52 protein-coding genes (2 of these 52 cut by a window edge) are annotated in these 57,448 nt (G+C 64.4%); 24 read left to right on the forward strand and 28 right to left on the reverse strand.

From position 1 onward, the window contains the following. A protein-coding gene (gene guaB, locus MFF62_RS13635) for an IMP dehydrogenase (RefSeq protein WP_238263667.1) crosses the window boundary here: on the reverse strand, window positions 1–1,424 show its 5' portion. The gene continues 40 nt to the left of window position 1, outside the view; the window shows 1,424 of its 1,464 coding nt (coding positions 1–1,424); the start codon lies at window positions 1,422–1,424; its stop codon lies off the left edge, out of view. 114 nt (window positions 1,425–1,538) lie between these two features. Here guaB and MFF62_RS13640 point away from each other — a divergent pair, with 114 nt between their 5' ends. Together MFF62_RS13640 and MFF62_RS13645 are read left to right on the forward strand one after the other, a co-directional pair. Then, the gene (locus tag MFF62_RS13640) at window positions 1,539–2,501 is read left to right on the forward strand and encodes a DMT family transporter (RefSeq protein ID WP_238263668.1); all 963 of its coding nucleotides are present in this window, start codon (window positions 1,539–1,541) and stop codon (window positions 2,499–2,501) included. Between the two features lie 92 nt (window positions 2,502–2,593). Continuing rightward, window positions 2,594–3,157 (forward strand): DUF4124 domain-containing protein, encoded by a 564-nt coding sequence (locus MFF62_RS13645; RefSeq protein ID WP_238263669.1) that lies wholly within the window; start codon window positions 2,594–2,596, stop codon window positions 3,155–3,157. Window positions 3,158–3,206: 49 nt separating this feature from the next. Here MFF62_RS13645 and MFF62_RS13650 read toward each other — a convergent pair whose 3' ends face one another. Both MFF62_RS13650 and MFF62_RS13655 read right to left on the reverse strand, forming a co-directional pair. Further along, a complete protein-coding gene (locus tag MFF62_RS13650) occupies window positions 3,207–3,563 on the reverse strand; it encodes an RnfH family protein (RefSeq protein ID WP_238263670.1) in 357 nt (118 codons plus the stop codon). Then, window positions 3,547–3,987 (reverse strand): type II toxin-antitoxin system RatA family toxin, encoded by a 441-nt coding sequence (locus MFF62_RS13655; protein WP_238263671.1) that lies wholly within the window; start codon window positions 3,985–3,987, stop codon window positions 3,547–3,549. Before MFF62_RS13655 ends, MFF62_RS13650 begins: the two co-directional genes overlap by 17 nt. Before the next feature lie 187 nt (window positions 3,988–4,174). Here MFF62_RS13655 and smpB point away from each other — a divergent pair, with 187 nt between their 5' ends. Then, window positions 4,175–4,627, forward strand: a complete 453-nt coding sequence (gene smpB / locus MFF62_RS13660; protein WP_238263672.1) for an SsrA-binding protein SmpB — start codon at window positions 4,175–4,177, stop codon at window positions 4,625–4,627. A gap of 70 nt (window positions 4,628–4,697) precedes the next feature. Here smpB and MFF62_RS13665 read toward each other — a convergent pair whose 3' ends face one another. From MFF62_RS13665 to ppsA, 3 genes are all read right to left on the reverse strand, one after another. Beyond that, complete coding sequence (locus MFF62_RS13665) at window positions 4,698–5,636, reverse strand: SPFH domain-containing protein (RefSeq protein ID WP_238263673.1); 939 nt, start codon at window positions 5,634–5,636, stop codon at window positions 4,698–4,700. A 57-nt stretch (window positions 5,637–5,693) separates the two neighbouring features. Beyond that, window positions 5,694–6,119: an NfeD family protein gene (locus MFF62_RS13670; RefSeq protein ID WP_238263674.1), complete on the reverse strand. Its 426-nt coding sequence runs from the start codon at window positions 6,117–6,119 to the stop codon at window positions 5,694–5,696. Between the two features lie 173 nt (window positions 6,120–6,292). Next, window positions 6,293–8,677, reverse strand: coding sequence for a phosphoenolpyruvate synthase (gene ppsA, locus MFF62_RS13675; RefSeq protein WP_238263675.1), 2,385 nt, complete (start codon window positions 8,675–8,677; stop codon window positions 6,293–6,295). Window positions 8,678–9,052: 375 nt separating this feature from the next. On the opposite strand from ppsA, the gene ppsR reads away from it, so the two are divergent. Both ppsR and MFF62_RS13685 read left to right on the forward strand, forming a co-directional pair. Further along, on the forward strand, window positions 9,053–9,865 hold the full coding sequence (ppsR, locus tag MFF62_RS13680; protein WP_404990756.1) for a posphoenolpyruvate synthetase regulatory kinase/phosphorylase PpsR: 813 nt from the start codon (window positions 9,053–9,055) through the stop codon (window positions 9,863–9,865). An 86-nt stretch (window positions 9,866–9,951) separates the two neighbouring features. Further along, a complete protein-coding gene (locus tag MFF62_RS13685) occupies window positions 9,952–10,422 on the forward strand; it encodes a hypothetical protein (protein ID WP_238263677.1) in 471 nt (156 codons plus the stop codon). A gap of 22 nt (window positions 10,423–10,444) precedes the next feature. Here the strand turns inward: MFF62_RS13685 and MFF62_RS13690 are convergent, their stop codons facing one another. From MFF62_RS13690 to rpsB, 16 genes are all read right to left on the reverse strand, one after another. Beyond that, the gene (locus tag MFF62_RS13690) at window positions 10,445–11,227 is read right to left on the reverse strand and encodes a TrmH family RNA methyltransferase (RefSeq protein ID WP_238263678.1); all 783 of its coding nucleotides are present in this window, start codon (window positions 11,225–11,227) and stop codon (window positions 10,445–10,447) included. Window positions 11,228–11,236: 9 nt separating this feature from the next. Next, entirely contained in the window at window positions 11,237–11,908 is a 672-nt protein-coding gene (gene rnhB / locus MFF62_RS13695) for a ribonuclease HII (RefSeq protein ID WP_238263679.1), read from the reverse strand. Next, window positions 11,908–13,101 carry a lipid-A-disaccharide synthase gene (gene lpxB, locus MFF62_RS13700; RefSeq protein WP_404990757.1) on the reverse strand — a complete coding sequence of 398 codons (1,194 nt, stop codon included), beginning with the start codon at window positions 13,099–13,101 and terminating at the stop codon, window positions 11,908–11,910. Before lpxB ends, rnhB begins: the two co-directional genes overlap by 1 nt. 28 nt (window positions 13,102–13,129) lie before the next feature. Further along, window positions 13,130–13,933: an acyl-ACP--UDP-N-acetylglucosamine O-acyltransferase gene (gene lpxA, locus MFF62_RS13705; RefSeq protein WP_238263681.1), complete on the reverse strand. Its 804-nt coding sequence runs from the start codon at window positions 13,931–13,933 to the stop codon at window positions 13,130–13,132. Window positions 13,934–13,975: 42 nt separating this feature from the next. Beyond that, window positions 13,976–14,428 (reverse strand): 3-hydroxyacyl-ACP dehydratase FabZ, encoded by a 453-nt coding sequence (fabZ, locus tag MFF62_RS13710; RefSeq protein WP_061958372.1) that lies wholly within the window; start codon window positions 14,426–14,428, stop codon window positions 13,976–13,978. A gap of 2 nt (window positions 14,429–14,430) precedes the next feature. Next, window positions 14,431–15,531: a UDP-3-O-(3-hydroxymyristoyl)glucosamine N-acyltransferase gene (lpxD, locus tag MFF62_RS13715; protein ID WP_238263682.1), complete on the reverse strand. Its 1,101-nt coding sequence runs from the start codon at window positions 15,529–15,531 to the stop codon at window positions 14,431–14,433. A 48-nt stretch (window positions 15,532–15,579) separates the two neighbouring features. After that, a complete protein-coding gene (locus MFF62_RS13720; RefSeq protein WP_238263683.1) occupies window positions 15,580–16,110 on the reverse strand; it encodes an OmpH/Skp family outer membrane protein in 531 nt (176 codons plus the stop codon). Window positions 16,111–16,132: 22 nt separating this feature from the next. After that, window positions 16,133–18,463, reverse strand: coding sequence for an outer membrane protein assembly factor BamA (bamA, locus tag MFF62_RS13725; RefSeq protein ID WP_404990758.1), 2,331 nt, complete (start codon window positions 18,461–18,463; stop codon window positions 16,133–16,135). A gap of 139 nt (window positions 18,464–18,602) precedes the next feature. Next, window positions 18,603–20,000 carry an RIP metalloprotease RseP gene (gene rseP, locus MFF62_RS13730; RefSeq protein WP_238263685.1) on the reverse strand — a complete coding sequence of 466 codons (1,398 nt, stop codon included), beginning with the start codon at window positions 19,998–20,000 and terminating at the stop codon, window positions 18,603–18,605. A 50-nt stretch (window positions 20,001–20,050) separates the two neighbouring features. Continuing rightward, complete coding sequence (gene ispC, locus MFF62_RS13735; protein ID WP_238263686.1) at window positions 20,051–21,229, reverse strand: 1-deoxy-D-xylulose-5-phosphate reductoisomerase; 1,179 nt, start codon at window positions 21,227–21,229, stop codon at window positions 20,051–20,053. 24 nt (window positions 21,230–21,253) lie between these two features. After that, a complete protein-coding gene (locus MFF62_RS13740) occupies window positions 21,254–22,075 on the reverse strand; it encodes a phosphatidate cytidylyltransferase (RefSeq protein ID WP_238263687.1) in 822 nt (273 codons plus the stop codon). A 41-nt stretch (window positions 22,076–22,116) separates the two neighbouring features. Beyond that, window positions 22,117–22,887: an isoprenyl transferase gene (locus MFF62_RS13745; protein WP_238263688.1), complete on the reverse strand. Its 771-nt coding sequence runs from the start codon at window positions 22,885–22,887 to the stop codon at window positions 22,117–22,119. Window positions 22,888–22,938: 51 nt separating this feature from the next. Continuing rightward, window positions 22,939–23,499, reverse strand: a complete 561-nt coding sequence (frr, locus tag MFF62_RS13750) for a ribosome recycling factor (RefSeq protein WP_238263689.1) — start codon at window positions 23,497–23,499, stop codon at window positions 22,939–22,941. 108 nt (window positions 23,500–23,607) lie between these two features. After that, a complete protein-coding gene (gene pyrH / locus MFF62_RS13755; RefSeq protein WP_238263690.1) occupies window positions 23,608–24,318 on the reverse strand; it encodes a UMP kinase in 711 nt (236 codons plus the stop codon). Window positions 24,319–24,625: 307 nt separating this feature from the next. Then, on the reverse strand, window positions 24,626–25,504 hold the full coding sequence (gene tsf / locus MFF62_RS13760) for a translation elongation factor Ts (protein WP_238263691.1): 879 nt from the start codon (window positions 25,502–25,504) through the stop codon (window positions 24,626–24,628). 166 nt (window positions 25,505–25,670) lie between these two features. Next, window positions 25,671–26,414, reverse strand: a complete 744-nt coding sequence (rpsB, locus tag MFF62_RS13765; RefSeq protein WP_124684147.1) for a 30S ribosomal protein S2 — start codon at window positions 26,412–26,414, stop codon at window positions 25,671–25,673. A 344-nt stretch (window positions 26,415–26,758) separates the two neighbouring features. On the opposite strand from rpsB, the gene map reads away from it, so the two are divergent. The 3 genes from map to MFF62_RS30995 all read left to right on the forward strand — a co-directional run bounded on the left by map (window position 26,759) and on the right by MFF62_RS30995 (window position 32,251). Next, complete coding sequence (map, locus tag MFF62_RS13770; RefSeq protein ID WP_238263692.1) at window positions 26,759–27,577, forward strand: type I methionyl aminopeptidase; 819 nt, start codon at window positions 26,759–26,761, stop codon at window positions 27,575–27,577. Between the two features lie 78 nt (window positions 27,578–27,655). Continuing rightward, window positions 27,656–30,229: a [protein-PII] uridylyltransferase gene (locus tag MFF62_RS13775; protein ID WP_238263693.1), complete on the forward strand. Its 2,574-nt coding sequence runs from the start codon at window positions 27,656–27,658 to the stop codon at window positions 30,227–30,229. 36 nt (window positions 30,230–30,265) lie between these two features. Further along, window positions 30,266–32,251, forward strand: a complete 1,986-nt coding sequence (locus tag MFF62_RS30995) for a pseudouridine synthase (RefSeq protein WP_238263694.1) — start codon at window positions 30,266–30,268, stop codon at window positions 32,249–32,251. Window positions 32,252–32,342: 91 nt separating this feature from the next. On the opposite strand, the gene MFF62_RS13785 is transcribed toward MFF62_RS30995, so the two are convergent. After that, entirely contained in the window at window positions 32,343–33,254 is a 912-nt protein-coding gene (locus MFF62_RS13785; protein WP_238263695.1) for a helix-turn-helix transcriptional regulator, read from the reverse strand. Between the two features lie 114 nt (window positions 33,255–33,368). Here MFF62_RS13785 and MFF62_RS13790 point away from each other — a divergent pair, with 114 nt between their 5' ends. After that, window positions 33,369–34,835, forward strand: a complete 1,467-nt coding sequence (locus tag MFF62_RS13790; RefSeq protein WP_238263696.1) for an MFS transporter — start codon at window positions 33,369–33,371, stop codon at window positions 34,833–34,835. Here MFF62_RS13790 and def read toward each other — a convergent pair. From def to smc, 4 genes are read right to left on the reverse strand one after another with little or no spacing between them, the layout of a single operon-like run. Next, window positions 34,823–35,356 (reverse strand): peptide deformylase, encoded by a 534-nt coding sequence (gene def, locus MFF62_RS13795; RefSeq protein WP_238263697.1) that lies wholly within the window; start codon window positions 35,354–35,356, stop codon window positions 34,823–34,825. The two genes, MFF62_RS13790 and def, sit on opposite strands and share 13 nt — an antisense overlap. 4 nt (window positions 35,357–35,360) lie before the next feature. After that, window positions 35,361–37,532, reverse strand: coding sequence for an NAD-dependent DNA ligase LigA (ligA, locus tag MFF62_RS13800; protein WP_238263698.1), 2,172 nt, complete (start codon window positions 37,530–37,532; stop codon window positions 35,361–35,363). Between the two features lie 14 nt (window positions 37,533–37,546). Further along, window positions 37,547–38,884, reverse strand: coding sequence for a cell division protein ZipA C-terminal FtsZ-binding domain-containing protein (locus MFF62_RS13805; RefSeq protein ID WP_238263699.1), 1,338 nt, complete (start codon window positions 38,882–38,884; stop codon window positions 37,547–37,549). 1 nt (window position 38,885) lies between these two features. After that, a complete protein-coding gene (gene smc / locus MFF62_RS13810; RefSeq protein ID WP_238263700.1) occupies window positions 38,886–42,401 on the reverse strand; it encodes a chromosome segregation protein SMC in 3,516 nt (1,171 codons plus the stop codon). Window positions 42,402–42,859: 458 nt separating this feature from the next. Between smc and MFF62_RS13815 the strand changes: the two genes are divergently transcribed. From MFF62_RS13815 to MFF62_RS13850, 8 genes are all read left to right on the forward strand, one after another. Continuing rightward, window positions 42,860–43,699, forward strand: coding sequence for a ferritin family protein (locus MFF62_RS13815; protein ID WP_238263701.1), 840 nt, complete (start codon window positions 42,860–42,862; stop codon window positions 43,697–43,699). 84 nt (window positions 43,700–43,783) lie between these two features. Continuing rightward, window positions 43,784–44,983, forward strand: a complete 1,200-nt coding sequence (gene dapC / locus MFF62_RS13820; RefSeq protein WP_238263702.1) for a succinyldiaminopimelate transaminase — start codon at window positions 43,784–43,786, stop codon at window positions 44,981–44,983. Window positions 44,984–45,088: 105 nt separating this feature from the next. After that, window positions 45,089–45,916, forward strand: a complete 828-nt coding sequence (gene dapD / locus MFF62_RS13825) for a 2,3,4,5-tetrahydropyridine-2,6-dicarboxylate N-succinyltransferase (RefSeq protein ID WP_238263703.1) — start codon at window positions 45,089–45,091, stop codon at window positions 45,914–45,916. A 78-nt stretch (window positions 45,917–45,994) separates the two neighbouring features. Next, window positions 45,995–46,354 carry a hypothetical protein gene (locus MFF62_RS13830; RefSeq protein ID WP_238263704.1) on the forward strand — a complete coding sequence of 120 codons (360 nt, stop codon included), beginning with the start codon at window positions 45,995–45,997 and terminating at the stop codon, window positions 46,352–46,354. A 44-nt stretch (window positions 46,355–46,398) separates the two neighbouring features. Beyond that, entirely contained in the window at window positions 46,399–46,746 is a 348-nt protein-coding gene (locus MFF62_RS13835) for an arsenate reductase (protein WP_238263705.1), read from the forward strand. A gap of 28 nt (window positions 46,747–46,774) precedes the next feature. Beyond that, window positions 46,775–47,926, forward strand: a complete 1,152-nt coding sequence (gene dapE, locus MFF62_RS13840) for a succinyl-diaminopimelate desuccinylase (protein WP_238263706.1) — start codon at window positions 46,775–46,777, stop codon at window positions 47,924–47,926. 24 nt (window positions 47,927–47,950) lie between these two features. Further along, window positions 47,951–48,844 (forward strand): 50S ribosomal protein L3 N(5)-glutamine methyltransferase, encoded by an 894-nt coding sequence (gene prmB, locus MFF62_RS13845; protein ID WP_238263707.1) that lies wholly within the window; start codon window positions 47,951–47,953, stop codon window positions 48,842–48,844. A gap of 231 nt (window positions 48,845–49,075) precedes the next feature. After that, complete coding sequence (locus tag MFF62_RS13850; protein ID WP_238263708.1) at window positions 49,076–50,596, forward strand: Fic family protein; 1,521 nt, start codon at window positions 49,076–49,078, stop codon at window positions 50,594–50,596. A gap of 34 nt (window positions 50,597–50,630) precedes the next feature. On the opposite strand, the gene MFF62_RS13855 is transcribed toward MFF62_RS13850, so the two are convergent. After that, on the reverse strand, window positions 50,631–50,996 hold the full coding sequence (locus MFF62_RS13855) for an RcnB family protein (RefSeq protein ID WP_238263709.1): 366 nt from the start codon (window positions 50,994–50,996) through the stop codon (window positions 50,631–50,633). Between the two features lie 354 nt (window positions 50,997–51,350). On the opposite strand from MFF62_RS13855, the gene MFF62_RS13860 reads away from it, so the two are divergent. The 7 genes from MFF62_RS13860 to MFF62_RS13890 all read left to right on the forward strand — a co-directional run. After that, a complete protein-coding gene (locus MFF62_RS13860) occupies window positions 51,351–52,085 on the forward strand; it encodes a FadR/GntR family transcriptional regulator (RefSeq protein ID WP_238263710.1) in 735 nt (244 codons plus the stop codon). Continuing rightward, a complete protein-coding gene (locus tag MFF62_RS13865; protein ID WP_238263711.1) occupies window positions 52,085–53,110 on the forward strand; it encodes an L-idonate 5-dehydrogenase in 1,026 nt (341 codons plus the stop codon). Before MFF62_RS13860 ends, MFF62_RS13865 begins: the two co-directional genes overlap by 1 nt. Before the next feature lie 75 nt (window positions 53,111–53,185). Continuing rightward, on the forward strand, window positions 53,186–54,181 hold the full coding sequence (locus MFF62_RS13870; protein ID WP_238263963.1) for a sialic acid TRAP transporter substrate-binding protein SiaP: 996 nt from the start codon (window positions 53,186–53,188) through the stop codon (window positions 54,179–54,181). 78 nt (window positions 54,182–54,259) lie between these two features. Further along, window positions 54,260–54,874, forward strand: coding sequence for a TRAP transporter small permease (locus MFF62_RS13875; protein ID WP_309295906.1), 615 nt, complete (start codon window positions 54,260–54,262; stop codon window positions 54,872–54,874). 12 nt (window positions 54,875–54,886) lie between these two features. After that, window positions 54,887–56,290, forward strand: a complete 1,404-nt coding sequence (locus MFF62_RS13880; protein WP_238263712.1) for a TRAP transporter large permease — start codon at window positions 54,887–54,889, stop codon at window positions 56,288–56,290. Then, complete coding sequence (locus MFF62_RS13885) at window positions 56,287–57,387, forward strand: mandelate racemase/muconate lactonizing enzyme family protein (protein WP_238263713.1); 1,101 nt, start codon at window positions 56,287–56,289, stop codon at window positions 57,385–57,387. Before MFF62_RS13880 ends, MFF62_RS13885 begins: the two co-directional genes overlap by 4 nt. A 32-nt stretch (window positions 57,388–57,419) precedes the next feature. Beyond that, window positions 57,420–57,448, forward strand: partial view of an SDR family oxidoreductase gene (locus MFF62_RS13890; protein WP_238263714.1) — the start only. Its footprint extends 727 nt past the window's final position; the window shows 29 of its 756 coding nt (coding positions 1–29); its start codon is at window positions 57,420–57,422; its stop codon lies off the right edge, out of view.

The following is a 57,448-nucleotide window of genomic DNA, read 5'->3' on the forward strand; positions in this document are numbered from 1 at the left end:
ACATCGTGGACGTGCGATTCGCGCATGCCGGCGGCCGTGATCTGCACGAACTCGGCCGTTTCGTGCCATTGCGGAATCGAGCTGGCACCGCAGTAACCCATCGACGCGCGAATACCGCCAGTCAGCTGGTGGATGATCGCCTGCACCGGACCCTTGTACGCGACGCGGCCTTCGATGCCTTCCGGCACGAGCTTGTCGACGTTGGCCGTGTTGTCTTCCTGGAAGTAGCGATCAGCCGCGCCGTCCTTCATCGCGCCAACCGAACCCATGCCACGGTAGCTCTTGAACGAACGGCCCTGGAACAGGAACACTTCGCCAGGTGCTTCCTCGGTGCCCGAGAACATGCCGCCCATCATCACCGTGTGCGCGCCAGCCGCCAGGGCCTTGGCGACGTCACCGGAATAACGAACGCCACCGTCGGCGATCAGCGGTACGCCAGTGCCCTTCAGGGCTTCCGCCACGTTGGATACGGCAGTGATCTGCGGCACGCCCACACCGGCGACGATACGCGTGGTGCAGATCGAACCGGGGCCGATACCGACCTTGACGCCGTCGGCGCCATGCTCGACCAGCGCCAGCGCGGCGGCGCCGGTGGCGATGTTGCCGCCCACCACTTCCACCTGCGGGAAATTCTGCTTGACCCAGCGAACGCGATCCAGCACGCCCTGGCTGTGGCCGTGCGCGGTATCCACCACGATCACGTCCACGCCGGCCTTGACCAGCAGTTCCACGCGCTCGTCGTTATCCGGGCCCACGCCCACTGCGGCGCCTACGCGCAGTTGGCCGTGTGCGTCCTTGCTGGCCAGCGGGTTGTCCACGGCCTTCTGGATGTCCTTCACCGTGATCAGGCCGCGCAGTTCGAACGCGCTGTTGACCACCAGCACGCGCTCCAGGCGGTGACGGTTCATCAGGCGCTTGGCTTCGTCCAGCGGCGCGCCTTCGGCCACGGTCACGAGCTTTTCGCGCGGGGTCATCTTGGCGCGCACCGGCGCGTCGAGTTCTTCCTCGAAACGCAGGTCACGGTTGGTAATGATGCCGACTACGATCTTGCCTTCCAGCACCGGGAAACCCGAAATGCCGTGTTGTTGCGACAGCGCGATCACATCGCGGATCTTCATGTCCGGCGAAATGGTGATCGGATCACGCAGCACGCCCGATTCGTAGCGCTTAACGCGCGCCACTTCACGGGCCTGGTCGGCGGGCTTCAGGTTCTTGTGAACGATACCGATACCGCCGGCCTGCGCCATGGCAATGGCAAGGCGGGCTTCCGTCACCGTATCCATGGCAGCGGACAGCAGCGGAATGTTGAGTTCGATCGAACGGGTCAGGCGGGTGCGGAGGGAAACATCCCGGGGCAGGACGGCCGAATAGGCCGGGACGAGCAGCACGTCATCGAATGTGAGTGCTTTCTGGACAAGACGCATAGCGAATCCTCTAGGCGCAAAAGCAGATTATACAGGAATGCAGGATTTGCTGATGCGTTGTTGCAAGTGGTTTGCTATTCTCGGCCACCTTTTTCAACCAGGCATCTGTGGACCATGGGAATCGGCGTGTTGTGCGGCCTGCTAGCCGGCGCATTCTGGGGGATGGTGTTTATCGCCCCCAAGCTGCTGCCGGTATTTTCGCCATGGGAACTGGCGATCGGCAGATACCTGGCCTATGGCCTGGTGGCATGCGTGGCGGCGCTGCCGCTGATGCGGCGCATCGCGCGCAAGCTGACCCGCGCCAACTGCGTGGCGCTGCTGCGGCAGGCCTTTACCGGCAACCTGCTCTATTACGTGCTGCTGGCGTTCGGCGTGCAGCTTGCCGGCGTGGGCCCCACCTCGCTGATCATCGGCATCCTGCCCATCTCGGTCACACTGATGGGCAGGCGTGACCACGGTGCCGTGCCGCTGCGCCGGCTCGTGCTGCCGCTGCTGGTAGTAGCTGCCGGCATCGCCTGCATCAATATCGACCTGTTTGGCGGCGGTGGCGCCGCGCACGGGGCCGCGGCGGCGGACGCCACGATCCGGCCGGTGTGGCAGAAGATCGCCGGGGTGGTCTGCGCGGTGGGTGCGCTGATCTGCTGGACGCTGTACGCCGTGGACAACGCGCGTTACCTGCAGCGCCATCCGCATTTCAGTGGCAACGAGTGGTCCGCTCTGTATGGCCTGTCCACCGGACTGGTGTCGCTGGTGCTGGCGGCAATCGGCTGGGCGGCGTTCGGCGACACCCTGACGGCACCCGGCAATGGCCGCGACTGGCAGTGGTTCTGGACAGTCAATGCGGCCGTGGCGCTGGGAGCGTCGCTAATTGGCAACAATCTCTGGAACATTTCCAGCCGCCGGCTGCCACTGACGCTGTCGGGCCAGATGATCGTATTCGAGACGCTGTTCGCGCTGGCATACGGGTTTGTGTTCGATCACCGCTGGCCAAGGCCACTGGAAATGGCGGCCATCGTGTTGCTGATGGTCGGCGTGGCCTGGTCCGTACGCTTGCATGCGACGGACAAGTCTCAGTAGACTAGCGTTCAATGCCGCAGGGGTCACACCGTTGTCAACCCCACTGGCGTCTAATGCCCACGCAACCCGCTCGACCTGTTCACGCCTTCGCCATGAAACGATCGTCCGCGCTGTACCTGCTGATTGCCGCCAGCCTTGCCATTCCCGGCACCGCCTTCTCCCAGTGGCAATGGAAGGACGCCAATGGCCGCACGGTCTACAGCGACGTTCCGCCGCCGCCATCCATCCCCGAACGCGCGATCCTGTCCGCCCCGGGCCGCATGGCAGGCACCTACCGGCCGATCGAGAACGAGACGGCAAAGGGCGACATCAAGGGTGAGATGAAGGGCGATGGCCGCGCGCCCGCGGGTGCACCGCGCATGCAGGCGGTCAGCGCCAAGGGCAAGTCCGACAAGCCGACCGATTCTGACGAGGCGTTCCGCGAGCGCCGCGATGCCCGCATCAAGGCCGATCTGGACGCCGCTACCAAGGAACGTGAACAACTGGCGCGCGACGAACGGTGCCAGCAGATGCGCAACTACGCCACCGGGCTAAGCGCCGGAGTTCGCGCGTCAAGATCGGGCGCCGACGGCACTCCGGAGCGCCTGAACGATGATCAGCGCGCCGCCGAACTGGCTCGCACGAACGATTCCATCAACCAGCATTGCACCAGCTGATGGCCTGAGGCGCCTGGAACCGGACGGCCCGAGCCCCGGATAATCCAGTTCAGGCGCCCTGCCCGCCTCCACCCCGCCACTTCAAGCCCTCGCGCACACCGGTCGCACGGGTCTTCTGCACCCGCTTGCGGCGCGCCGTCTTGGGATCTGCGGTCAGGATCCGGTAGACCTCCACCCGATCACCTTCGCGCACCACGGTATCGAGCGTCTTGAGCTTGCCGTAGATGCCCACGCGCATCGTGGTGGGATCCACTTCGCGGTACTCGTCGGTCAATCCGCTCGACTGGATCGCCGCGACAATGGTCGTGCCGGCCGGAACATCGACGGACTTCAGGAACGCCGCATCCGGGCGCGCATAGCAAACGGAAACACGCACCGTTGGCAGCGTTTCAGCCTTGCTTGGCATAAACCACCTCTGCGCGTTTGACGAACGCATCGACAAACGTATTGGCAATGACGCTGAAGGCCGGGCCGATGATCTTTTCGAGGAGGATGCTCGAAAACTCGTAATGCAGGTGGAATTCGATCTTGCACGCATCGGCGCGCAGCGGCGTGAACCGCCAGGATCCATTGAAGGTCTTGAAAGGACCGTCGGCGAACGTCATATCGATACGAGTCGGCCGCTCCTGGGTATTGCGCGTGTGAAAGTACTGCTTGATGCCGCTGAAGTGGATATGGATCTTGGCATCGAGCAGCGTATCGGTCTGCTCGAAGACTTCCACGCCACCACACCATGGCAGGAACTTGGGATAGTCCTCCACGCGGGTAACCAGGTCATACATCTGTTCGGCCGAGAAACCGAGCAGGACGGATTTATGGACGTCTGCCATGTATAGGGATTGCCGGTGCCCCCGGGGCTGGGCCGGGCCGGGGCGGTTTGCTAAAATCCGAATTTTAGCCGACAGCCGCGAACACGGCACGCCCGGGTACGCAGGGGCGCCGCCATGTTGCCATGCACACGGCCACCGCACCGCCTGTGCGGCCAAGTCGGACCACATTTAGGAACTCACCTCCCGCATGACGATTGCTGACAACAAGAAGGCCTTTTTCGACTACTTCATAGAAGAACGCTATGAAGCCGGAATCGTGCTGGAGGGCTGGGAAGTCAAGGCGATCCGCGCCAACCGCGTGCAGATCAAGGAAGGCTATGTGGTCATCCGCAACGCCGAAATGTTCCTGATCGGCGCGCATATCAGTCCGCTACAGAGCGCTTCCACGCACGTCAATCCCGATCCGGTACGCACGCGCAAGCTGCTGCTCAACGCCGACGAAATCAAGAAACTGATTGGCAAGGTGGAACAACGCGGCTATACGCTGGTGCCGCTGAACCTGCATTACACGCGCGGCCGCGTCAAATGCGAAATTGGCCTCGGCAAGGGCAAGAAGCAGTTCGACAAACGGGAAACCGAGAAGAATCGCGACTGGCAGCGGGAAAAAGCCCGCTTGATGAAGGGCGACTCGAAAGAGTGACGCAAATACAAAACGGAGGCCACGGCCTCCGTTTTTATTGGATCGTATCGTTGGATCGGTCGCTCCGGAATCAGAGCGCCTTTTCTGCCTTCTGCCCTTTCACGATTTGCAGCGCAGACGCGATCATCGAGCTCATTTCGCCGAGGTTGCCCGGAACGATCAGCGTATTGCCCTGCTTGGCCAGGTTGCCGAACGCCGCCACATATTCCTCGGCCACCTTCAGGTTCACCGCCTCCGAACCGCCGTCGGTGCGAATCGCATGGCCGATCTTCTCGATCGCCTGCGCATTGGCCTCGGCCACAGCCAGAATCGCGGTCGCCTCACCCTGGGCCCGGTTGATCGCGGCCTGCTTCTCGCCCTCGGACTTCTGGATGGCCGCCTCGCGGGCGCCCGATGCCAGATTGATCTGTTCCTGCCGCTTGCCCTCGGACGCCGCGATCAGCGCGCGCTTTTCGCGCTCAGCGGTGATCTGGGCCTGCATCGCATGCAGGATTTCCTTGGGCGGCGTCAGATCCTTGATCTCGTAGCGCAACACCTTGACACCCCAGTTGCCCGCGGCTTCGTCCAGGGCGTTAACGATGCTGTGATTGATGAACTCCCGTTCCTCGAAGGTCTTGTCCAGTTCGAGCTTGCCGATCACCGACCGCAACGTGGTTTGCGACAGCTGCGTGATCGCCACGACGAAGTTGCTCGATCCATAGGACGCCTTCATCGGATCGGTCACCTGGAAATACAGCACGCCATCAACCTGAAGTTGCGTGTTGTCCCTGGTGATGCACACCTGGCTTGGCACATCGAGCGGAATTTCCTTGAGGATGTGCTTGTACGCCACGCGATCGACAAACGGCACCACGATCGAAAGACCCGGCGTCAGCGTCGCGTGGTAGCGCCCCAGACGCTCCAGCACCCACGCGTGCTGCTGGGGCACGATTTTGATGGCCTTGGCGATCAAAACGATCGCGGCAATGAGCAGAATCAGCGGAAACAGACCAAGCTGATAGGCAAGCATGTACAACTCCCGTCAAAAAGGTAGAACAACAACAGCACAGCGGAAAAAAGCGGCAGGCTAGCGCGGGGACACAATCAGCGTGGCGCCACGCACCTCGACAATCCGGTAGCGACCGGGCGCTGGATCGGTACCGGGCGCCAGTTCCACCGTCCAGTCGGCGCCGCGATACGGCACACGGGCACGTCGGAAGGTATCCCAGGCCGACACCTCCAGTTCCTGCCCGATATCGGGATTCACATCGGGATCCGTCGCGGCATCGCGCCGGCGCAGACGGCCGAAACGCGAGCGGCGCAATACGATGATGGCCACCAGCGCCACGAGCGCAGCCGTCACCGTCTGCATTGGCACGTCGACACCCAGCATCGCGGCAATCCCACCGGCTGCGACCCCGACCGCAATCATCAGCAGGTAGAAAGTGCCAGTTGCCATCTCCGCAATGACCAGGACCACTGCTGCTGCGAACCAAACGTAATACTGCGTCATCGCATTCCTTTTCGCGTCAAACCGGCCCGAAAAACAAAAACCCCCGCCAAACACCTACGGCGTCTGCGGGGGCAGTTGGAACACCTGACCGCAGGGCCGGGTCCCACGCGGCATGCCGGCCTGACAGACCGGATGCCGCTAATTCGGGTATCGCTATTGTGACGCGGAATGCCTTAGGAAGCCAGCTGTTGCCACGTTTCCACGACGGAATCAGGATTCAGCGAGATCGACTTGATCCCTTCCTGCACCAGCCATGCGGCGAAATCCGGATGGTCCGAAGGACCTTGACCGCAAATGCCGATGTACTTGTCCAGGCGCAGCGCCGTGGAAATGGCGCGTTGCAGCATGAAACGCACGGCCGGATCGCGTTCGTCGAAATCCTTTGCCAGCAGTTCCATGCCCGAATCGCGGTCCAGGCCCAGCGTCAGCTGCGTCAGGTCGTTCGAGCCGATCGAGAAGCCGTCGAAGAATTGCAGGAATTCCTCGGCCAGGATCGCGTTCGACGGCACTTCGCACATCATGATGACGCGCAGGCCGTTTTCGCCGCGCTTCAGGCCATGCTTGGCCAGCAGTTCGATCACGCGCTCGGCCTGGCCCAGCGTGCGCACGAACGGCACCATGATCTCGACGTTGGTCAGGCCCATTTCATCGCGCACGCGCTTCATGGCCTTGCATTCCATCTCGAACGCCTCGGCGAAGTCGTCGGCGATATAGCGCGATGCGCCACGGAAACCCAGCATCGGGTTTTCCTCGTCCGGCTCATAGCGCGAACCGCCGATCAGCTTCTTGTACTCGTTCGACTTGAAGTCCGACAGACGCACGATCACGGGCTTCGGATAGAACGCCGCACCGATCGTGGCAATACCTTCGGCAAGCTTGTCCACGTAGAACGCACGCGGGCTGGCGTGGCCACGGGCCACCGATTCCACGGCCTTCTTCAGGTCGGCATCGACCTGCGGATAGTCGAGGATCGCCTTCGGGTGAACGCCGATATTGTTGTTGATGATGAATTCCAGGCGGGCCAGGCCGACGCCGTGATTCGGGATCTGCGCAAAGTCGAAAGCCAGTTGCGGATTGCCCACGTTCATCATGATCTTGGTCTCGATCTTGGGCATTTCGCCGCGCTGGACCTCGGTCACTTCGGTTTCGAGCAAACCATCATAGATGCGGCCTTCGTCGCCTTCGGCGCACGACACCGTCACCAGCGTGCCGTCCTTGAGCAGGTCGGTTGCGTCACCGCAGCCAACCACTGCCGGGACGCCCAGTTCACGCGCGATGATCGCGGCGTGGCAGGTACGGCCACCACGGTTCGTGACGATCGCCGCGGCGCGCTTCATCACCGGCTCCCAGTTCGGGTCTGTCATGTCGGCCACCAGCACGTCGCCAGGCTGCACGCGTTCCATCTCCGACGGGTCGTTGATCACGCGCACCGGACCGGTACCGATCTTCTGGCCAATCGCACGACCGCTGGTCAGCACGGCCGACGTACCCTTCAGCTTGAAGCGCTGCTCGGCCTTGCCGGCAGCCTGGCTCTTCACGGTTTCCGGACGGGCCTGCAGGATATAGATCTTGCCGTCCTTGCCATCCTTGCCCCACTCGATGTCCATCGGGCGGCCGTAGTGCTTCTCGATGATCATCGCGTAGCGGGACAGTTCGCTCACGTCCTCGTCGCTGATCGAATAGCGGTTGCGCAGTTCGGGCGGCACGTCCACAGTCTTCACGCGGCCGGCTTCACCGGGCTTCGTGAATTCCATCTTGATCAGCTTCGAGCCAATCGAACGGCGGATGATCGGGTACTTGCCAGCTTGCAGTGTCGGCTTGAACACGTAGAACTCGTCCGGGTTCACGGCGCCCTGCACCACCGTCTCGCCCAGGCCGTAGCTCGACGTGATGAACACCACGTCCGGGAAGCCCGATTCCGTATCGATCGTGAACATCACGCCCGACGAGGCCAGGTCCGAACGCACCATGCGCTGCACGCCAGCCGACAGGGCCACGACGTCGTGCGCGAAGCCCTTGTGCACTCGATAGGAAATGGCGCGGTCGTTGTAGAGCGACGCGAAAACCTGCTTGATCTTGTCGAGGATGTCGTCGATGCCGCTGACGTTGAGGTACGACTCCTGCTGGCCGGCGAACGAAGCGTCGGGCAGATCCTCGGCGGTAGCCGACGAGCGCACGGCAAACGATGCCTCGGCGCCTTCGCGCGCGGAAACGCGGGCGTAGTGCTCGCGGATCTCGGCTTCGAGACGCGGCTGGAACGGCGCGGTGGCCACCCAGCTACGGATTTCGGCGCCGGCTTCGGCCAGTGCCTTCACGTCGTCGACGTTCAGCGTCTTCAGGCGCGCCGAAATGCGTGCCGTCAGGTTGTTGTGCTCGAGGAAATCACGGAATGCCAGCGCGGTGGTGGCGAAACCGCCGGGAACGCGGACGCCGGCGCCTGCCAGTTGCGAGATCATCTCGCCAAGCGAGGAGTTCTTGCCGCCGACGGTTTCCACGTCCTGCATGCGCAGCTCTTCAAACGGCAGCACGTAGGCGCCGTTATCTACCTGGTTGGTCATAAAAGCCTCAAAACAAAGTAAGAAATCTTTTGCACCGACCGGTATGTTGTAGATGTTCTGTCCCCGGCGGATCGCTTGGCTGAGCAATTCCACTTGTCATCGGATGCTTCCGATGTTGCGCCGCACATTGTCGACAATCCGGCTGCAGATCGTTGTCTGAGCGTGATTGGCGGAATTGCTTAGCCAAAAGATCGCCGCTATTCTACCGTGCCGCACCGCACTTTCGCTAAGCGGCTGCCCCAAATAAATTGTTCAGACATGTCCCTGCCCGAAGCGCCTGACGCATCGCAATCCGCGCTGGTCCAGACCTCCCAGACCCCCTCTTCCCCGGCCAGCAGCCAGCCCGCGGCCTCGAACGCAGCCGATCGTCCTGCCGTGCGCACGGTCTTCATTGTGTCCGATGGTACGGGTATCACGGCCGAGACCTTCAGCCACTCGATCCTGGCCCAGTTCGAAATGCGCTTTCGCAAGGTGCGCATGCCGTTCGTGGATACGCCGGAAAAGGCACATGTCGCCGTCAGCAAGATCAACGAGGCGTTCTACAACGAGGGCGTGCCGCCCATCGTCTTCACCACGCTGGTCAACCAGGAATCGAACAAGGCGATACGCCGGGCCAAGGCAATGATTCTGGACATGTTCCAGACATTCATCGAGCCACTGGAAAAGGAACTGGGGCTGAAGTCCACCCATGCGATCGGCCGCTTCCACCAGAATGCGGATACGGAAGCCTACAAGAATCGCATCGAGGCCATCAATTTTTCGTTGGCACATGATGACGGCCAGTCACATAAGAACCTGCAGGAAGCCGATGTGATCCTGGTCGGTGTGTCGCGCAGCGGCAAGACGCCAACCAGCCTCTACCTGGCCATGCAGTACGGCCTCAAGGCCGCCAACTATCCGCTGATTCCCGACGACTTCGAGCGCGGCCGCCTGCCTTCGGCGCTGTATGCCTTCAAGCCCAAGATTTTCGGCCTGTCGATCGATCCGCAGCGCCTGACCGAAATCCGCAATGAACGCCGCCCGGGCAGCAAGTACGCAGCGCTGGAAAACTGCCGCTATGAGGTCAACGAGGCGGAAGCGATGATGCGCCGCGAAGGCATCAAGTGGCTGTCGTCCACCCACAAGTCCATCGAGGAGATCGCCACCACGATCCTCCAGGAAATCAAGATGGACCGCGACAACTACTAACGCGCGGACGATTTTGAGAATCGTCCTCTTTGCAGGCGATGGCTGGCGGTGAAAGATGACGTCATCGACGTTTCCTTCCGGGACCCATGACCATCGCCATGACCGCAGACAATTTCCCCCAGCCGCCTGAGCCCCGGCGGCCAGCAGGCATCCGGCGCGCCCTCGACACTTCCAGGCGATATGACTGGCGAAATGCCGCCACCATCTTCGGTGCGGTATTTATCTCGCTGACCGGCGTTTTCGCTGTTGTTGACTATTCGGCGAGCCAGTCCGACCGGACACACGATAACTTCGACTATCGCTTCGATCTCGTGGATCAGCGCTTGGACCTCGTGGACCAGCGATTCAAGATGGTGGATCAACGGTTCGATGCCATCGACAGGAAGTTCGAGGCAGTGGACAGGAAATTTGAAGCCGTGACCCAGCGGCTGGACAAGCTGGACGCGAAGATCGATACAAAATTCGACAAATTGTCCGATCTTCTGCTCACGCTGATCGAGCAGAAGGCGACCACCGATTCCGCTGCCAGCAATGCCAGGGGAGGTCGATCCCGCTAGCGGGATCGAGCGGATACCAGCCTCAGGATGCGCGTCGCTGCCGTACCGCCTCGAACAGGCACACGGCAGTGGCTGCCGCTACGTTGAGCGATTCCAAACCACCGGGTTGAGGAATGCCGACCGTACGCGACACCCGCGCCATCCAGTCCGGGCTGACCCCCGCCCCTTCGTTGCCAACCACCCAGCCAATCGGCTGCCGCAGATCGGTGTCGAACACAGCGGCGTCGGCATGAGAGGACGTCGCCAGCAGCGGCACGGCCAACCGGGATTCGAGCATCTCCAGCGTGCAATGTTCGACGATGTTCAGATGGAAATTCGCGCCCATGCCGGCACGCAACGTCTTGACCGACCACGCGAAGGCACAGCCCGTTATCAGGAAGGCATGCGGAATGCCTGCGGCAGCTGCGCTGCGGAGGATGGAGCCAACGTTGCCGGCATCCTGTACGCCATCCAGGATGACGCAATCGGTCTCGATCCGGGAAGGAAGATGGCCAGCCGGCGTATCGATGACGAACAGCAGATCGATCCCGTTCGCGACGTTGCTGATCTGGCTGAACAGTGAATCAGCCAGCACCACCACACGCTCGGGCTCGACCTGGTCCAGCAACGGCCGGATTTCCGTGTGGTCGTAGTGACGTTCGCCGATCACGCAGGAAACTGGCTGCCCCAGGGCCGCGATGTAGGCCTGTGCCAGGTGCACGCCGTCCAGCACGGATTGTCCGGCCTTGCGCCGTTGGTGCGTGGACCCGACCAGGGCCTTCAGATGCTTGAAAAGCGCGTTGTCGCGCGAAGTGACGTGCTTCAAGGAAGTGTCTTAGAAAGGCGGCGTTTCCTTGGCCAGGCCGCTCATGCGTTCCAGCGCGATACGAACCGGCGCGAACGACCTGCGATGATGCGGCGTGGGACCATGTTGATTCAGTGCCGCGAAATGCTGAGGCGTCGGATAGCCAAAATGCGAGTCGAAGCCGTACTCGGGATATTGCTCGTGTAGTTCCAGCAGATTGCGGTCGCGCGCCACCTTCGCCAGGATCGATGCCGCCGAGATGGCTCGCACCTTGGCATCGCCCTTGACGATCGCTTCCACCGGAAACGCCACCTGAGGGCAACGGTTGCCGTCGACCTGCACGAGGTCCGGGATCACGCCGCTGGCAGCCAGCCCCTGGACAGCACGCTGCATGGCAAGCATCGACGCATGGAGGATATTGATCGAGTCGATTTCCTCCACGGTCGCGAATGCGATGTGCCAGCCAAGCGCCCGTTCACAGATGCGATCGAACAATACCTCGCGCTTTTCGGCCTTCAGGATCTTCGAATCCGCAAGACCACGGATCTGGCGGTCGGGATTCAGCACGACAGCCGCGGCGTAAACGGGGCCGGCCAGAGGTCCACGCCCGGCCTCGTCCACACCGCACAAGCGCTGGACCACGGCGACGGTCTGCGTCAGGTCCAGCCCGAGCTGTGGCGACGTTTTCCTGTCGGAAGCCATCAAGCGACTCCCCGGCTATGCATCAGGTCCGCAACCACGCCCGATGCCAGCCTCGCGGTATCGCGCTTCAGGGTTTCGTGCATGGTCGTGAAATGTTCGCGCAGGAACGCAATATTGCCTTCGTCGTTGAGCTGCAGCAGCGTTTCGCGCGCCAACGCCTCGGGCGTGGCATCGTCCTGCAGCAGTTCGGGCACCACGAAGCGCCCTGACAGAATATTAGGCAGCCCCACGTACGGCAGATACCCCTGCCGCTTCATGATCTGCGCGGTCAGCCAGGGCACCTTGTACGAGATCACCATCGGCTTCTTGTACAGGGCGGCTTCCAGCGTGGCCGTTCCGCTGGCCAGCAGCACCACGTCCGCCGATTCCATGGCCAGATGCGACTGACCGTCCACAATCGTGAGATCGATTTCCGGGTGTTGCGCGTGCAGTTCCTCGACAATCGCGTGCAACGACGCGTTGGCGGCAGGCAGCACGAATGCCAGGTTGCCGTCCATGCGATGCATGCGCGCCATGGCCTCGAAGAACGTAGCGCCCAGGTTGCGCACTTCGGACTGCCGGCTTCCGGGCAAGACCGCCACGATGCGCTTGCCCTCGGGCAATCCCAGCTTCGCGCGGGCTCCCGCCACATCGGGCACCATCGGAATCACGTCAGCCAGCGGATGTCCAACGTAGGTCGCGGGAATCCCGGCCTTGGCGTAGATTTCCGGCTCGAACGGGAAGAGGCAAAGAATGTGGTCCACCGCGCGCGCGATGGTACGAATCCGCCCCCCGCGCCACGCCCAGATCGACGGGCTGACAAAGTGCACGACAGGGATGCCGGCGCGGCGCAGCGGCACTTCGAGACCGAAATTGAAATCCGGTGCATCCACGCCGATGAAACACAGGGGCGGATGCGCCAGCAGCTTTTCGCGGATCGCCCGGCGCGTGGCCAGGATCTCGCGCAGGGATCCCAGAACTTCCACGTAGCCGTTGACCGACAGGGTTTCCATCGGCCAGTGCGAGACGAAGCCCTGGGCCATCATGCGGCGCCCGCCAATGCCGGCATAGTCCACCGACTCGCCGAGCCGCGCGTGTAGTCCTTCCAGCAACAGCGATGCGAGCAGATCGCCAGAGGCCTCTCCGGCCACCATGGCGATCGTGCCACGCTTGTTCACATGGGCGTCCGCTTCTGCGGGACGCGCGGCCTGCATGGCTGCCTCGACCATGTCCGGCAAGCTGCTAGCGCACGATGCCGCGCTGGGTTGCGGCGAGGAAATCGACAAAAGCCTGCAACGGCACGGCAGTGCCAGCATCCGATTGGCCAAGCAAGGCCGCCATCTCGCTACGTGCGTCGTCGAAGCTCAGGTCAGATTTGTACAGCAGCTTGTACGCCTGACGCAGCACGGCGATTTGTGCCGCATCGAAACCACGGCGACGCAGACCCTCGACGTTGATGCCATGCGGCGTGGCCTTGTTGCCGTTCTTGTCGCTGGCAGCGATCACGAACGGCGGCACGTCCTGGACCAGCGCCGACGCGCCGCCCAGCATTGCGTGGGCGCCAATGCGCACGAACTGGTGCACGCCGCTCATGCCGCCAAGAATCGCCCAGTCACCCACTTCCACGTGGCCGGCGATCTGCGCATTGCTCGAAAACACCGTGTGGTTCCCCACGTGGCAATCGTGCGCGATATGCACGTACGCCATGATCCAGTTATCACTGCCGATGCTCGTCAGGCCCTTGTCCTGCACGGTACCGGTGTGGATCGTGGTGAATTCACGAATCGTATTGCGGTCGCCAATTTCGAGCCGGGTGGGCTCATTGGCATATTTCATGTCCTGCGGCACCCCGCCCACCGAGGCGTACGGCCCGATGCGATTGCCTTCGCCGATCGTGGTATGCCCCTCTACCGTCGTGTGGGCACCGACCCGTGTGCCGCTGCCAATCCGCACGTTCGGACCCACGATCGAGAACGGGCCGACTTCCACATCGGCGGCGAGTTCAGCCTTCGGGTCGACAAGTGCGGTGGGATGGATTTGCGTCATACGTACTGTCCTGTGCTTTCAGTTCTGCTCGGTATCGGAAGATCAGGCCTCGGCCTGCTTGACCGTGCACATCAGCTCGGCCTCGCAGGCAACCTCGCCATCGACGGTGGCGCTGGCCTTGAACTTCCAGATGCCGCGGATGTAGCGTTCCACGGTGACGTTCAGATGCAGCTGGTCGCCGGGATACACCACGCGCTTGAAGCGGGCGCCGTCGATGCCGACGAAGTAGTACAGCGCGCCTTCCTTGCGCTCCATGTCGGCGCCAAAGGTCAGCAGGCCGGCAGACTGCGCCAGCGCTTCGAGAATCATGACACCCGGCATCACCGGTTGTTCCGGAAAGTGACCCATGAAGTACGGCTCGTTGATCGTCACGTTCTTCAGGGTCTTGATGCGCTTCTGCGGTTCGAACTCGAGCACGCGGTCGACCAGCAGGATCGGGTACCGATGCGGCAGCAGCTTCAGGATCTTGCGGATGTCGATATCGGAGGCTGTCATGATTATTTCTCTTCGTCTTGTTTGCTATTGGCCCCGGCGGACTCGCCGCGCAGCCGGCGTTCCAGTTGCACCACGCGTTCACGCAGCTTCGACAGGCCGCGCACGATGGCCGCATTGCGTTCCCATTCGCCATGCGACGTGAACGGGAACACGCTGGTGAAATGCCCACCGGGTTTTGTAATCGATTTGGTAATCGACGTACCGCCGGACACTGTGGTCCGGTCGGCGATATTCAAATGGCCGGAAAAATTCGCCGCACCGCCGATCACGCAGAATTTGCCGATCTTGGTACTGCCCGACACCGCCGCCGTCCCGGCAATCACGGTATGGGCGCCCACGTGCACGTTGTGGGCGATCTGCACCTGGTTGTCGATCTTGCAGCCGTCCTCGATCACGGTATCGGCCATCGCACCGCGATCCACGCAGGTATTGGCGCCGATTTCCACGTCGTTGCCCAGCACCGCACGCCCCACCTGTGGAATCTTGACGTACTCGACCCCGGCCGGCCCGATATCGGGCGCGAAGCCAAAACCGTCCGCCCCGATCACCGCCCCGCTGTGCAGGATATTGCGCGCACCCACCACGCAACGATGATAGACAGAAACATTGGCGTAGATGAGCGTATCTTCACCGATCTGCGCGCCTGCGCCGATAAAGGCATTTGCCAGGATGCGCACGCGCTCGCCCAGCCGTGCCCCGGCTTCGATCACGACGTTCGGACCGATAAAGCAGGATGCCGGCACCACGGCGTCCGGCGCCACGGTAGCCCGCGCATCGATGCCGTTTCGCGGATCGGCATTGGCTACACGGTCGAACCGTTGTGCCACGCGGGCAAAGCAGACGTACGGATTGCGCGCCACCAGCCAGTTGCGGCCATCGGCCTGGCCATCCGCGCGGACGCGCTCCAGATCCGCCGGCGACACGATGATGGCGCCGGCCTTCGACGCCAGCGCCTGAGTCAGGTAAAGCGGATTGGACAGAAACGACAGGTCGCCGGGGCCGGCCTGGTCGAGCGGCGCCAGGCCGCTGACGGCCAGGTCGGGATCACCCACAACCTGCGCGCCGTTCTCGGTGGCGAGCTGACCCAGTGTGGGTGTCTGCATGGCGGTACTTCCTTGAAAAAATCGTAGCGGAGCGCGAGCGCCCGCTGCTTACTTGCCCGAGCCGGCGTTCAGCGCCTTCATCACGTCGTCCGTGATGTCGATGCGCGGATTGACGTAGACCGCTTCCTGCACGATCAGGTCGTACTTGCGCTGCTCGGCGATCGAGCGGATCACGCGATTGGCGCGCTCCAGAACCTGGGCCAGCTCCTCGTTACGGCGCTGGTTCAGGTCTTCGCGGAACTCGCGCTGCTTGCGCTGGAATTCCCGGTCGAGGTCGGCCACTTCGCGCTGGCGGCGCTGGCGGTCGGCATCGGCCAGCACGGCCGTATCCTTGTCGAGCTTGTCAGCCATGGCCTTGATCTTCTGGGCCATGTCCTGCAATTCACGGTCGCGCTTGGAGAACTCCTGCTCGAGCTTGACCTGCGCCGCCTTGGCGGGCTGCGAGTCACGCAGGATACGCTCCGAGTTTACCGCGGCAATACGCGCCTCCTGAGCCATCGCCGGGGCCGCCGCGCAAAGGGCCGCCGCGGCCAGCGCGGCCGCGCTCAGGGATTTGATCAGTGGAGTGTGGAGTTTCATCAAACAGAATCCTTTGTGGGGATCAGAATGCAGTACCAATCTGGAACTGGAAGCGCTGAACGCGATCGTTGTCGTCCTTCTTCAGCGGGAAGCCCATGCTGACCTTCAGCGGGCCGATCGGCGACAGCCACGACATACCGAAACCGGTCGAGTACTTCAGGTCGCTCACCGTGATCGGCGCGCCTTCCTGGTACACGTTACCAAAGTCGAAGAACGTGAACAGACGCAGCGTACGGTCAACGCCCGAACCCGGCAGCGGGAACACGAATTCCACGTTACCGATCAGCTTCGAGGCACCACCCACCGGGTTGCCGTTCTGGTCCTTCGGACCCAGCGTGCTGGTCTGGTAGCCACGGACCGAGCCGATACCGCCCGCGTAGAAGTACTTGAACACCGGGAACGGCGTGTCGCCGTAACCGTGACCATAGGCCACCTCACCGTTGAACGCCAGCGTGAAGGCCTTCGACAGCGGGTAGAAATACTGTTGCTGGAAGCTGGCGCGATAGTACTGCGTATCGCCGCCCGGCACGCCGACTTCAAGGTTGGCCTGGGTGTAGGGGCCCTTGGTCGGAATCAGCGCACTGTCGCGACGGTCGCGCGCCCAGCCGATCGTGAACGGGAAGTTGTTGATCGGGTCGCCGCTGGCCTTGCCAATCTTCTGCAGCCACGCCGTGTACTGGCTCGGCGTATTGACCGAGGTATAGACCTGGGTACGTTCGTATCCGATACCGAAGAACACCGTATCGTTCTCGGAGAACGGCACGCCGAACTTGAAGCCGCCGCCGGTCGAGACGATCTTGTAGTCCTGGTCACCCGTGTAGTACAGCGGGCGGGACGTACGGTAGTAGATATCGGTCGACCGGCTGATGCCGTCCACCGTGAAATACGGGTCGTACTGCGTCAGGGCAATCGTCCGGAACGACTTGGCCGTGTTCACATCGAGGCCCAGGCTGGTACCGGAACCGAACACGTTGTCCTGGCGGAGACCGGCCTGCAGCACGAGCTTGTCGGTCGACGAGAAGCCGAGACCCAGGCTGATCTGGCCGGTCGGCTTCTCCGTCACGTTCACGTTCACGTCAACCTGGTCGGGCGCACCCGCCACGTCTTCGGTCGTGATGTTGGTGTCGGTGAAGTAACCGGTACGGTTGATACGTGCCTGCGACTGCGTGAGCTTCTCGCTGTCGAACCACGAGCTTTCCATCTGGCGCATTTCGCGGCGCACCACTTCGTCGCGCGTCTTGCTGTTGCCCACCACGTTCACGCGGCGCACGTAGACACGGCGGCCCGGATCGACCATCAGCGTCAGCGCGACTTCGCGCTTTTCCTTGTCGATCTGCGGTTGCGGGTTGATCGTGGTGAAGGCGTAGCCGTAGGTGCCCAGCAGGTCGGTGATCGCCTTGGTGCTGGCCGTCAGCTTCTCGGACGAGAAAATATCGCCCTTCTTCAGCTGCAGCAGCTTCTGCATCTCGTCCTGCTTGCCCAGCAACTCGCCGGCCAGGCGGATGTCGGACACCTTGAACTGCTCGCCTTCGCTGATGTTCAGCGTCAGGTAGATGTCCTTCTTGTCCGGCGTGATCGATACCTGGGTGGATTCGATCTGGAATTCCAGATAGCCACGGTTCAGGTAGTACGAACGCAGCGCTTCCAGGTCAGCCGTCAGCTTCTGCTTGGAATACAGGTCGTTCTTGGTGTACCAGGACAGCCAGTTCGGCGTGGAAAGCTGCATTTCGTCGCGCAGCGTGCTTTCCTTGAAAGCCTTGTTGCCGACGATATTGATCTGGCGGATCTTGGCGACCGGGCCTTCCTCGACGTTGAACACCACGGACACGCGATTGCGGTCCACGGGGGTCACCGTGGTCTGGACCTCGGCGGCGTAGTAGCCGCGCGCCACGTACTGGCGCTTGAGTTCCTGCTCGGCCTTGTCGATCAGCGCCTTGTCGTAGTAGCGCGCCTCGGCCACGCCCACGGCACGCAGCGAGCGGCGCAGGGTGTCCTTGTCGAATTCCTTGATGCCGACGAACTCGAGCTGGGAAATCGCCGGGCGTTCTTCAACCTGCACGACCAGCACGCCGTCCTCGGCGCGGATCTGCACGTCCTTGAAAAAGCCGGTATTGTAGAGCGCACGGATGGCATCGGCGCCCTTGTCGTCGGTGAAGGTCTCGCCGACACGCACGGGAAGGTAGCCAAAGACGGTACCCGGTTCCACGCGCTGCAGGCCTTCAACGCGAATATCCTTGACCACAAACGGATCTGCGGCCCAGCCCGCCGGGCTCCAGGCCGCAATAATGGCACTCGTCAGCAAGCCTAGCGAGATGCGCTTATTTCTGATCAAAGTCGATCCCCTCTTCCTCATCGATTTCATGCAGGGTGTTGGCTCCAGCGCCGATTGCAGCTACGCCTGACAATACCGGCACGACTGATCCCTCCCGACGGGGAAACTCCCCCCGGGATACGACCGCCCCCGTCCGACTGGCATTTCCGGCTGCGCGAACCTAGCCGCGCGCAAGAAACAGTCGGCTGACGTCATTGAACAAAGCGAGTGAGGTCAGGAGCAAGATGCACGCGATGCCGACCTTCTGCAGCATCGCTTGCCAGTGGTCTGGTACAGGCCTGCCAGTCAAAAATTCCACGCAATAATACAGCAAATGCCCCCCATCCAGCACCGGAATAGGTAACAAATTCAGTACACCGAGGCTGACGCTGACCAGCGCCAGGAAGCTCACGAATGGCTGCCAACCCATATTCGCGGCACGGCCGGCATAATCGGCAACCGTCAGCGGCCCGCTCAGATTCTGGAGCGATGCCTGGCCGACGAGCATTTTCCCGAGCAGCTTCAGCGACAGCGTGCTGGTGCTCCAGACCTGGTCGGCCGCGCGTGCCAGCGCCTGCGTAAACGGGTAGCGCACGACGTCGGTCTGCACGGCCTGGTTCAGCGCGGCGCCCAGCTTGCCCACCATCGGCGCCGGTTCGCCGTCCGCGCCAGCCTTGCCGCCGGGCGCGGCATCGAGCTTCACTGTCACGTCCAGACGCTGGCCGGCCCGTTCGATGCCGAGCGTGACGTCCTGGCCGGGCTTTGCCCGCACACCGCGAATCAGTTCACCGGCCTGGGTCAATGGCTGTCCCTGCCAGGCCACGACCTTGTCGCCCGCCCGCAGGTCAGCCCGCTGGGCAGCCGAATCCGGGACGATCTCGGTGATGGTCACAGGCCCGCCCTTCAGGGCCAGGCCCAGGGTGGCCAGGGGGTCCAGTTCCGGATTTCCTCCGGTATCGGGCAGGCGGCCCAGCGCGATATCGCGTTCGGCGCCATCCGTGCCCCGCACTCGCAGCACCGCCCGCGCGTCGCCGAAACCTTGCGCGAAAACGGCCATGCGCAAGTCATTCCAGGAGCGGACAGGCTCGGTCTGATCGTTGGCGGTCAGCGACAGCACGCGGTCGCCGTCGCGCACCCCTGCCTGCGCCGCCACGGTATTGGCGACGGGCGTGGCCAGAACCGGCACCGGCTCCCGCATGCCGCCCGCGAACAGGACGAGGTACAGGGCGATGGCCAGCGCGAAGTTGGCCAGCGGGCCGGCAGCCACAATGATGAAACGCTTGCCGACCGGCTGGCGATTGAACGCACGCGGCAGTTCGGCCGCGTCGATGGGCGGATCCGTCTCGGGATCGCGCTCCCGCTCGTCGAGCATCTTGACGTAACCGCCCAGCGGAATGGCGGCCAGGGTCCATTCGGTGCGGTCGCGGCCACGGCTGACCCAGCGGGCCAGCGGCCGGCCAAAGCCGATCGAGAACCGCAGGACCTTGACGCCGCATGCGCGCGCCGCCAGGTAGTGCCCCATCTCATGCACGAAGATCAGGATGCAGAGGGCGACAATGAACGCAATTACGGTTTGCATGGCAAATCACCCCTTTCCAGATCCGGCCCCGGCCACGATCATGATGCCAGTCAGTGGCGGGCCAATTGTTTCAGCAGCGCCTGGGCGGCGTCACGCGCCGCGCCGTCGGCCGCCAGCACACCCTCGAGCGATCCGGCTTCGCCTTCGGCCGGCTGCTCCAGCACCGCAGCCACCACACGGGCGATATCCGTAAACCGGATACTACCGGCCAGGAAGGCTTCCACGGCTACCTCGTTTGCGGCATTCAGCACGGCAGGCGCAACACCGCCCGCACGCAATGCATCAAAGGCTAACCCCAGGCAGGGAAAGCGCCCAAGGTCCGGCGTCTCAAAATGCAGTCCGCCGGCCAGCGTCAGATCAAGCGGCGTGACACCCGAGTCGATACGCTCGGGATAGGCCATGCCGTAGGCGATCGGCGTGCGCATGTCGGGGTTGCCAAGCTGCGCCAGCACCGACCCGTCGGCATAGGCCACCATCGAATGCACGATGCTTTGCGGATGAATCAGTACCTCGATACGGTCCGCCGGGGCGCCAAACAGCCAGTGCGCCTCGATAACCTCGAGTCCCTTGTTCATCATCGTGGCCGAATCGACCGATATCTTGCGCCCCATCACCCACTTCGGATGTGCGCAGGCCTGGTCGGGCGTGATGTCATGCAGCGTCGACGGATCGCGGGTGCGGAAGGGTCCGCCCGACGCCGTCAGCAGCACTTTCGACACCCCCGCGCCATAGCGCGGATCGCTGGTCGGCAGGCATTGGAAAATGGCGTTGTGTTCGCTGTCGATGGGCAGGAGCGTGGCGCCATGCTGGTGCACCGCATCCATGAAGATGTCGCCCGACATCACCAGCGATTCCTTGTTTGCCAGTAGCACGCGCTTGCCCGCGCGCGCCGCCGCCAGCGACGAGCGCAGGCCCGCCGCCCCGACGATGGCCGCCATCACGGCATCGGTGCCGGCGCCGGAGGCAATCGACTCCAGCGCTTCCGGTCCGTAGCTGACCTCGGTAGCGACACCCGCGGCGCGCAGCTTGCCTTCCAGTTCGCGTGCCGCGTCGGCCGAACCCACCACGGCCCGGGCCGGGCGGAACTCGGCGCAGGCGGCAGCCAGCTTGTCCACCTGACGATGGGCGCTGAGCGCATGTACCGTGTAGCGGTCCGGATGGCGCCGTACCACGTCCAGCGTGCTTTCGCCGATGGAGCCCGTGGCGCCCAGAATCGTAATCCGTTGCATATAACCAGAAGAATTCAGTTGTGATCAGACCCAGGCCAGCAGCAGCGCCGCCAGCGGAAACACCGGAATCAGCGCGTCGATGCGGTCCAGGACGCCACCGTGGCCAGGCAGCAGCCGGCTGCTGTCCTTGATGCCAACCTGGCGCTTGAGCAGCGATTCAAAGAGATCGCCCACCACGCTGGCAGCCACCAGCAACGTCGTGAGCACGGCCAGCAGGCCAAGCCCACCCTTGTCGGCCACCAGCGAATACCAGGTCGGGGCAAAGGCGTGCGTTGCCGCCAGGCCCAGCGCGACGATCATCGCCAGCAGCCAGCCACCGATCGCGCCCTCCCAGGACTTGCCCGGGCTGATGGACGGTGCCAGCTTGCGCTTGCCGATGGCCTTGCCGACAAAGTAGGCGCCGATGTCCGCGGCCCATACCAGCACGGCGGCGGTCAGCAGCACGCCAACGCCGGCGGCACGCAGCACCATCACCGCATGGCCGAAAGCCGGCAGCATGATCAGCCCGAGCACGGCGCCCAGCGCAGTGAAACCCGGCGTCGCCTTGCGCACGCCACGTGCCAGCAACAGCAGCGCCACGCCCCACGCCACCAGCGAAGCCTCAAGCAGCCAGTCGATCGCGAATCCGGACGGCGCCAGATGCCAGGCCAGCAGCGCCAGCAGGCACACCACGGCATAAATATAGGGCCACGGACGCGGCAGGCCGATCAGGCGGCCGAATTCCCAGCCGCCCAGCAGCACGATGACCGCCACCAGTACCGCCAGCGCCGTCGGCGGCGCCAGGAACAGGATCGGCAGGATCAACAGCAACAGGCATACAGCGGTGATAACGCGGGTAAGAAGCATGCGGCTGCGGTTCCCGTGGAGGTGTGAAGGTGCGGCCTGGCTCAGGCCGTTCCCGAGAGGCCAGGCGCCACCAGCTGGGCACTGGTCCGGCCGAAGCGTCGTTCGCGCTGGCGGTACGACGCGAAGGCCTTGTCGAGCTCGGCGGCGTCGAAGTCGGGCCAGTACGTATCGGTGAAATACAGCTCGCTATAGGCAAGCTGCCAAAGCAGGAAATTGCTGATGCGCTGCTCGCCGCCGGTACGGATGAAAAGGTCCGGCTCGGGGGCGTATGCCATCGCCAGGTGTGGCGCCAGCAGCGATTCGTCGATCGACTCGGTGTCGAGCATCGGCGAACGCGCAAGCATCTTGCGCATGGCCTGCAGCAAGTCCCACCGGCCGCCATAGTTGGCGGCGATGGTGACCGTCAGGCCGGTATTGCTGGCCGTGCGGGCCTCGGCATCCTTGATCAACTGCTGGATCCGCGGGCTGAAGCGCCCAAGATCGCCCACCACGCGCAGACGGATGTTGTTGGCGTGCATCTTGACCACCTCGCGGCGCAGGGCGGTCATGAACAGGCGCATCAGGAACGACACTTCGTCCGCCGGGCGCCGCCAGTTCTCGGAACTGAATGCGAACAGCGTCAGGTACTGCACGCCGCGCGCGGCGCAAGCCTGCACGATCTCGCGCACGGTATCCAGGCCACGCGTGTGGCCGGCCACTCGGGGCAGATGACGCTGCGTTGCCCAACGTCCGTTGCCATCCATGATGATGGCAACGTGCCGTGGCACATAGGTGGTATCGGGAACGCCAAGCGTCGAACTGATATGCTGCATGGATTCGCGGACGGTATGCGACTACGCCGGCGGTTGCCCGCCGGGGCGGCCTTACACCGTCATGATCTCCTTCTCTTTCTCGGCGACGAGCTTGTCGATCTCGCTGACGTACTTGTCCGTCAGCTTCTGGACGTCATCAGCGCCACGGCGCTCGTCGTCTTCCGAGATGGTCTTGTCCTTGACGAGCTTCTTGAATTGCTCGTTGGCGTCACGGCGCAGGTTGCGCACCGCCACCTTGGCGCCTTCGGCCTCGCTCTTCACCACCTTGATCAGCTCCTTGCGGCGCTCTTCGGTCAGTGCGGGCATCGGCACGCGGATGACGTCACCCATCGTGGCGGGATTCAGGCCCAGGTCGGCGTCGCGAATTGCCTTTTCGACGGCCTGCACCATCTTCTTTTCCCACGGTTGCACCGTGATCGTGCGGGCATCGCCCAGGCCAACATTGGCGACCTGGCTGATCGGCACCGGCGAACCGTAGTAGTCCACCTGGACGTGGTCGAGCAGGCCGGTATGCGCACGGCCGGTACGGATCTTGGCCAGATCGGCCCTGAAGGCTTCGATCGACTTCTGCATCTTTTGCTCGGCGCTCTTCTTTGTGTCGGCGACGGTCATGTTTACCTCCGGAAAACAGCCAGACAGGATCCCGCCTGGCGGGATCGAAAATGGGACATTCTACTCTGAGGCCGGGCCACATCAGCATTCCGATGTGGCCCAGGACACTCAAACGTGAACCAGCGTACCTTCGTCCTCACCCAGGATGACGCGCTTCAGCGCGCCGGGCTTCACGATCGAAAACACCTTGATCGGGAGCTTCTGGTCACGGCACAGCGCAAAGGCCGTGGCATCCATGACCTGCAGGTTGCGGGAAATGGCTTCGTCGAACGTAATCGTCGTGTAGCGGGTGGCGCTGGGATCCTTCTTCGGATCGGCCGTATAGACGCCGTCCACCTTGGTGGCCTTGAGCACGATCTCAGCGCCGATTTCCGAGCCACGCAGCGCGGCGGCGGTATCGGTCGTGAAGAACGGATTGCCGGTACCGGCGGCGAAGATCACCACCTTGCCTTCCTCGAGTTGACGGATGGCACGCGGGCGAATATAGGGCTCGACAACCTGGTCCATGCGCAGCGCGGACTGCACACGGCCTTCGATGTTGGCGTGGCGCATGGCGTCCTGCAGCGCCAGGGCATTCATCATGGTGGCCAGCATGCCCATGTAGTCGGCCGTGGCACGGTCCATGCCGGCAGCCCCGCCGGCCACGCCGCGGAAGATGTTGCCGCCGCCGATGACAACCGCGACCTGGATACCCAGCTTCACGATTTCGGCAATGTCATTGACCATGCCTTCGATGGTGGACCGGTTGATGCCAAAGGCATCGTCGCCCATGAGGGCTTCACCGGACAGTTTCAGAAGGACGCGCTTGTAGGCTGGCATGTTCACCCTCGGGCAGGTTCTAGATCGCTCGTTTGAACGGATGGATGGGCGCGGGCGGCACGACACAACTGCGCACCGGCCGCGCATGAATTTGGATTGCTTGACAGCTGGAAAGCCGGTTTTCGCCGTCATCTGCCGGCATCACCCCTTCAAAATGGGCGCTAATGGCAGGTGACTGCGAAAACTGACTGGCACGGCGCACGTGGCATGCCGTACTTGTGCAGAGGGGCACCTCGCGGCGCCCCTCTGCATTATACGGTGGCAGGCTGGGCCTCCCGCCAGGGAAACCCGTCCGGCCACCCGGACATCAGCCCTTCTGGGCAGCGGCCACCTGGGCAGCCACTTCAGCAGCAAAGTCGTCCTGCTTCTTCTCGATGCCTTCGCCTACCACGAACAGCGTGAAGCCCTTCACGGTCGTGTTGGCAGCCTTCAGCATCTGCTCGACGGTCTGCTTGTCGTTCTTCACGAACGGCTGGTTCAGCAGCGACACTTCCTTCAGGTACTTCTGGACCGAACCTTCCACCATCTTGGCGGCGATTTCAGCCGGCTTGCCCGATTCGGCAGCCTTCTGCTCGGCGATGCTGCGCTCCTTGGCGATCAGCTCGGCGGGCACCTGCTCCGACGACAGCGACACCGGCTTCATGGCGGCCACGTGCATGGCCACGTCCTTGGCGGACACTTCGTCGCCGTCGAACTCGACCATCACGCCGATGCGGGTGCCGTGCAGGTACGAAGCCAGCTTGCCACCGTTGGTGTAGCGCACGAAGCGGCGGATCGTCAGGTTCTCGCCGATCTTGCCGATCAGGGCCGAGCGCACGGCGTCAACCGTCGAGCCGTCCAGTTCTAGGGCCGACAGGGCTGCCACGTCGGCCGGAGCCTGCTTGGCCACCAGCTCGGCGATCTTGGCGCCGAAGCCCAGGAAGTCGTCGTTCTTCGACACGAAGTCGGTTTCGCAGTTCAGTTCGACCAGCGCGCCGGTCGTGCCGTCGATGTACGTGGTCACGATGCCTTCGGCGGTCACGCGCGAGGCAGCCTTGCTGGCCTTGTTGCCCAACTTGACGCGCAGCAGCTCTTCAGCCTTGTCCAGGTCGCCGCCGGCTTCCGTCAGGGCCTTCTTGCATTCCATCATCGGCGCGTCGGTCTTCGCGCGCAGTTCTGCAACCATGCTTGCGGTAATTGCCGCCATTTGTCACTCCTTGATTGGTTGGCCTCATCCGCGGCGAATCATATCTGCGGCGGATGACAACTGAATCTGTTTGCAAAAAGGGGGCGCCAGAAGTGCCCCCTTTCTTGTTTGCCGCAAGGCAGGCGCCAGCGGCCGGTGTGTCCCGGCCTCAGGCGCGAGCGGGCAATCAGCCTTCCTGGACTTCGACGAATTCGTCGTCGCCACGGGCGGCTTCAACCACTTCCTGCACCGCGTTTGCGCGGCCTTCCAGGATGGCGTCGGCCACGCCGCGCACGTACAGTGCAACAGCCTTGCTCGAGTCGTCGTTACCCGGGATCACGTAGTCGATGCCTTCCGGCGTGTGGTTCGTGTCAACCACGCCGATCACGGGGATGCCCAGCTTGTTGGCTTCGGTCACGGCAATCTTGTGGTAGCCGACGTCCACCACGAAGATGGCGTCCGGAACGCCGCCCATGTCCTTGATGCCGCCGATGGACTTTTCCAGCTTTTCCATCTCGCGCTCGAACATCAGCGCTTCCTTCTTGCTCATGGTTTCCAGCGCGCCAGCTTCCTTGGCGGCTTCCATGTCCTTCAGGCGCTTGATCGAGATCTTGACGGTCTTGAAGTTCGTCAGCATGCCGCCGAGCCAGCGGGCGTCGACGTAGGGCATGCCTGCGCGGCCGGCTTCCTCAGCCAGGATCTCGCGCGATTGACGCTTGGTACCCACGAAAAGCACGGTGCCGCGGTTTGCTGCCAGCTGACGCACATACTTCAGCGCGTCCTGGAACATCGGCAGGGTCTTTTCGAGGTTGATAATGTGGATCTTGTTGCGATGACCGAAGATGAAGGGGGCCATCTTCGGGTTCCAGAAGCGGGTTTGGTGGCCAAAGTGGCAACCGGCTTCCAGCATTTCGCGCATGGTCACGGACATGTGAGTTACTCCAAGAGGGTTGGTTCTGAAGTCCGCCCCGACATTCCTGAAAAGGAACACCCCGGATGGGCGGACCAGCGATTTACAAAAAGTAGCTTTCCAACCTGCAGCATCCGTTTTCGGACCCTCTGCAAGTCAGCCCGCGATTGTAGCAACAAAGCCGCCAACTGCTCAACCCCCCTTCGCAACCCTGCCGCGAGAGCCCGGGAGCACCCCCAATGCGGCCCCCACCCGTCTCCCACCCGTATTTCCCTGCTTTCTCGGCACGAAGGTGAGATAATCCCGCTTTGCGAACAGTAAAGGCACAGCGTGTGGCTGGGCCGTCACATTTCAGGCGAAGCAGCATGAGCATCCATATCAACACCGCCGAAGACATCGCCCAAATGCGCGTGGCTTGCCGCCTTGCCTCCGAAGTCCTCGACTACATCACCCCATTCATCAAGCCCGGCGTGACCACCGGCGAACTGGACCGCCTGTGCCACGCCTACATGCGTGACGTGCAAGGCACTGTGCCGGCGCCGCTGAACTATGCGCCCCCGGGCTACCCGCCCTTCCCCGGTGCCATCTGCACGTCGGTCAACGACGTGATCTGCCACGGCATCCCGGGCGAGCGCGTGCTGAAGAGCGGCGACGCGGTGAACCTGGACATCACCGTCATCACCAAGGAAGGCTATTACGGCGACACCAGCCGCATGTTCGTGGTGGGCGAGGCGTCGATCCTAGCCAAGCGCCTCGCGCAGATCACCTACGAATGCATGTGGAAGGGTATCCAGCAGGTGCGCAACGGTGCGCGCCTGGGCGATATCGGCCACGCCATCCAGACGCACGCCGAAGCCGCTGGCTACAGCGTGGTGCGCGAGTACTGCGGCCACGGCATCGGCAAGGTGTTCCACTCGGACCCGCAGATCCTGCACTACGGCCGCCCGAACACCGGCATGGAAATCAAGACCGGCATGATCTTCACGGTCGAGCCGATGATCAACGCCGGCAAGCGCGATATCCGCACCATGCCCGACCACTGGACGGTCAAGACGCGCGACCGCAGCCTGTCGGCACAGTGGGAGCACACGATCGTGGTGACCGACACCGGCTACGAAGTGCTGACGCTTTCGGCGGGTTCGCCCGTGCCGCCGGCGTTCATTACCGATACCGTGGCGGCCTGATCCGCAACCAACGCCAGGGCGCCCACCAAGGCGCCCTTTCTTCTTCCAGCCGTGCCCACGCTCCTCCTCGACCCGTCCATGGACACCACGCCGGAACTGCTGCTCTGCCAGCGCATTCGCGACAGGCTCAAGGCCGACAAGCAGGCCCTGTTTGCCGACTTCGACGCCAACAACCAGGTCATGCCGCTGGTGACCAAGCTGCGCCGCGCCGTCGACGCCGCGCTGGTCGAAGCATGGACCGGCCTGGAGCTGCCTGCGTCCGCCGCACTGGTGGCGGTGGGCGGCTATGGCCGTGGCGAGCTGTTCCCGCATTCGGATGTCGACGTGCTGCTGTTGCTGCCGGGCGAGCCGGACGCCGACACCACCGCGCGGCTCGAACGGTTCATCGGCCTGTGCTGGGACCTGGGGCTGGAGATCGGATCGTCGGTACGCACCGTCGACGACTGCATCCGCGAGTCGGAAGCCGACATCACGATCCGCACGTCGCTGCTTGAAGCGCGCCTGCTGACCGGCAGCAAGAAGCTGTTCCAGTCGATGCAGACGCGCTACCTGGCCGACATGGACCCGGCCGACTTCTTCCAGGCCAAGCTGCTGGAACTGCGCCAGCGCCATGCCAAGTACCAGGACACGCCCTACGCGCTGGAACCGAACTGCAAGGAAAGCCCGGGCGGCCTGCGCGACCTGCAGGTAATCCTGTGGATGACGAAGGCGGCGGGGCTTGGCGATAGCTGGAAGGAACTGTTCGAGCGCGGCCTGCTGACCGAGCGCGAATCGCAGGAACTGGCCCGCAACGAGCGGCTGCTGCGCACGATCCGCGCGCGCCTGCACCTGCTGGCCGGCCGCCGGCAGGACGTGCTGGTCTTCGACATGCAGACCGCGCTGGCCGAGTCGTTCGGCTACCGCCAGACCACGCACAAGCGCGCCAGCGAGCAGCTGATGCGCCGCTACTACTGGGCAGCCAAGGCCGTCACGCAGCTCAACAGCGTACTGCTGCTGAACATCGAGGCCATGCTGTTCCCCAGCGAATCGCAGGTCACGCGCGCGATCAACGAGCGCTTTGTGGAACGCCAGGGCATGCTGGAAATCACCAGCGATGACCTGTACGAGCAGAATCCGCACGCGATCCTGGAAACGTTCCTGCTGTACGAGCGCACGCCGGGCGTGAAGGGCCTGTCGCCGCGCACGCTGCGCGGGCTGTACAACGCGCGCACGGTGATGGACGCCAGCTGGCGCAACGACCCCGTGAACCGCAAGCTGTTCCTGGCGATCGTGCAGGAGCCGCAGGGCATCACGCACGCGCTGCGGCTGATGAACCAGACCAGCGTGCTGGGCCGCTACCTGATCAATTTCCGGCGCATCGTGGGCCAGATGCAGCACGACCTGTTCCACGTCTACACGGTGGACCAGCACATCCTGATGGTCGTGCGCAACATGCGGCGCTTCGCCATCGTCGAGCACACGCACGAGTTTCCGTTCTGCAGCCAGCTCATGGCCGGTTTCGACCGCCCGTGGGTGCTGTGGGTGGCCGCGCTGTTCCACGACATCGCCAAGGGCCGTGGCGGCGACCATTCGAAGCTGGGCACCGTCGATGCGCGCCGCTTCTGCAAGCAGCACGGCATCTCGCGCGAGGACACCGACCTGATCGCCTGGCTGGTCGAGCATCACCTGACCCTGAGCCACGTGGCGCAGAAGCAGGACCTGACCGATCCGGACGTGGTCAAGGCATTCGCGCAGGTGGTGGGCAACGAGCGCTACCTGACGGCGCTGTACCTGCTGACCGTGGCCGATATTCGCGGCACGAGCCCCAAGGTCTGGAATGCCTGGAAGGGCAAGCTGCTGGAAGACCTGTATCGCATTACCCTGCGCGTGCTGGGCGGCGCACGGATCGATCAGCATTCGCTGTGGGCGCAGAAGCGCGACGACACCATCTCGCAGCTCCGACTCAAGGCGTTCGATCCCGAACTGGCCAAGCCGCTGTGGGACAAGCTCGACATGTCGTTCTTCATGCGGCACGATGCGCGCGACATTGCCTGGGTGACGCGGCACCTGTTCAACAAGGTCAACAGCGCCGACCCCGTGGTCAAGGCGCGCGTGTCGCCGGCCGGCGAGGGCCTGCAGGTGGTGGTGTACGTCAAGGACCAGCCGGACCTGTTCGCGCGCATTTGCGGCTATTTCGAGCGCAAGGCGTTTTCGATCCAGGACGCCAAGATCGAGACCACGCGCGATGGCTACGCGCTGGACACCTTCCAGATCACCGACCCGGGCCTGGATGGCGATTACCGCGACATCCTGGCGCTGGTGGAGCACGAACTGACCGAGCGCGTGCGCCTGGAGTGCCCGCTGCCGGACCCAACGCAAGGCCGGCTGTCGCGCCAGTCGCGCAGTTTTCCGATCAAGCCGCGCGTGGACCTGCGTCCCGACGAACGCGGCCAGTATTACCTGTTGTCGGTCTCGGCCAACGACCGCACGGGCCTGTTGTACGCGATTGCCCGCGTACTGGCCAAATACCGCGTGTCCGTGCATTCGGCACGCATCAATACGCTCGGCGAACGCGTGGAAGACGTGTTCCTGGTCGATGGCTCGCGCCTGACCGCCGACAACCGATTGCAGATTCAAGTAGAACAGGATTTGCTCGACGCGCTGGCCATCTGATCCCGGGATGACCGGCGCGCGAGCGCTTGGAAAGATATGACAGACAGCAACCCGCCCGGCCGCAAGACGCTGGGCATCAAGACTCCTACAACGGATGCGCCGCGCAAGGCCACCCGCCCGGTGCGCGTTTCCGACCTGAACCGCAAGCGCGTTCAGGAAGTGGTCACGGGCATCAAGCAGGCCAAGGAGCGCGCATCCGACAAGGACAAGCGCAAGTCCGCGCCGGCCGAAGGCGCCCCGCGCCAGGACCGTCAGGCACGCCCTGCCCGCCCGCGCCCGGAAGGCGACCGCGCACCACGCCGCTTCGAAGGCGAGCGCAGCGAGCGTCCGCGCCGGTTTGAAGGCGAAGGCAGCGACCGTCCGCGTCGCTTTGAAGGCGAGCGTACCGAGCGTCCGCGCCGTTTCGAAGGGGAAGGCGGCGACCGCCCTCGCCGCTTCGAGGGTGAGCGCACCGAACGCCCGCGTCGTTTCGAAGGCGAAGGTAGCGACCGTCCGCGTCGCTTCGAAGGCCAAGGCGCCGAGCGTCCCCGCCGTTTCGAAGGCGAGCGCACCGAGCGTCCGCGCCGTTTTGAAGGCGAAGGCGGTGACCGCCCTCGCCGCTTTGAAGGCCAAGGCACCGACCGCCCTCGTCGCTTTGAAGGCGAGCGCACCGAGCGCCCGCGTCGCTTTGAAGGTGAAGGCAGCGACCATCCTCGCCGCTTTGAAGGCCAAGGCACTGACCGCCCTCGCCGCTTCGAAGGCCAAGGCGGTGATCGTCCGCGTCGTTTCGAAGGCGAAGGCAGTGACCGCCCTCGCCGCTTTGAAGGCCAAGGCACTGACCGTCCGCGCCGCTTCGAAGGCCAAGGCGGTGATCGTCCGCGTCGTTTCGAAGGCGAAGGCAGTGACCGCCCTCGCCGCTTTGAAGGCCAAGGCACTGACCGCCCGCGCCACTTCGAAGGCCAAGGCCCCGATCGTCCGCGTCGTTTCGAAGGCGAAGGCAGCGACCGCCCCCGTCGTTTCGAAGGCCAAGGCACCGACCGCCCTCGTCGCTTTGAAGGCCAAGGCACCGACCGTCCGCGCCGCTTCGAAGGTGAAGGCGCCGATCGTCCGCGCCGGTTCGGCGACGAAAACCGTCCGCAGCGTCCGCGTCGCGACGACGATGCGCCGCGCCGTGGCAATGCACCGGCACGCCGCTTCAGCGACACGTCGGATCGCGCCCGCCCGGTGCGTGCGGAACGTCCGGCGCCGCAGCCGGCCGCCGAGCCGCGTGAAGACGGTCTGGTGCGTCTGTCCAAGCGTATGTCGGAACTGGGTCTGTGCTCGCGCCGCGAGGCCGACGAATGGATTCCGCGCGGCTGGGTGCTGGTGGACGGCGAGCCCGTGACCGAACTGGGCTCGCGTATCCGGCCCGATGCCGAGATCGAAATCCGCCAGGAAGCCCGTTCGGAGCAAGGCGAGCGAGTGACCGTGCTGCTGAACAAGCCGGTCGGCTATGTGTCCGGCCAGGCCGAGGACGGCTACGAGCCGGCTGCCGTGCTGTTCGCGGCAGAGAACCAGTGGGAAGAAGACCCCACGCGCAAGCGCTTTGCGCCGTGGCAGCACAAGAACCTGGCGCCGGCGGGCCGGCTCGACATCGACTCCACGGGTCTGCTGGTGTTGACGCAGGACGGCCGTGTTGCGCGCGCCCTGATCGGCGACGATTCGACCGTCGAAAAGGAATACCTGGTTCGCGTGGTGTGGGAATCGCCGCAAGGCGCGGTGGATCGCAATATCAGCGCCGTGTTCCCGGAAGACCAGCTCGAACGCCTGCGCTTTGGCCTGTCGCTCGACGGCGTGGCGCTGAAGCCGGCCAAGGTGAGCTGGCAGAACGAGGAGCAACTGCGATTCGTGCTGCGTGAAGGCCGCAAGCGCCAGATCCGCCGGATGTGCGAACAGGTCGGGCTGCAGGTCGTGGGCCTGAAGCGCGTGCGCATGGGCCGCATCGCGCTGGGCGACCTGCCTCCTGGCCAGTGGCGCTTCCTGGGCCAGTTCGAGAAGTTCTGAACGCGCCCGCGCCCGTCACTGCACCATCACCGCGCCCCGCGCGCTGCAACCGCCTTGCGGTTGTGGCACGCGGGGCGCGGTCTTTTTACCCTCAGCCGTCTACCCTCGGCAACTTCCGCAGCGCGGCCTCCGCCTCTTCATCCGCCGGCACATAGACCAGCAACCGCGCGCCATTGCGTGGGGCGGTCCAGAAATTGGTCTGTGTCAGCTGAAAATCGCCGGTTGCCGGATGCGTGAACCGCTTGACGTGATTCTGGATGCCACGCACCTGGTAACGCTGCCAGAGCTGCTGGAATTTCTCGGACACGGCCATGTAGCGCGCCAGTTGCGCTTCCCACAGCGGGTCCTGTACGTGCTCAGCCATGGCCGCGCGGTACATCGCCACCATGTTGCAGACCATCGCCTCCCAGTCCGGCACGGCACGGCGCCAGCCCGGGTGCGTGAGCGCCAGGTAGATGCAATTGCGATCCTCGGGCGGCAGCGCAGGAATATCGACGTGAAGCAGCCGGCAATACGCCGCGTTGTGCGCCACGATGTCGAACCGCGCGTTCTGCACCAGCGCCGGAATCGGGTCGAGCTGGTCGAGCAGCCGCTGCGTGGTGCCCGATACCGTTTCGCAGGCCGACGTCCCGGACAGCGGCGCCGGCCGCTGCAGGCCGGCCAGCGTGAACAGATGCTCGGTTTCGGTGGCCGAGCACTGCAGCGCGGCCGCCACGGCATTGAGCACCTTCGGCGATACGCGGATCGGCCTGCCCTGCTCCAGCTTCGTGTACCACGTGATGCCGATGTCGGCCATCGCGGCCACTTCCTCGCGCCGCAAGCCGGGTGTGCGGCGCCGTCCCGCCGCGCGAGCCAATCCGATCCGCGCCGGGTCCAGGCTTTCGCGCCGGGCCCGCAGGAACGCGCCAAGTTCGGCTTCCCGGCCGGTGGCAACCGCGATCTCGCCGTCCAAAGCCGAGGCCCCCGCGTCCATTAGCGAATTCAAATCCTGCCGGGCGTTCACGATGCGGCACTCCTGTCTAGCCTGACACTGTTTATACCAGTCTAACTGGACTCTTGTACCAGTCTGGATGCATGACCATACTCCGTGCCTCAAGCCTTGTCGAGGTCAGATTTCATGCAAGCTCCCGCCCCAACTTCCACAACATCCGCGCCGTCTCTAAGCCGCACCGGCCTGGCCGTGCTGCTGGCCGGCCAGTTGCTGCCGCAGATCGATTTCTCGATCGTCAACGTCGCACTGCATCCCATCGAGCATTCGCTGCACGCCACCCCCGCCGAACTGGAACTGATGGTGGCCGTCTACGGCGTCGCCTTCGCCGTTTGCCTGGCCATGGGTGGCCGGCTGGGCGACAACTTCGGGCGCCGGCGCGTCTTCAACGCGGGCGTGCTGCTGTTCGGCATTGCCTCGCTGCTGTGCGGCGTGGCCGGGTCCATGCTGGTATTGCTGGGCGCGCGGCTGTTGCAGGGCGCGGCCGCCGCGCTGCTGGTGCCGCAGATCCTGGCCACCATCCACGTGGCGCTGCGTGGCCATGCCCATTCGCGGGCGCTGGCCCTGTTTGCATCGATCGGCGGCATGGCCTTCATCATCGGGCAGGTGCTGGGCGGGTTCCTGGTGGATGCCGATATCGGCGGCCTGGGCTGGCGTAATGCGTTCCTGATCAACCTCCCAGTGTGCGCGGCCATCCTGTGGCTGTCGCCACGCGTGATTCCCGAAACGCGCCGCGACAATCCCGCCGGGGTGGATGTACCGGGCACTACGCTGCTGGCGATGGTGATCCTGGCCGTGCTGCTGCCGGTGGCGCTGGGACCGATGTTCCAGTGGTCATGGCCGGTGCTGGCCGTGCTAGCGGCCGCCGCGCCGCTGACGCTGTGGCTCTGGCAGGTGGAAAAGCACCAGGAACGGCGTGGCGCGCAACCGCTGCTGCCGCCTTCGCTGGTGCGGCTGCCCAGCGTGCGCTTTGGCTTCGTGGTGGCGATCCTGTTCTACGCGTGCTGGAGCGGCTTCATGTTCGTGCTGGCGCTGGCCGTGCAAGGCGGTGCCGGCATGACGCCAACCATGGCCGGCAATACGTTCATTCCGCTGGGGGTGGCGTTCTCGGTGGCATCGCTGATGAGTCCGCGCATCGTGAACCACTGGGGCCGCACGCGCGTGCTGCTGGTCGGCTGCCTGGTGCATCTGGCCGGCATGACCGCGCTGGCGTGGACGCTGCACCATGTCTGGCCGCATCCCGACCTGATGACGCTGGCGGCGCCAACCATGCTGATCGGCATCGGCAATGCACTGGTGGTGGGTTGTTTCTACCGGATCGGCCTGGCCGACATTCCGCCCGATCATGCCGGGGCAGGCAGCGCGGCGTTGGCAACCGTCCAGCAGGCTTCGCTGGGACTCGGTTCGGCGCTGCTCGGCACGGTGTTCGCGCAGCGGCTGCATCACGGCGGCAGCTACCTCGACGCCACGCTGGCCAGCCTGGGCTTCGAGCTGTGCCTGATGACGGCACTGGTGGTGGCGGCGGTGGTCTATCACACCCGCCACGGACGGCCGGTGCTGCCTGCGTGCGCCGCCGCGCCGGCTCAGTCGTCGTAGTTGGGCGGCAGTTCCGGGAACAGGACTTCCGTGAAGCCAAAGCGCGTGAAGTCCTTGACCCGCATCGGATACAGCACGCCGATCAGGTGATCGCACTCGTGCTGCACCACGCGCGCGTGGAAGCCGTCTGCCACGCGCTCGATCGGATTGCCCAGCAGGTCAAAGCCTGAATACTTCAGGCTGATATGGCGCGGCACCACGCCGCGCAGGCCCGGCACTGACAGGCAGCCTTCCCAGCCGTCTTCCATCTCCGTGGACAGCGGCTCCAGCACCGGATTGATCAGCACGGTCTTCGGCACGGTGGGCGCATCGGGATAGCGCGGGTTGCGATCGAAGCCAAAGATCACCACCTGCAGGTCTACGCCGATCTGCGGCGCGGCCAGGCCGGCGCCATTGGCATGTTCCATCGTGTCGAACATGTCGTCGATCAGCATGCGCAGCTCGGGCGTGTTGAACTGCGTCACGGGCCGTGCCTGCTGCAGCAGGCGCGGATCGCCCATCTTCAAGATGTCTCGGATCATTGCGTCATCCTTCCTGCGTGTCTTCGCCAGCGCCCGCGCCGGCATCGGCCAGCAGCTTCAGCATGCCGTCCTCGTCCAGCACCGGCACGCCCAGCGTCTGGGCTTTTTCCAGCTTGCTGCCCGCTTCGGCGCCGGCCACTACATAGTCGGTCTTCTTCGATACGGAACCGGCCACCTTGGCGCCGGCGGCTTCCAGCCGTTCCTTGGCATCCTCGCGCGACAACGTCGGCAGCGTGCCGGTCAGCACGATGGTCTTGCCGGCCAGCGGCAACGGCGCGCGTGCGGTGGGCTCCGATTCAGCCCAGTGTACGCCTGCCGCACGCAGCTGCTCGATCACCTCGACGTTGTGCGATTCGGCCAGGAAGTTGGCAATCGACTGGGCCACCACGGGGCCCACGTCGTTGACTTCCAGCAGCGCGGCCTCGTCGGCGGCCAGCAGGTTGTCGAGCTTGCCAAAGTGCTTGGCCAGATCCTTGGCCGTGGCTTCGCCCACGTGGCGGATGCCCAGCGCAAAGATAAAGCGGTTCAGCGTGGTCTCGCGCGACTTCTCGATGGCTTCGACCAGGTTCGTCGCCGACTTGTCCGCCATGCGGTCCAGCGCGGCCAGCTTGGCCACACCAAGCTTGTACAGGTCGGCCGGCGTGCGCACGATGCCCAGGTCCACCAGTTGTTCGACGATCTTGTCGCCCAGTCCATCCACGTCCATGGCGCGGCGTTGCGCAAAATGGATCAGCGCCTGCTTGCGCTGGGCCGCGCAGATCAGGCCGCCCGTGCAACGCGCGATGGCCTCGCCTTCGAGCTTTTCGATGTGCGATCCGCACACCGGGCACGCGGTGGGCATGACAAACGCCCGCGCGTCCGCCGGCCGGCGCTCCAGCACCACGGCCACCACTTCCGGAATCACGTCGCCAGCACGGCGCACGATCACCGTATCGCCAACATGTACATCCTTGCGCCGGATCTCGTCCTCGTTGTGCAGCGTGGCGTTGGTCACGGTCACCCCGCCCACGAACACCGGCGCCAGCCGCGCCACCGGCGTGATTGCCCCGGTGCGGCCAACCTGCACCTCGATGTCCTCGACGGTGGTGGTCATTTCCTGCGCCGGGAACTTGTGGGCCAGCGCAAAGCGCGGCGCACGCGAGACAAAACCCAGTTGTTCCTGCTCGGGAATCGCGTTGACCTTGTAGACCACGCCGTCGATGTCGTACGGCAACTGGTCGCGGCGCTCGCCGATATCGCGATAGAACGACAGCAGCCCCTGCGCGCCCTTGACCACGCGGCGCTCGTCGCAGACCGGCAGGCCCAGCGTGGCAAACCCGTCCAGCATCACGCTGTGCGTGGGCGGACGGTCTGCGCCCTGCAGCTCGCCCATGCCATAGGCAAAGAACGACAGCGGCCGCTTGGCCGTGATGCGCGGGTCTAGCTGACGCAGGCTGCCGGCGGCAGCGTTGCGCGGATTGACGAACGTCTTCTCGCCGGCCTCGGCCTGGCGGGCATTGAGCTTGTCGAAGTCCGCGCGGTACATGAACACCTCGCCGCGCACTTCCAGCACGGCCGGCGCCTTGCCGCGCAGCTTCAGCGGAATGGCCTTGATGGTCCGCACGTTGGCAGTCACGTCCTCGCCGGTCTCGCCGTCGCCGCGCGTGGCGGCTTGTACCAGCTTGCCGTCCTCGTAGCGCAGCGACATCGCCAGACCGTCGAACTTCAGCTCGCACGAGTATTCCACCGTACTGCTGGACGAATCAGCCGGGCTTGCCTCGGGCTCGCTGAACAAATCGGCGGCAGGCGCCGCCACGGCGGTCTTGCCCAGCCCCTGCGCGCAGCGGCGATCAAAGCCGGCGACGTCTTCGTCCTCGAAACCATTGTTCAGCGACAGCATCGGCACGCGGTGCCGCACCGTGTCGAACGCGGCCAGCGGCGCCCCGCCCACGCGCTGCGTGGGCGAATCGTCGGTCAACAGGTCGGGGTGTTCGGTTTCCAGCGCCTGGAGTTCGCTGAACAACGCGTCGTAGTCCGCATCGGGAATCGTCGGCGTGTCGAGCACGTAATACTGGTAGCTATGGCGCTCCAGTTCGGCGCGCAGCCATTGCACGCGGTCGGCCGGCGATGCATCGGCCGGCAAAGGGGCAGCGGGCGCGGGGGCCGGAGCCCGCGCGCCTTCGGTCTTGGCGATCATGGGGGCTCCGTCGCTTATACGCTGAACAGGCGCTGCGCCACCGGTGATCCGGCCGACATACCGCGCGCTTCCAGCTTTTCGTAGAGCTTTTCGAGCTGGTTGAAGATGGCGACGAACGACGCTTCGCTCAGCGGACGCATGTTGTCGTCCACCAGTTGCGCGCCCATGCGCTGCGCCAGGCTGTAGCCATACTCGCAGACCATCTTGAACGGCTTGATGGCCTGCGCTGCCTGCGGCACGTCCAGCAGCAGCGTGATCTGGCGGCCGGCGTTCAGCGTCAGGTCGTCGCGCAGGAAGTTCGTATCGCCAAACTGCAGCGTGAACAGCGGCTTCTGCACGCCGTCCGCGCCCGGTTCGTAGCGGATGAAACGCGTGCCGTCACGCGACAGCACCAGGCCGTCCTGCGTGGCCACGGTCTGCACATAGGCGGCCGACCACGGCGCGCCATCGGAAATCACGTTGACGCCAAGCTGCACGTCGGCCCCGGCCGCAAAGCCGTCGAGCTCGCGGGCGTTGGCCACCGTTTCCGTCATGTCCGGCAGGTCGGCCGACGCATCCAGCGCCTCGGCCAGCGCCTCCACGGCATTGACGAATTCGGAGAACTCCAGCGCGTTGAGCGGGCCGCTGCGGTTGGCCAGCTGCACGGCCACCTGCAGGTCTTCGTACTGATGGCCGGCCGTCACGGGCTCCCACGCGTTGACTTCGGCGCGCAGCCCTTCGATATGGACTTGCTTGGTGCCGGCGCGGCGCAGGCGGCCCGTCAGCGGCAGGATGCGGTCTCCCGACGCCTTGCGTTCCAGGTGCATCGGCACGATGCAGTCGATCAGCGGATCGATCACGGCCGGCGCGGGCTGGCCATCGAGCGGATTGGGCACGGCGGCCGGGGCAGCCTTGGCGGCGGCTTCCGCCTTCGGCTGATCCGCCGCGTGCGCTTCGGCCTCGGCATAGGCTTCGGCCTCGGCGTGCGCGCCAGCGGGCGCGGCTGCCACGGCAACCTCGTCGGCGACGATCTCGTCCGCATCGGCCGTACTGGCGGCTGCGTGCGCGGCGGCCGTGGCGGTAGCCACATCGGACGGCGCGTCGGCATCGGCCTCGTGCGCCAGGCCCTTGGCCACCTCACCACCCAGGGTCGGTTCCCGGCGGCTGACATGCTCGGGCGTGGCTTCCTTGAGCTTGGCCTGCGTTTCCGGCTGCGTGGTCTTGCCCACCACCGGCTCGCGCATCGGCGGCAGGTCGTCGTCGGGCATCAGCGGCCGCACGCGGCGGGCCTTGTGGATCTGCCAGCGGTTATAGGCCACCAGCAACAGGAGCAATACGACACCCGCGATGATCAATGCGTTCTGCAGTTCCATCTTAAGCGGCCTCCGCCATCGATACGGCTGCATCCATGTCCACCGCCACGATCCGCGAGACACCCTGCTCCTGCATCGTCACGCCAATCAACTGGTGGGCCATCTCCATCGCAATCTTGTTGTGAGAAATAAATACGAACTGCGTCTTGTCGGACATGCGCGCCACCATGTTGGCGTAGCGCTCGGTATTGGCGTCGTCCAGCGGCGCGTCCACCTCGTCCAGCAAGCAGAATGGTGCCGGATTGAGCTGGAACATCGCAAACACCAGCGCAATCGCGGTCAGCGCCTTTTCGCCGCCGGACAGCAGGTGAATCGTCGAGTTCTTCTTGCCTGGCGGCTGGGCCATCACCTGCACGCCGGCATCGAGGATTTCCTCGCCGGTCATGATCAGCCTGGCCTGGCCACCCCCGAACAGCGCCGGGAACAGTTCGCCGAAGTGATAATTGACCTGGTCGAACGTGCCTTGCAGCAGCGCGCGCGTTTCCTGGTCGATCTTGTTGATCGCGTCTTCCAGCGTGTTGATGGCATCGGTCAGGTCGGCCGTCTGCGCATCGAGGAAGGTCTTGCGTTCGCGCGCGGCTGAGAGTTCGTCCAGCGCCGCCATGTTGACCGGGCCCAGCGCGTTGATCGCGTTGTTCAGGCGCGTGACTTCGCCCTGCAGGTACGACGGCTTCAGGTCGCCGGTCAGCTTTTCGGCCAGCGCGGCCTCGTCGACCTCGGCCGTGGTCAGCTGCTCGGTGAACTGCTCCTGGTTCAGGCGCGCGGCCTGCTCCTTGAGCTGGCATTCGGTGATGCGGTCGCGCAGCGGCTGCAGGCTGCGCTCGGCGGCCAGGCGCTGTTCGTCGAACTGGCGCAGCTGGGCCGACAACGCGTCCAGCTCGATGCGCGCGGCGGACAGCTTCTGCTCCTTCTCGGCGCGGATTTCCAGCGCCTCGTGCAGCCCGGTGTTAGCGGTCTGCTCGTTGATCGTTTCCAGCTCGGCGCGTGCGTTTTCCAGCGATTCGGCCACGCGCTCGCTCTGGTCGGCGGCCATCTGGATATTGCGGCGCAACTCGTCGATACGGCCAGCCAGGTTGCGCTCGGCAAACACGGCTTCCTGGGCCGCGCGTTCGAAGTCGCGCAGTTGCTGGCGGGCGTTGGTGAGCTTAGTGTCCAGCGCGTCGAAGGCCATCTGCTGGTCTTCGTGCGACGCCTGCAGTTCGGCCAGTTGCGTGTCGTGCTGCTCGAAGCTGGCTTCGGATTCGGCACGGATCGCGCGCTGTTCGTCGATCTGCGCGTCGATTTCGGCCAGTTCCTCGCGGATCTGCGAGCTACGCGCCGAGAAGCGCTCCATGGCCTGCGACAGCTTCAGCACGTCCATCTGCAGCGCGTGCACGCGGCGCGTGGCCTGCTCGGCGCGCGCCCGGGCCTCGATCAGCGTCGTGCTGGCATGCGTGTAGGACGTCTCGGCACGCACCGCAGCCGACCTGGCTTCGTCGGACAGCAGCATCTGCGCACGCGACTGCTTCTGCAGGTTCTCGATTTCCTGCTCGCGGGCCAGCATGCCGGCCTGCTCGGAATCGGCGGCGTAGATCTGGATGCCGTTGCGCCCCACCAGATGGCCATCGGCCACCACGAACTGGGCGCCTTCGGGCAGCGTGTTGCGGGCGGCCAGCGCCTGCGACATGTCGGCGGCCGTGTAGATATCGGCCAGCCAGTCCTGCATCACGGCCCGGATGCCCGGTTCGGTGATCTGCACCAGCGCCATCAGCGGACGCAGGCCAGCCGGCGCCTCCACGGGACGCGCGGCAGCCGGCGGCGTGTAGAACGCGAGCTTGGCCGGCGGTGCATCGAACAGGAATCCCTTGACCCAGTCCAGGTTCGACACTTCGAGCGCGGCCAGCTTTTCGCGCAGCACCGATTCCAGGGCGTTTTCCCAGCCCGGCTCGATATGGATCTTCTTCCACAGGCGCGGCAGATCGGCCAGCCCATGGCGCTCCAGCCACGGCTGCACCTTGCCGTCGGTCTGGACGCTTTCCTGCAACTGGCGCAGCGCCACCAGGCGGGCGTCCAGCGAGGCGATGGCGGCGGCCTCGGCCTGCACACGCTCCTGCGCGGCACGGCGCTCGGTGTCCAGGCGCGGCACCGATTCCTCGGCGTCCATCAGCGACGCCTGGGATTCTTCCAGCATCGCTTCCTGCTCGGTCAGGTCCATGCGCAGTTCTTCCAGGCGCACTTCGTCCGGACGATCCAGACCCTGTTCCTCGCCCTTCAGGCGTTCCTTGCGCTGCTCAAGCTGCTGCAGCATCTGGTTGGCATTGCGCTGGTGCGCCGCCTCCAGCTTCAGCGCCTGCTCGGCCTGCATGATCCCGCTGCGCTGGTCGTTGAGCTTCTGCTGCGCGTCGCGCCATTGCGCTTCCACCGTTGGCAGCTCGTCGCTCTTCTGCGCCACGGTGTCCTGGGCCTCGATCGTGCGGGCCTCGGACAGCGCCAGGTCTTCCTCGGCCTGCGCGATATCGTCGTTGGCCTGGTCGGCCTTGCCCTGCCACTGCTCGCGCTGCGCCGTCAGCGCCGCGATCTGGGCCTGCAAGCGGTTGCGCGACTCCACCACATAGCGGATTTCGGCCTCGAGCTTGCTGACCTCGGCATTGGCCTCGTACAGCGCGCCCTGCGCCACGTGCATGCCGTCGGACGCCGCGTAGTGGGCGGCGCGCATGGTTTCGAGCTCGGCCTCTACATGGCGCAACTGCGCGGTCTGGGCTTCGAGATCGATCTGTGCCTGGTCGATGGCGCGCGCATGGCGCTCCTGCTCGGCCTGGGCTTCGCGCTTGCGTAGCAGCCACAGCAGGTGCTGCTTTTCCTCGCCTTCGGACTGCAACTGGCGGTAGCGTTGGGCCACCTCGGCCTGGCCTTCCAGCTTGTCGAGGTTGTTGCCCAGTTCGCGCAGGATGTCTTCCACGCGGGTCAGGTTTTCGCGCGTGTCGCCCAGGCGGTTTTCGGTTTCGCGGCGGCGTTCCTTGTACTTGGAGACGCCAGCGGCTTCTTCCAGGAAGATGCGCATGTCATCGGGCTTGGCCTCGATGATCCGCGAGATCATGCCCTGCCCGATGATGGCGTATGCGCGCGGACCCAGGCCGGTGCCCAGGAAGATGTCCTGGATGTCCTTGCGGCGCACTGCCTGGTTGTTGATGTAGTAGGACGAGGTGCCGTCGCGCGTCAGCACGCGCTTGACCGCCACTTCGGCGTACTGGCTCCACTGGCCGGCGGCACGCCCTTCGGCGTTGTCGAACACCAGCTCCACGCTGGCCCGGCCCGCCTGCTTGCGCGCGGTGGAGCCGTTGAAGATCACGTCCTGCATGGATTCGCCACGCAACTCCGACGCGCGTGATTCGCCAAGCACCCAGCGCACCGCGTCGATGATGTTGGATTTACCGCAGCCGTTGGGACCTACGATGCCGACCAGTTGGCCAGGCACTTGAAAATTGGTGGGATCGACGAAGGACTTGAAGCCCGCCAGCTTGATCGAGGACAGTCGCACGGTTGTCGTGTGGTTTGGGCAATACGCAATTGGAAATGCCGGGCCCATGCCGGAGCACACGGCAAGACGTGACGCCTGCGCCGCAAACTGCCCCCGGTGCCCGATAGATTGGCGCTAATCATACCATCGCCAATCCATGCATCGGCCGCTTTCTCCACCGTTGCGCCGGTCATGAAGCACCCCCTGCCCGCCCCGGAAAATCGTTGTATTTCCGTGGCTTGCATGCTTTGCTGCAAGCATTTTCGAGGCACCGATGTTGTTTCATGAAAACGTCACGCCGGCAAACCCACCGGAAACTTCTTAGGGTTAGTGCTAGTCTCTGGAAGACCCGGCGTGATCCCCAGGCCCCACCACCGAAGCGCCGTGCACGCCGCTCTGCCCCACCCGATGCGTTCCATGGTGTGGCTCGGCCGTTTGAAGTCTCATTGCACGAACTGCAGACGTTTGGAGGACCGAGCATGACCCCAACGCAAACGGCCGACGTGCCGGCTGACCTGCCATGGTCCGTGGCCGAGATCGACTACCCGGCCATCGACATCGCCCGCGTGCGCGACGATCGCACGCTCTTTTACCTGCTGGTTGGGGCCTCTTTCATCGAAAGCGGATCTGACACCTACGCGGGAAATCTCGCCAGTTACTACGCCGATGTGCCCGATGCGGCCGAATGGCTGTCCGCGCACTGGGAATACGAGGAATTGCAGCACGGCCTGGCCCTGCGCCGCTATGTCGAGCATGTCTGGCCCGAATTCGAATGGGAGCGCGGCTACCAGCGGTTCTTCGACGAATACAGCAAGACCTGCTCCATCGACAACTTCGAGCGCACCCCGGCGCTGGAAATGGCCGCGCGCTGCGTGGTGGAAACCGGCACCGCCACTTATTACCGGGCGCTGGAGCAAGCCAGCGACGAGCCGGTGCTGCGCGACCTGACGCGCCGCATCGCCAACGACGAAGTGCGCCACTACAAGCATTTCTTCCGTTATTTCAATGACTTGTGTGACCGCGAGCGGCTTGGCCGGGGCCGGGTGCTGGCCGCGCTGGCCCGCCGGCTGCTGGAAATCAAGAACGAGGATGCCGAGATTGCGCTGCGCAACGTGCTGCGCATCGAGCAGAACCGCGAGGATGTACCGGATCGCGAGGTCCGCGCGCTCAATTCGCGCTGCAGCGCCGTGGTGCGGCGCCACCTGCCGATCGAGATGACGGTCAAGATGCTGCTGCGGCCGCTGCACCTGCATGCCCGGCTGGAAGACCTGGTGCGCCGGCCCATCGTGGCCATGGTCTCGCGGGTGATGCTGTATTGACGCACGGCACACCACAGGGCGGCACGGCGGGGCGCGGCATTCCTTTATAATGCCTGGTTTCAACCGCCCCACCGATCCGCCACCGTGAATCCGCGCCTCGACCTGCTCCAGACCTATCCCTTCGAGAAACTGCGCGTGCTGGTGGCCGACGTGAAACCCGCCGACAAGCCGGCGATCAGCTTCGGCATTGGCGAACCCAAGCATCCGACCCCGCAATTCATCAAGGACGCGATGACCGCGTCGCTGTCCGGCCTGGCCGTCTATCCCGCCACGGCCGGCACCGACGCGCTGCGCCAGACCATTGCCGGCTGGCTGGAACGCCGCTACCAGCTGCCGAAGGTCGATGCCGCCACCGAGGTGCTGCCGGTCAGCGGGTCCCGCGAGGCGCTGTTCGCGTTTGCCCAGACCGTGATCGACGCCAGCCAGCCTAATCCGCTGGTACTGTGCCCGAACCCGTTCTATCAGATCTACGAAGGCGCCGCGCTGCTGGCCGGTGCGCGTCCGGTGTTCGCCAACAGCGATCCGGCGCGCAACTTCGCCCCGGCCTTCGACCAGATCGATGCCGACGTGTGGCCGCATGTGCAACTGCTCTACGTCTGCTCGCCGGGCAACCCCACGGGCGCGGTGCTGTCGCTGGACGACTGGAAGCAGCTGTTCGAGCTGTCGGACCGCTACGGCTTCGTGATCGCCTCGGACGAGTGCTATTCCGAGATCTATTTCGACGAAGCCAATCCGCCGCTGGGCGCCCTGGAAGCCGCCCACAAGCTGGGCCGCGGCTTCGAGCGCCTGGTGATGTTCTCGAGCCTGTCCAAGCGCTCGAACGTGCCGGGCCTGCGTTCGGGCTTCGTGGCCGGCGACGCCGCGATTCTCAAGAAATTCCTGCTATACCGTACCTACCACGGCGCCGCACTGAATCCGGCCGTGCAGGCCGCCAGCGTGGCCGCATGGGGCGACGAGGCCCACGTGCGCGACAACCGTGCCGCTTATGTGCGCAAGTTTGCCGAAGTCACGCCGATACTGGCCGAAGTGCTGGACGTGGCGCTGCCCGATGCGGCGTTCTACCTGTGGGCGGACGTTTCGCGCACCGGGCTGAGCGATACCGAATTTGCCGTACGCCTGCTGGCCGAGCAGAACGTGACCGTGCTGCCCGGCAGCTACCTGGCCCGCGACGCCGCCGGCACGAATCCCGGCAAGGACCGCGTGCGCATGGCGCTGGTGGCCACGCCCGACGAATGCGTGGAAGGTGCGCGCCGGATTGTGGAATTCTGCAAGTCGCTGGGCTGACCGGCGCATCCGCTTGACCCTGCTTCACCGATCGAATGCCCTGGCGCCGGGGCCCCTGCCACCGGCGCCACCTCTCTCACACACTTCAACACCGAGAACACCATCATGACGCAAGCTCTGCAAGCCCTGATCGACCAGGCCTGGGAAGACCGCACCAGCCTGTCGCCGAAGTCCGCGCCGAACGATATCCGCGAAGCCGTGGCCAACGTGATCTCGCAACTCGACTCGGGCACGCTGCGCGTGGCCGAGAAGCAAGGCAGCGAGTGGATCGTCAACCAGTGGGTCAAGAAGGCCGTGCTGCTGTCGTTCCGCCTGGAAGACAACGCGCCGATGAGCGCCGGTGGCTTTGCCCAGTTCTACGACAAGGTGCCGACCAAGTTCGCCAACTGGAGCCAGGAAGACTTTGCCAAGGCAGGCTTCCGCGTGGTGCCGCCGGCCGTGGCCCGCCGCGGTTCGTTCATCGCCAAGAACGCCGTGCTGATGCCGTCGTACGTGAACATCGGCGCCTATGTGGACGAAGGCACGATGGTCGACACCTGGGCCACCGTCGGTTCGTGCGCCCAGATCGGCAAGAACGTTCACCTGTCGGGTGGCGTGGGCATTGGTGGCGTGCTGGAGCCGCTGCAGGCCAACCCGGTCATCATCGAAGACAACTGCTTCATCGGCGCCCGCTCGGAAGTGGTGGAAGGCGTGATCGTCGAAGAGAACTCGGTGATCTCGATGGGTGTGTACCTGGGTCAGTCGACCAAGATCTATGACCGTGAAACGGGCGAGATCCACTACGGCCGCGTGCCGGCCGGTTCGGTCGTGGTGGCGGGCAACCTGCCGTCCAAGGATGGCAAGTACAGCCTGTACTGCGCCGTGATCGTGAAGAAGGTGGACGCGCAAACCCGCGCCAAGACCAGCCTGAACGACCTGCTGCGCGGCGACTGATCGCCAGCAGCGCACCGCTGCCGGGGCCTGCCCCGGCAGCCCGAATTCCCGCCGATGCCATCCCTCCGCAAGCGACTCATGGCCCTCGACCCCGCCACCGTCAGTACCGTGCTATCCCTGCTGCCCACCATCCTCGACCAGGCCAACAAGACCATCGAGAAGCTCAAGAAAGGCAAGCGCAAGGACGATGCCGCGCCAGCCGACGCCGTGGATGGTCGTGACCCCGCCGCGCGCATCGCGGAGCTGGAAGCGGCCGCCATGCAGCAGGCCGAAGCGGTCAAGCTGCTGGCAGAACAGCACGCCATCACGATCGAGGCCCTGCGCCGCGAAGCCGCGCGCCTGGACCGCCGGCTGCGCCTGATGACGGCCGTCGCCATGGGCGGCGTGGCGCTGGGACTGGGCGGGCTGGTCATCGCGCTCAACCTGCTGTTCCGCTAGCCCCCGATTTTCCGATTTCCCCGATTCTCGCGACCTTGCCCATCATGACTGTCCTGCTCTACGGGATTCCCAACTGCGACACCGTCAAGAAAGCCCGCACGTGGCTGGAATCGAACGGCGTCGACTACACGTTCCACGACTTCAAGAAGCAAGGCGTTGACGAAAAGCTGCTGCGTGCCTGGCTCAAGCACGTGCCGCTGACCACGCTGCTGAACAAGAAGGGCACCACCTACCGCGCGCTGTCCGACGCCGACAAGGCCAATGCCGAAAGCGAAGCGGGCGCCGTGGCGCTGATGCAGGCCAGCCCGTCGCTGATCAAGCGGCCCGTGATGGACCGCGACGGCAAGGTCAGCGTGGGGTTTTCCGCCGACACGTACGCCTCGCTGTTCTGAAGAACCGAATTTCGCACCACCCTGCCCCATGAATCCGACCCTTGCCCTGACCGAAGACCTGATGCGCCGCCGCTCGGTCACCCCCGCTGACGAAGGCTGCCAGGCCGTGCTGGAAGCGCGTCTGACCGCGCTCGGCTTTACCTGCGAGAACCTCGTCAGCGGCCCTGACACGTTCCGCGTGACCAACCTGTGGGCGGTCAAGCGCGGCACGCAGGGTACCGCGGGCAAGCTGCTGGCCTTTGCCGGCCATACCGATGTGGTGCCCACGGGCCCGCTGGAGCAATGGTCGTCCGATCCGTTCGTACCGACGCAACGCGACGGCAAGCTCTATGGCCGTGGCGCCGCCGACATGAAGACGTCGATTGCCGGATTCGTGGTGGCCTGCGAGGAATTCATCGCCCAGCATCCCGACCACGCCGGTTCCATCGCATTCCTGATCACCAGCGACGAGGAAGGCCCCGCGCACGACGGCACCGTGAAGGTGGTGGAAGCGCTGAAGGCACGCGGCGAGCGCCTGGACTACTGCGTGATCGGCGAGCCGACCTCGGTGGACACGCTCGGCGACATGGTCAAGAACGGCCGGCGCGGGTCGCTGTCGGGCAAGCTCACGGTCAAGGGCGTGCAGGGCCATATCGCCTACCCGCACCTGGCGCGCAACCCGATCCACCTGGCTGCCCCGGCGCTGGCCGCGCTGGTCGGCGAAACGTGGGACCAGGGCAACGAGTACTTTCCGCCCACCACGTGGCAGATGTCGAATATCCACGCGGGCACCGGCGCCACCAACGTGATTCCGGGCCACGCGACCATCGACTTCAACTTCCGCTTCTCGACGGCCAGCACGCCGGACGGGCTGAAGCAGCGTGTGCATGCCATCCTGGACCAGCATGGCCTGGAATACACGCTGGACTGGACGCTCGGCGGCGAACCGTTCCTGACGCCGCGCGGCGACCTGTCCGATGCACTGTCGGCCGCCATCGCCGCTGAAATGGGCGTGACCACCGAACTGTCGACCACGGGCGGCACGTCGGACGGCCGCTTCATCGCCAAGATCTGCCCGCAGGTCATCGAGTTCGGCCCGCCGAACGCCAGCATCCACAAGATCGACGAACACGTGGAAGTGCGCTTCATCGAGCCGCTCAAGAACGTGTATCGCGGCGTGCTCGAACGCCTGATCGCCTAATCGCCCGCATACAGGGACATACCCATGGCAACGAATTCTCCCCTCCAGACCGTCCGCGACCTGCTGCGCCTGGCTGTGTCGCGCTTCACGGCCGCCCGGCTGTCATTCGGCCACGGCAGCGCCAACGCCTATGACGAAGCGGCCTACCTGGTGCTGCATACGCTGAACCTGCCGCTCGACACGCTCGATCCGTTCCTCGATGCACGCCTGCTGCCCGAGGAAGTCGACGCGGTGCTGAAGGTCATCGACCGCCGTGTCACCGAGCGCGTACCGGCTGCGTACATCACGCACGAAGCGTTCATGCATGGCCTGCGCTTCTACGTGGATTCGCGCGTGATCGTGCCGCGCAGCTTCATCGGCGAACTGCTGCAGGACGGCCTGGAACCGTGGATCGGCGACATCGAACAAATCGGCCCGGTGCTGGAACTGTGCACGGGCTCGGGCTGCCTGCCGATCATCGCCGCCCACGTCTGGCCGAACGCCAACATCGACGCGGTCGACATCTCGTCCGACGCACTGGCCGTGGCGCGCCGCAACGTGGCCGACTACAAGATGGAAGGCCGCATCTCGCTGTACGAAGGCGACCTGTACACGCCGCTGCCCTCGGGCACCACGTATGACGTGATCCTGACCAACCCGCCCTACGTCAACGAGCAGTCGATGCGCGAACTGCCGGCCGAATACCTGGCCGAACCGCGCCTGGCACTGGCCGGCGGCGACGACGGCATGGACGTGGTGCGCGGCATCATCGCCGGCGCCAAAAAGCGCCTGAACCCGGGCGGCGTGCTGGTGGTGGAAATCGGCAACGAGCGCAAGTACGTCGAGGCAGCATTCCCCGATCTCGACATCGTCTGGCTGTCGGTAAGCGCTGGGGATGACCAGGTGTTCCTGGTGACGCATGACGCATTGCCGGGATGAAGCCCGCGGCTTGGTCGGGCTTCGCCTAAGATTTGGTGAGTCTCAAGGGGCCGAAATATAAAAAAAGTTCGCGCAGCGCGAATTTGGTGTGCAGATTGGCGGTGCGGCAGCCTTTTCCAGTGAAGCAAGCTGCACCTCCTAATAAAAAGTAGACGAGAGAGGCGAAAAATATAAAAATTCTTCGCTCGCCTAATAAAAAGTTGCGCCCCTTGAATCACTTTATGGGTAGACATGCACCATATGCGTCTCGTTGGCTATGCCTGGCTGCGCGATCAACTGGCGCTTCCCGCTGTTCCCATCATTCGCCCGGCGCGCGCGGGTGCCACCACGCGCATCCTTGAAACGGCCGACGCGGTCCTGTTTCCGCGCAAGGTAGCGCCGGCCGAAGACGCCTCCCCCCTTGCCCACACCCTGTTCGCGCTGAAGCACGAGGGCGTCGACCTTTCCGTCCTGGCCGGCGCGCTGCCACGGATCGAAGCCACCCAGCTCCAAGCCGAAATCGATGCGCAACCCACCAGCCGCTATATCCGCATGGCCGCGCTGCTCTGGGAACACTTCACCGGCAAGCTGCTGACGCCCCGACAGTCGGACAAGGTGCCGTACGTCAGCCTTTTCGACCCGGCGCGCTACTACACGTCCGAGCCAGGTCAACTATTTCCACGCTGGCGCGTCCGCTTCAATGGTCTGGGCTCGCTTGACCAGTGCGTCAACGTCGAGCGCACAGAAACCATCCAGGCCATTCTGGACATGGACGTGTTCGGGCGCATGGACGCCTTCATTGCCACGGTGGGCAAGGACGTCCTGGATCGCGCGCTGAACTGGGCCTATCTGAGCGAGACCGAAAAGTCGTTCGAAATCGAGCGCGAGCGGCCCACGATGGACAAGGCAGAGCGTTTCGTCCGGCTGCTGCACCATGCGCATGAACAGCGCCCGCTCGATGAAACGTATCTGACCGAGCTGCAGAACGACATCATCACGAATCCGTACGACCAGGCCATGCGGTACCGGACGGACCAGAACTGGCTGCGGCGTGGTGGCCACGGCGCAGCCTCGGTCACCTACGTGCCGCCCCACCCCGACGACGTTCCATCACTGATGCAGGGCCTGGAAGCGTTTGCCAACGCGCCGCCGCGCGACGTCGATCCGCTGATCGTGGCCAGCGTCGTCTCATTCTGGTTTGTGTTCATCCACCCGTTCATGGACGGCAACGGGCGGCTCTCGCGCTTCCTGATCCATCACGCGCTGTGCCGCTCGGGCAAGATGGCCAAGGGCTTCCTGCTGCCGGTGTCGGTGGCGATCAAGCGCCACGAAGCCGACTATCTGGCGGCGCTGGAAAGCTTTTCGAAACCAGTGCGCGCGCTCTGGCGCGTGTGGGCCATCGGCGATCACGAATTCGATTGCCAGACCACGGCGGGCAGCATTCCGTACCGTTACTGGAATGCGACGCAGTGCGTGGAATTTGGCGCGCGCATGGTCAAGGAAGCGTTGGAGCACGACCTGCAGGCCGAAACCCAGTTCCTGCAAGGCTATGACGAAGTCGTCAGCCGGGTAGAGGCCGATTTCGATATTCGCAATCATGACCTGGTAACGCTGGTATCGAGCTGTTTCCGCGAGAAAGGCCGGATATCGAAGCGCTGGCGCAAGCAGCTTGGTGTTCGCGTTCAAGCCGAGGCGTTCGACGCCATCGAGGCAGCGGTTCAGGATGTCTTTTTTGCCGATACTCCTCAGCCCCAACAAAAAAACGCGCCCTGACCGGGCGCGTTTTTCTTTTCAGCGGCGGCTCGAATCAGCTGCCTCCGGCCCCCACCGAATAGATCGTGCCGTTGGACGACACCTGGTAGTAGTCGGCGCCAACGCCCACCCAGTGATAGCCCTTCTTGGGCGCGGGCAGATTGTAGTCCTTGTACTTGTCGATCACATACTGCCGGTCGCGGAATTCGGTCGGCAGCTTGTCACCCTTGCTCCATTTCTGCGGTGCGTATGGCGACTGCGCACCCATCGGTTGTGATCCGGCCGACTGACTGGGCGCCATGGCGCCGGACGACGACCGGCTGCCCTGGGGCATGGGTTTCTGTTGCTGGGCTTGTGCGAATGGCATGGCCAGCATGCCGGCGGCGACCAGGACGGCGGGTATTAACGTCTTCGTCTTCATCGTGATCTCCTCACAGATGGAACACGTCAGACTGCCCGCGAACCGGACAGTCCCAACACAGCTTAGTAGCAAATGCGGGGCCCGCATGAAGACATTGCCCGGCGCAGCGCCCTTCCAGATCCGATTTCTCCAGTGAATTCAAAGACTTGCCGGCCGACATCAAACCATCGCCCGGAATGGAATATTTACCAGTTTCGTTCCGGCGCGGGTAGTTTTGGCATGCAGTCGCGCCGCGAATTGCAGCGGTGGGTATGTTGCGGCGCGCCACAACTTTTCCTTGAAGGGCTGCGCAATGTCTCCTAAAAATTGGTCTGACCGCTTGACCATTTGTCCGCTGTTTGCCCGGGGTTGCCCATGCCGCTTCAGCAGATCGAACCGCGTCGCCTGTACCGCCAGATCGCCGACCAGTTGCGCCGGCTTATCGAAGGCGGCGAGTTTCCCGTCGGGTCGCGCCTGCCGCCGGAGCGCGACCTGGCCGTGCAGTTGGGCGTCTCGCGCCCCTCGGTGCGCGAGGCACTGATTGCGCTGGAAGTGGAAGGACTGGTCGAGGTTCGCATGGGATCGGGCATCTATGCCTGCGCGGCCAGTGCCACCCCGCCGGCCACCGCCGGCAGCATCATCGCCGCGCCTCCGCTGGACGTGATTCGCGCGCGCCAGGTCATCGAAGGCGAGATGGCCGCCGGTGCCGCCCGCCATTGCACGGCCGCGTTGCTGGAGGCACTGGGCGAGTCCATCGCCCTGATGGAAGAAGAAGCCGGCGGCGGGAACATCCCCGTACGCGGCGACCGCATGTTTCACCTGCGCATTGCCGAAGTCTCTGAAAACGCCGTGCTGCTGCGCCTGGTGGCGGAGTTGTTCGACGAACGCCATAACCCGCTATTCGCCCAGTTCGGCAACCACTTCGAGAATGCCGATAGCTGGACCGCGGCCATTGCCGAGCACCGTGCCGTGGTAGCGGCCGTCGCCTCGGGCGCACCTGACGCGGCGCGTGCCGCCATGTGCGATCACCTGGAACTGTCGCACAACCGTTTCTATGCGGCATGGCCCGGCCACGCCAAGGACGCGAAAGCGCTCAGCGAGGAGTCCTGATGTCCCTGACCTGTCATATCCATGCCAGTGAAGACCTGCGCTTCACCGAGGTGGAACCGGCCGTGCCCGGTCCGCACGACGTACTGGTTCGGCTGGGCGCCGCCGGCATCTGCGGCTCCGACCTGCACTACTACTTCCACGGCAAGGTTGGCGCGTTCGTGATCAAGGAACCGCTGACACCGGGGCACGAGGCATCGGGCATCGTCGAAGCCGTGGGCAGCGCGGTGACGCGCGTGGCGCCGGGCATGAAGGTGGCGATCAACCCGTCGCATGCCTGCGGCCAGTGCGACTACTGCCGCGCGGGGCGTGACAACCTGTGCCGCAACATGCGTTTCCTGGGCAGCGCCAGCGTGTATCCGCACGTGCAGGGCATGTTCCGTCAGCACTTCCCGATGCACGAGCAGCAACTTACGCCCGTGGACTCCGATATCTCGCTGGGCGAACTCGCGTTTGCCGAGCCGCTTTCGGTGGCGCTGCACGGCGTGCATCGCGCCGGCGACCTGATGGGCAAGACGGTGCTGGTCACCGGCGGCGGCACCATCGGCAGCCTGACCGTGATGGCCGCGCGGCTGGCCGGCGCGGCGCGCATCATCGTGTGCGACATCGCGCAGCGGCCGCTGGATGTGGCCGCGTCAGTCGGCGCGGACCACACGATCCTCTCCACCGAAGTACCGGCCAGCGAATTGCAGGACATCGCCGACATCAGCCTGGAAGCGGCCGGCAGCGCGGCGGCGCTGGCCACGTGCCTGGCGGCCACGCGGCGCGGCGGCCGCATTGTCCAGGTCGGCACGCTGCCGGCCGAAGGCCTGCACTTTCCTGCTAACAGCATCATGGCGCGCGAACTCGACTACGTGGGCGCCTTCCGCTTTGGCCGCGAATTCGACTGGTCGGTGCAGTACCTGACCAGCCGTCGGCTCGATGTGCGTCCGCTGCTGTCGGCCCAGTTGCCGCTGGCGCAGGCCGTGGACGCCTTCCGGCTGGCCGCCGACAAGACCCGCAGTACCAAGGTGCAGTTGACCGGGTGAGGTTTTGCCTTCGCACACCGACCGGCCACCACAATAAGGCCGGCGGCATTTCCACCGAAACAGGAGACACGCATGATGCTTCGTCGCCGGCAGTTCCAGTCCATGCTCGGTGCGGCCCTGCTGCTTGCCGCCACGCTGACCACCCCCGCCCTTGCCCAGCAGGCGGCCCCGATCAAGCTCAAATGGGCCCACGTCTATGAAACGTCCGAACCGTTCCACAAGTGGTCGGTCTGGGCAGCGGACGAGATCAAGAAGCGCAGCAACGGCAAGTACCAGATCGATGTCTTCCCGGCGTCGCAACTGGGCAAGGAAAACGACATCAACCAGGGCCTGGCCATGGGCACCGTGGACATCATCATCTCGGGCTCCAGCTTTGCCGCCAAGTCGTTTCCGCGCATCGGCGTGACCTACTACCCGTATATCTTCCGCGGCCCCGACCATCTGCTGGCCTATACGAAGAGCGACATCTACAAGGAACTGACCGCCGGCTACGAGCAGAAGACCGGCAACCACATCCTTGCCACCACCTACTACGGCACGCGGCAGTCCACGTCGAACAAGGCGTTCTCGCACTGCACCGAGATGAAGGGCCTCAAGATGCGCGTGCCCGACGTGCCGGCCTACCTGGCCATGCCGCGCGCCTGCGGCGTCAACACGTCGCCCATCGCGTTCGCCGAGGTCTACCTGGCCTTGCAGAACGGCACCGTGGAAGCGCAGGAAAACCCGCTCACCACGATCGAGGCGAAGAAGTTCTATGAGGTGCAGAAGTACATCGTGCTGACCGGCCATATCGTCGACCACCTGAACACCATCGTGTCCGGCGCGCTGTGGAAGAAGCTGTCCGCGCCGGAACAGAAGATGTTCGGCGAGGTAATGCAGGAAGCCGCCGCCAAGGCCACGGCCGACGTGGTGGCGCGCGAGAAGGAACTGGTGGCGGTGTTCAAGCAGAAAGGCATCACGGTGACCGAGGTCAGCATTCCGGAATACCGCGAAGCCGTGCTGAAGAACGTCAGCGTGGAGTCACAGGGCTATCGCAAGGCCGACTGGGAAAAGATCCAGGCGGTGAAGTGATGTGAACTGACCGACTGACGTTTGGCTCCCTCTCCCGCTATCACGGGAGAGGGGAGCAAAAGCAAATCGGAGAACCCGATGGAAATGCGTTCCCAAGCCATCCGTGGCGATGCGCCCGAGCCTGAAGGCGCACCGCACATGACCTCGGTCGAGGAGATCGTCCACAGCTTCGAGGAAGCCGACGCGCAGCCGGTGGACCTGACCGGCTATGCCGCCGAGGACTGGTTCACCGTGGGGCTGTTCTGGGTCATGACGCTGCTGGTCTTCATGCAGTTCTTCACTCGCTACGTGATGAACGACTCGCTCGCCTGGACCGAGGAACTGGCTACTTACTGCCTGATCGGCGTGGTGTTCATCGGCGCGTCGATGTGCGTGCGCAAGAGCCGCCATATCCAGGTAGACCTGATTTACCGCTATCTGCCGCACGGCCCGGCCCGCGCGCTGTCCACGCTGGTCGACCTGCTGCGCACTGCCTTCCTGGCGTACGCCGCCTACCTGGTCTGGAAGTACATCGGCATCGTGGGCGACGAACCAATGACCACCATCGACTGGAACAAGGGCCACGTCTACTGGATCACGCTGGCGGGCTTCGTGCTGATGCTGGGCCGGTCCATCCAGGTGACCTGGCAGAACTGGCGCAACGGCTTCTCGATCCTGGAACGCCCAGAAGCCTTCGAATCGTCTGACGACTAAGGAGCAACAGGCATGTGGATCCTGATTGCATCGTTCCTGCTGCTGATGCTGATTGGCATGCCGGTGGCCATATCGATGGCGCTGGCGTCGCTGTTCTATATCTGGGCCAGCGGCACCGTGCCCGACGTGATTCTGGCCCAGCGCATGATTTCCGGCGTGGAGAGCTTTCCGCTGCTGGCCGTGCCGTTCTTCATCCTGGCCGGCAACCTGATGAATGTAGCCGGCATCACCGGCCGCATCTACAACTTCGCGGTGGCACTGGTGGGCTGGATGCGCGGCGGTCTGGGCCACGTCAACATCATCGGCTCGGTGATCTTCTCGGGCATGAGCGGCACCGCCATTGCCGACGCGGCGGGCCTGGGCACCATCGAGATCAAGGCCATGAAGGACCATGGCTATGAAACCGAGTTCGCGGTGGGCGTGACGGCGGCATCGGCCACACTGGGGCCGATCATCCCGCCGTCGCTGCCGTTCGTGATCTACGGCATGATGGCCAACGTGTCGATCGGCTCGCTGTTCCTGGCCGGCATCGTGCCGGGCCTGGTGCTGACGCTGTTCATGATGGCCACCGTGGCGTGGATTGCCCACCGGCGCGGCTGGGGCGGCGACACGGCGTTCTCGTGGAAGCTGCTTGGCGCGGCCACCATCGAGATCGTCGTCGTGCTGGCCTTTCCGATGGCGATCTGGCTGGCCGTGCACGCCGGCGTGTCGACCAACATGGCTGCCATGATCGCGCTGATCGTGCTGCTGGCGCTGGACTGGTACTTCGACTTCTCGGCCGTGATGGCGCTGATGGCGCCGGTGATCCTGATCGGCGGCATGACGCTGGGCTGGTTCACGCCCACCGAGGCCGCCGTGGCCGCCGTGATCTGGGCGCTGTTCCTGGGCCTGGTGCGCTACCGCTCGATGACGATGCGCGCGCTGGCCAAGGCCACGCTCGACACCATCGAGACTACCGCGTCGGTGCTGTTCATCGTCACGGCGGCGTCGATCTTTGCGTGGCTGCTGACCACCAGCCAGGCCGCGCAGGCGCTGACCGACGCGATCCTGGGCTTCACGCAGAGCAAATGGGTGTTCCTGCTGCTGGCCAACGTGCTGATCCTGATCGTGGGCTGCTTCATCGATACCACGGCGGCCATCACGATCCTGGTGCCCATTCTGCTGCCCATCGTGCTCAAGCTCGGCATCGATCCGATCCACTTCGGGCTGATCATGACGCTCAACCTGATGATCGGCCTGCTGCACCCACCGCTGGGCATGGTGCTGTTCGTGCTGGCGCGCGTGGCCAAGCTGTCGGTGGAGCGCACCACGGTGGCCATCCTGCCGTGGCTGATTCCGCTATTCCTGACCCTGATCGCCATCACGTACGTGCCCCAGATCGTGCTCTGGCTACCTGGCCTGGTAGGCAGCAAATGACCCGGATCACCCACATCGAACTGATCCAGGTAGACCTGGCGCCAGAGAAGGTGCGCACCGATGCGATCCAGGCGTTCGTCGTCCAGGAAACGCCGATCGTGCGCATTCATTGCGACGATGGCAGCGAAGGCACCGGCTACAGCTACACCATCGGCACCGGCGGCTCGTCGGTCATCGCGCTGCTGCGCGACCACCTGCTGCCGCAGTTGATCGGCGCGGACCCGCAGCGCATCGAATATCTCTGGCGCACGCTGTACTTCAGCACGCATGCCACGGCCGTCGGCGCCATCACCAGTCTCGCCATGGCCGCCATCGACACGGCATTGTGGGACTGGCGCTGCCGCCGCGACGGCCAGCCGCTGTGGATCGCCGCAGGCGGCGCCCAGCACGAGGTGCCCGTGTACACCACCGAGGGCGGCTGGCTGCACCTGTCCACCGACGAGCTGGTCGGCGCCACAGCCGCCGCGCTCGACGCGGGCTTGCTGGGCGCCAAGATCAAGGTCGGCAAGCGCCTGCAGGAAGACATCGAACGGCTGACGGCCGTGCGCGACGTCGTCGGCAACGATTTCTCGATCATGATCGATGCCAACCAGTGCTTAACCACGGCCGAAGCCATCCGCCGGGCGCCGTACTACAGCGCGCTGCACGTCGACTGGTTCGAGGAACCGTTGCCCGCCGACGACCTGACTGGCCACGCCCGGCTGGCCGCCAGCGGCAATGTACCGATTGCCGTGGGCGAATCGCTGTACTCGACCACCCAGTTCGCCGACTACCTGCGCCAGGGCGCGTGCGCGGTGGTGCAGGCCGACGTGGCACGCGTGGGCGGCATTACCCCGTGGCTCAAGGTCGCTCACATGGCCGAAGCCTGCAACGTGTCGATCTGCCCGCATTTCCTGATGGAACTGCACGTGTCGCTGTGCGCGGCGGTGCCCAATGCGTCATGGCTCGAATACATCCCGCAGCTCGACGCCATCACGCACAGCCGCGTCGAGATCGAGCGTGGTCGTGCCCGCCCGCCGGCCACGCCCGGCCTCGGCATCGACTGGGACTGGCAGGCCATCGGACGCAGCGCCAGCGCGCGCTTCACCATTTCCTGATCCCCGCAAATCCACCCCCCAAGGAGCCATACATGTCGCAACGACTCGCCGGCAAGATCGC

Origin of the sequence: Cupriavidus pauculus (genome assembly GCF_022179805.1) — a bacterium.
GTDB lineage: Bacteria > Pseudomonadota > Gammaproteobacteria > Burkholderiales > Burkholderiaceae > Cupriavidus > Cupriavidus pauculus_E.

Excerpts from the sequence above, each read along its gene's own strand:
- MFF62_RS13640 (WP_238263668.1), top strand. The coding sequence starts at position 1,539 with ATGGGAATCGGCGTGTTGTGCGGCCTGCTAGCCGGCGCATTCTGGGGG.
- MFF62_RS13645 (WP_238263669.1), top strand. The coding sequence starts at position 2,594 with ATGAAACGATCGTCCGCGCTGTACCTGCTGATTGCCGCCAGCCTTGCC.
- MFF62_RS13650 (WP_238263670.1), bottom strand. The coding sequence starts at position 3,563 with ATGCCAAGCAAGGCTGAAACGCTGCCAACGGTGCGTGTTTCCGTTTGC.
- MFF62_RS13655 (WP_238263671.1), bottom strand. The coding sequence starts at position 3,987 with ATGGCAGACGTCCATAAATCCGTCCTGCTCGGTTTCTCGGCCGAACAG.
- smpB (WP_238263672.1), top strand. The coding sequence starts at position 4,175 with ATGACGATTGCTGACAACAAGAAGGCCTTTTTCGACTACTTCATAGAA.
- MFF62_RS13665 (WP_238263673.1), bottom strand. The coding sequence starts at position 5,636 with ATGCTTGCCTATCAGCTTGGTCTGTTTCCGCTGATTCTGCTCATTGCC.
- MFF62_RS13670 (WP_238263674.1), bottom strand. The coding sequence starts at position 6,119 with ATGACGCAGTATTACGTTTGGTTCGCAGCAGCAGTGGTCCTGGTCATT.
- ppsA (WP_238263675.1), bottom strand. The coding sequence starts at position 8,677 with ATGACCAACCAGGTAGATAACGGCGCCTACGTGCTGCCGTTTGAAGAG.
- MFF62_RS13685 (WP_238263677.1), top strand. The coding sequence starts at position 9,952 with ATGACCATCGCCATGACCGCAGACAATTTCCCCCAGCCGCCTGAGCCC.
- rnhB (WP_238263679.1), bottom strand. The coding sequence starts at position 11,908 with ATGGCTTCCGACAGGAAAACGTCGCCACAGCTCGGGCTGGACCTGACG.
- lpxB (WP_404990757.1), bottom strand. The coding sequence starts at position 13,101 with ATGCAGGCCGCGCGTCCCGCAGAAGCGGACGCCCATGTGAACAAGCGT.
- lpxA (WP_238263681.1), bottom strand. The coding sequence starts at position 13,933 with ATGACGCAAATCCATCCCACCGCACTTGTCGACCCGAAGGCTGAACTC.
- fabZ (WP_061958372.1), bottom strand. The coding sequence starts at position 14,428 with ATGACAGCCTCCGATATCGACATCCGCAAGATCCTGAAGCTGCTGCCG.
- lpxD (WP_238263682.1), bottom strand. The coding sequence starts at position 15,531 with ATGCAGACACCCACACTGGGTCAGCTCGCCACCGAGAACGGCGCGCAG.
- MFF62_RS13720 (WP_238263683.1), bottom strand. The coding sequence starts at position 16,110 with ATGAAACTCCACACTCCACTGATCAAATCCCTGAGCGCGGCCGCGCTG.
- bamA (WP_404990758.1), bottom strand. The coding sequence starts at position 18,463 with ATGAGGAAGAGGGGATCGACTTTGATCAGAAATAAGCGCATCTCGCTA.
- rseP (WP_238263685.1), bottom strand. The coding sequence starts at position 20,000 with ATGCAAACCGTAATTGCGTTCATTGTCGCCCTCTGCATCCTGATCTTC.
- ispC (WP_238263686.1), bottom strand. The coding sequence starts at position 21,229 with ATGCAACGGATTACGATTCTGGGCGCCACGGGCTCCATCGGCGAAAGC.
- MFF62_RS13740 (WP_238263687.1), bottom strand. The coding sequence starts at position 22,075 with ATGCTTCTTACCCGCGTTATCACCGCTGTATGCCTGTTGCTGTTGATC.
- MFF62_RS13745 (WP_238263688.1), bottom strand. The coding sequence starts at position 22,887 with ATGCAGCATATCAGTTCGACGCTTGGCGTTCCCGATACCACCTATGTG.
- frr (WP_238263689.1), bottom strand. The coding sequence starts at position 23,499 with ATGACCGTCGCCGACACAAAGAAGAGCGCCGAGCAAAAGATGCAGAAG.
- pyrH (WP_238263690.1), bottom strand. The coding sequence starts at position 24,318 with ATGCCAGCCTACAAGCGCGTCCTTCTGAAACTGTCCGGTGAAGCCCTC.
- tsf (WP_238263691.1), bottom strand. The coding sequence starts at position 25,504 with ATGGCGGCAATTACCGCAAGCATGGTTGCAGAACTGCGCGCGAAGACC.
- rpsB (WP_124684147.1), bottom strand. The coding sequence starts at position 26,414 with ATGTCCGTGACCATGCGCGAAATGCTGGAAGCCGGTTGCCACTTTGGC.
- map (WP_238263692.1), top strand. The coding sequence starts at position 26,759 with ATGAGCATCCATATCAACACCGCCGAAGACATCGCCCAAATGCGCGTG.
- MFF62_RS13775 (WP_238263693.1), top strand. The coding sequence starts at position 27,656 with ATGGACACCACGCCGGAACTGCTGCTCTGCCAGCGCATTCGCGACAGG.
- MFF62_RS30995 (WP_238263694.1), top strand. The coding sequence starts at position 30,266 with ATGACAGACAGCAACCCGCCCGGCCGCAAGACGCTGGGCATCAAGACT.
- MFF62_RS13790 (WP_238263696.1), top strand. The coding sequence starts at position 33,369 with ATGCAAGCTCCCGCCCCAACTTCCACAACATCCGCGCCGTCTCTAAGC.
- def (WP_238263697.1), bottom strand. The coding sequence starts at position 35,356 with ATGATCCGAGACATCTTGAAGATGGGCGATCCGCGCCTGCTGCAGCAG.
- ligA (WP_238263698.1), bottom strand. The coding sequence starts at position 37,532 with ATGATCGCCAAGACCGAAGGCGCGCGGGCTCCGGCCCCCGCGCCCGCT.
- MFF62_RS13805 (WP_238263699.1), bottom strand. The coding sequence starts at position 38,884 with ATGGAACTGCAGAACGCATTGATCATCGCGGGTGTCGTATTGCTCCTG.
- MFF62_RS13815 (WP_238263701.1), top strand. The coding sequence starts at position 42,860 with ATGACCCCAACGCAAACGGCCGACGTGCCGGCTGACCTGCCATGGTCC.
- dapD (WP_238263703.1), top strand. The coding sequence starts at position 45,089 with ATGACGCAAGCTCTGCAAGCCCTGATCGACCAGGCCTGGGAAGACCGC.
- MFF62_RS13830 (WP_238263704.1), top strand. The coding sequence starts at position 45,995 with ATGGCCCTCGACCCCGCCACCGTCAGTACCGTGCTATCCCTGCTGCCC.
- MFF62_RS13835 (WP_238263705.1), top strand. The coding sequence starts at position 46,399 with ATGACTGTCCTGCTCTACGGGATTCCCAACTGCGACACCGTCAAGAAA.
- dapE (WP_238263706.1), top strand. The coding sequence starts at position 46,775 with ATGAATCCGACCCTTGCCCTGACCGAAGACCTGATGCGCCGCCGCTCG.
- prmB (WP_238263707.1), top strand. The coding sequence starts at position 47,951 with ATGGCAACGAATTCTCCCCTCCAGACCGTCCGCGACCTGCTGCGCCTG.
- MFF62_RS13850 (WP_238263708.1), top strand. The coding sequence starts at position 49,076 with ATGCACCATATGCGTCTCGTTGGCTATGCCTGGCTGCGCGATCAACTG.
- MFF62_RS13855 (WP_238263709.1), bottom strand. The coding sequence starts at position 50,996 with ATGAAGACGAAGACGTTAATACCCGCCGTCCTGGTCGCCGCCGGCATG.
- MFF62_RS13860 (WP_238263710.1), top strand. The coding sequence starts at position 51,351 with ATGCCGCTTCAGCAGATCGAACCGCGTCGCCTGTACCGCCAGATCGCC.
- MFF62_RS13865 (WP_238263711.1), top strand. The coding sequence starts at position 52,085 with ATGTCCCTGACCTGTCATATCCATGCCAGTGAAGACCTGCGCTTCACC.
- MFF62_RS13870 (WP_238263963.1), top strand. The coding sequence starts at position 53,186 with ATGCTTCGTCGCCGGCAGTTCCAGTCCATGCTCGGTGCGGCCCTGCTG.
- MFF62_RS13875 (WP_309295906.1), top strand. The coding sequence starts at position 54,260 with ATGGAAATGCGTTCCCAAGCCATCCGTGGCGATGCGCCCGAGCCTGAA.
- MFF62_RS13880 (WP_238263712.1), top strand. The coding sequence starts at position 54,887 with ATGTGGATCCTGATTGCATCGTTCCTGCTGCTGATGCTGATTGGCATG.
- MFF62_RS13885 (WP_238263713.1), top strand. The coding sequence starts at position 56,287 with ATGACCCGGATCACCCACATCGAACTGATCCAGGTAGACCTGGCGCCA.